The organism is Aeromicrobium sp., from assembly GCF_023146395.1.
In the GTDB taxonomy this organism is placed as follows: Bacteria; Actinomycetota; Actinomycetes; order Propionibacteriales; family Nocardioidaceae; genus Aeromicrobium.
The window spans coordinates 111,707-165,229 of the sequence record NZ_JAGLCD010000010.1 but is presented as its reverse complement, the minus strand read 5'-3'; the positions used below and the strand labels follow the sequence as shown (position 1 = coordinate 165,229).

The following is a 53,523-nucleotide window of genomic DNA, read 5'->3' as shown; positions in this document are numbered from 1 at the left end:
CTCGAGCTGGCCCACGGGTCCAGCGTACGTGGCACGATGGGGGCGATGTCCGAGTCGACCTGGCTGTCCATCCGCACCACGGGCATGGACGTCCCCACCGACCGGCCGCTCGACGAGATGACCGCCGAGCTCGTGCAGATGCTCGGCGACCCGTCGCCGCGGCTGCGCGAGGAGCTCGCGTACCCCATCCTCACCGCCTGGCTGCAGCGCGGCGTGTACGACGACCTGCTCAGCGGGCTCGGTGACGGGATCGTCTCGGGCCTGGGCCACGGGCTGGGCCACGACGGCGACTCCTCGGTGATCCGCCGCTCCTACAGCGCCCTCATGCTCGCCGAGATCGTCGGCCGCGACAACGACGTCGGCCTCGTGCAGTCCGCGTCGGTGCTGGCCTGGGGCGATGCGGCGACGAGCTGGTACGTCCGCGAGTTCGACCACCGCGGCTGGATCCCGGAGATCGGCTGGGCGCACGCGATCGCCCACGGCGCCGACCTGCTCGCCGCTCTCGCGCGCTCGCGGCACTTCGGCGCGCTCGAGCTCACGGTCCTGCTCGACGTCGTGGCCGACCGCGTCCTGGCGCCCACCGCCTACGCCTGGCGGCACGGCGAGGACGACCGACTGGCGTTCGCCGTCATGACCCTGCTGCACCGCAACGCGCTGGACACGTCGTTGGTCGAGCCGTGGCTGGCGCGACTCGGTGCCGGGCTGCAGCCCCCACGCACCCGAGGTCACCTCGACGCCGAGTGGCCCACCACGGAGGCCCGCAACACCTCGGCGTTCCTGCGCGCCCTGCACCTGCAGCTCGCGCTCGGCGTGCAAGGCCGACCGGACCTGCGCGGCGACGTCGACCTCTTCGCCGAGCAGCCGGCCGACCGCGCCGACCTGCTGCTCGCGGTGCTCGACCAGATCCGGGCCGAGAGCCCGTGGCTGTACCGTCCGACGTCCCGCACGCCGGTGCCCACCACCCGCCCCACCACCTTGTAACCTCCGTCACATGACTGACGAGCCGGTACATGGTGGGGTGATCGCGACCGAGGTCGCGCGGGCACACGGCGTCGAGGCGATGTTCACGCTCTCGGGCGCGCACGTCTTCCCGATGTACGACGGTGCCGTGAACGCCGACCCGCCGATGCCCATCATCGACGTCCGCCACGAGCCCTCGGCGGTGTTCGCGGCCGAGGCCATCGGCAAGCTCACCCGCACCCCGGGCCTCGCGGTGCTGACGGCCGGCCCCGGTGTCACCAACGGCGTCAGCCCCATCGCCCAGGCGCAGTTCGCCGGCTCCCCGCTCGTCGTGATCGGCGGCCGTGCGCCCGAGAACCGCTGGGGGCAGGGCAGCCTGCAGGAGCTCGACCACCCGCCGATCCTGCAGACCATCACGGCGCTCTCCACGACCGCCCGCACGACCGCCGACATCGGCCCCACCGTCGACGAGGCCTTTCGCGTCGCCGGCTCCTCGCACCGCGGGCCGGCCTTCCTCGACGTCCCGATGGACCAGTTCTTCGACACCGCGGCGCGGCACACCGTCACCGGCCCCGCCGACCCGATCGAGCCGGACGCAGGCGCGGTGGCGAAGGTCGCCGGTCTCCTCGCGAAGGCCGAGCGTCCGCTGCTGATCCTCGGCACCGACGTGTGGGCCGACGGCGCGGAGGACGCCGCCCTGCGGCTCGTGACCGAGACCGGCATCCCCGTCATCGCCAACGGCATGGGCCGCGGCATCGTGCCCGGCGGCCACTCCCAGCTGGTCACGAAGGCCCGCTCGGCCGCGCTGGGCGGTGCCGACCTCGTGGTCGTCGTGGGCACCCCGCTCGACTTCCGCCTCGGCTACGGCGTGTTCGGCGGCAAGGACGACACGACGCCGGCGCGCGTCGTCCACCTGGCCGACTCCCCCGCGCAGGTCTCCACGCACGCCGAGCTGGCCGCGAGCGCCTCGGGTGACCTGACGCGCGTCCTCGACGGCGTGCTCGCCGGCCTGCAGTCCTCGACCGGGGCCAAGCCCGACTGGTCGGCGTGGCTCGCCGACCTGCAGGACCAGGTCAAGGCCGGTGTGGAGCGCGACAATGCCCTGCTCACCGCCACCGCCGACCCGATCCACCCCGCGCGCATCTACGGCGAGCTGCTGCCCCGCCTGGCCGACGACGCGGTCGTGATCGGCGACGGCGGCGACTTCGTCTCCTTCGCCGGCAAGTTCGTCGAGCCGAGCCGCCCGGGCGGATGGCTCGACCCGGGCCCCTACGGCTGCCTCGGCGCCGGCCTCGGCGCCGCGATGGCGGCCCGCATCGCGCGTCCGTCGAGCCAGGTCGTGCTGCTGTTCGGCGACGGCGCCGCCGGCATGTCGCTGATCGACGTCGACACGCTCGTGCGCCACAACCTGCCGGTCGTCATGATCGTGGGCAACAACAGCGCCTGGGGCCTGGAGAAGGGCCCGATGCAGATGCTCTACGGCTACGACGTCGCCGCCGACCTTGCGCCGGGCACCCGGTACGACCAGGTCGTCACGGCGCTGGGCGGCGGCGGTGAGCTCGTGAGCGACCCGAAGGAGATCGGTCCGGCGATCGACCGCGCCTTCGCCTCCGGCGTCCCGTACCTCGTCAACGTGCTGACCGACGTCGACGCCGCCTACCCGCGGGCCACCTTCGGCATCTAGCTCGGGCGCGTCCGGCAGCAACAAACTCGCCCGTGACCACCAACAAACTCTCTCCTGACCACCAACAAACTCTCTCGCGAGCGGCAATTCAGCGGCGGGTGGTGCGGACGGCGGTGGTGCGCTCCTTGCGCCAGTAGCCGGCGATGTCGCACGTGCCGCGGGCGAAACCGTGGGCCCGGGCCCAGCGACGGACCGGCTTGAGCACGCCGGCCTCTCCGGCCGCCCAGAGGAACACCCGCCCGTCGCCGGGGAGGTCCAGGGCGTCGAGGTGGCGGCCCAGTACGTCATCGCCTGCGGCAGCGACGTCGGGGTCGTCGAGGTGCAGCCACACGACCGACACCCCGGGGCGGACCGCGAGGTCCTGCTCCTCAGCGGCATCGGGCACGAGGACGGCTACCTGGGCGTCGACGCCGTCGCGGAGCTCCTCGAGCCACCGGGCCACCGCCGGCAGCGCGGTGTGGTCGGCCAGCAGCACGTGGTGGTCGAGCTCGGGCGGCACCGGGTCGGAGGGACGCGGACCGGCGACCCAGAGCGACTCGCCGCGCTCGGCCTGCTGGGCCCAGTCGGAGGCCAGTCCGCCGGGGTGGACGACGAAGTCGATCCACACCTCGCCGGCCGCCTCGTCGAACCGGCGGATCGTGTACTCGCGGTTCTCGGGGAACGGTCGCGGCCAGACGAGGGTCTCGCCGTCGTCGCCCAGCACCGGCGGCCGCGTCGTCCCGTCGGGGTCGGGGAACACGAGCTTGACGTGCTCGTCGGGCGCCGTGGTGCTCGCGAAGCCCGCGAGCCCGGGGCCGCCGAGGACGACGCGCACCATGCGCGGAGTGACGACCTCCCGCCGGAGCACCTCGAGCTCGCGGATCCCTGTGGCTGGCACGCCCCCATTCTGCCCCCACGGTTCAGGTGAGGGTAGCCTCATCAGGTGGGGACGGAGAGCAGCACGGCACCGGCGACGGTGCGCACCTCCCGGCAGATCCTCTTCGGACCGCTCACCCGCAATGCGGGCCTGATCGCGTGCGGCACCCCGCTGATCGTGCTGTGGCAGCTGTGCGAGGCCCTCGTCCCGGTCATGATCGGCGTCACGATCGACGTCGGCGTCGAGACCGGCGACCTCGGGCCGTTCCTGCTGTCGTGCCTCGCGATCGCCGTCATCTTCACCTTCCTGAGCTACGGCTACCGGTTCGGGGCGACGTTCATGAACCGCGCGGTGCAGCTCGAGTCGCACCGCATCCGGCTCGAGGTCGCCGGCCAGGCGGTCCTGCCCGCCGACGACCCGAAGCTGGCCGGTGAGTGGCTGTCGCTCGCGACGGCCGATGCCGACAAGGTCTCGCTGCTCGTGCGCCAGTTCGGCTTCACGGTGGCCTCGGTCGTCACGGTCGGCGCCACGGCGGTGTACCTCGCCCGCACCGACGTCACGCTCGCGCTCGTCATCCTGTTCGGCGTCCCGATCACGGTGGGCATCACGCAGCTGGTCTCCCCCGTCGTCGCGCGCCGGACCGAGCGCGAGCAGGCGGCGATCGCCCGGGTCGCCGGTCTCGGCGGCGACCTGGTCGCCGGGCTGCGCCCGATCAAGGGCATCGGTGCCGAGGACGCCGCGAGCGGCCGCTACCGCGCGTCGAGTCGTGCGGCCCGCGCCTCGAGCATCGTGACGGCCCGGTCGTGGGGCTACATGACCGGCCTGACCACGGTGGTCTCCGGCCTCTTCCTGGCCGTCGTCGCCTGGCTCGCCGGCTCGAAGGCGATGGAGGGCGACCTGACGCTCGGCGAGCTCGTCGCGATCGTCGGCCTGACCCAGTTCCTGGCCGAGCCGATCGCGCTGCTCGGCGCGCTCACGGCCCAGTTCGCCGCGAGCACGGCCTCGGCCCGACGCCTGCACACGGCGTTGGCGAGTCCCGTCCTGATCCTCGACGGCCCCGACCGGCTCCCGGCGGGCGTCCCGCGCGAGCTCCGGCTCCGCCGCGCCACGACGAGCTCCCTCACGGAGGTCGACCTGACCTGCGGGCCGGGTCAGCTCGTCGCCGTCGTGTGCGACCGCCCCGCCAGCGCCGACTCGCTCATCGGGCTGCTCGACGGCTCCGTCCGCCCCGACGGCGGTGCCGTCACGATCGCGGGCGTCGACCTGCGGTCGCTGGCGGCGGCCGACCGCCGCGCGACCCTGCTGGTCGTCCCGCACGAGGCGAGCCCGCCCGAGGGGACGATCCGCACGGCGATCGACCCCGACGGCACCCTCGACCCCGCCACGCTCGACGAGGTCCTGACCGCCTCAGCGGGCCACGACGTCGTGGCGGCGCACCCGGACGGCCTCGACCACGCCGTCCGGTCCGGCGGCAGCAGCCTGTCGGGCGGCCAGCGCCAGCGCCTCACCCTCGCCCGCTCGCTCGCCGTCGCGCCACCCGTCCTGGTGCTGCGCGACCCCACGACGGCGATCGACGCGGTCACGGAGCAGCAGATCGCGACCGGGCTGCAGTCCCGACTGGGTCGTGACACCGCGACGCTCGTCGTCACGACCTCGCCCACGCTCCTGGCCGCGGCCGACCACGTCGTCTGGATCCGCGAGGGACGCGTCGTCCGGGTCGCGCCGCACCACGTGCTCCAGGAGGACCCGAGGTACCGCGAGGAGGTGCTCCGGTGAGGGCGCACGACCCGCAGCGCGAGCTCTTGCCGATCGCCTCGGGCCGCGACACGGCCCGCCTCCTGGTGCGCCGGTTCCGCCGGCGCCCCGCCGTGGCCGCTCTGGCGATCACGGCGTTCCTCCTCACGGGAGCGGCCGGCATCGTCGCGCCGCGGGCCCTCGGCGCGATCGTCGACCGGGTCCAGGCCGGTGGCGACTCCGGCGACCTGACCGTGCCGGTGCTGGCGATCGTGGTCGCCGCCGCCGTCGGGGCGGTCGCCGCGGCCGCCGCCGTCGCGGCGCTCGCCCAGGCCACGATCCCCGTGCTGGCCGACCTGCGTGAGGACGTGCTCGACCGCTCGCTGCACCTCGACTCCGGCCAGCTCGAGAAGGCCGGCACGGGCGACGTCATGGCCCGGGTCGGCGACGACGTGCGTACCGTGACCGACTCGCTCGACGAGGCCGTGCCCCTGCTGCTGACCTCGCTCACGGCCATCGTGTTCACGGCCGGCGGCCTGTTCGCGCTCGACTGGCGACTCGGCCTGGCCGGCGCGCTCGCGGTGCCGGGATACGTCACCGCGCTGCGCTGGTACCTGCCCCGGTCCGGTCCCGTGTACCGCGCCGAGCGGGTCGCGCAGGGCGAGCGCGCCGAGGCGCTGATGTCGACCCTGGAGCACGCCCCGACGATCCGCGCCTTCGCTCGCGAGGCGCCGGCCCTGGGGGAGATCGACCGCACCTCGGTCAACGCCCGCGAGCTCGCGCTCCGCACGTTCTGGGTGCTCATGCGGTACGGCGCCCGCATGAACCGGGCCGAGGCGATCGGCGTCGTCATCGTCCTGACGGCCGGCTTCGTGCTCGTGCGGGAAGACGTCGTCACGGTCGGCGCGGCCACCGCGGCGGCCCTCTACTTCCACCGGCTGTTCAACCCCATCGGCGGCGTGCTCTTCGTGTTCGACGACGTGCAGTCCGCCGGAGCCTCGCTGACCCGGCTGGCCGGCGTCGCGCTGCTGCCCGAGCACGACGACCGCGCCGAGGCGCTCGGCGCGCCGGCCCGCCTGGAGCTGCGGGGCGTCGGCCACGAGTGGGAGCCCGGCACCCCGGTCCTGCACGGGGTCGACCTCGTCGTGGAGCCTGGCGAACGGGTGGCTGTCGTCGGCGCGAGCGGGGCCGGCAAGTCGACCGTCGCTGCGATCGCCGCCGGCCTGGCCTCCCCCACCTCCGGCCGGACCTTCCTGTCAGGTCGCGCCGTCGACGAGCTCGGCAGCGCCACCGTGCGCCGTCACGTCGCCGTCGTGAGCCAGGAGGTGCACGTCTTCACCGGCTCCCTCCGGGAGAACCTGTCCCTGGCCGCCCCCCAGGCCGACGACGAGGCGCTGCTGGCCGCGCTCGAGGTCGTCGGGGCACGTCGGTGGGTCACGTCGCTCCCCGAGGGGCTCGACACCCGGGTGGGCAGCTTCGGCCACGCCCTCACGAGCGCCCAGGCGCAGCAGCTCGCCCTCGCGCGCGTCGTCCTGCTGGACCCGCCCTACGTGGTCCTGGACGAGGCCACCGCCGAGGCCGGGTCCTCCGGCGCCCGCGATCTCGAGGTCGCCGCGTCGCAGATCGTCCGCGGACGCACCGCGCTCGTCGTCGCCCACCGCCTCACGCAGGCGCAGAGCGCCGACCGGGTCGTCGTGATGGACCACGGCCGCATCGTCGAGCAGGGCACGCACGACGAGCTCGTCGCGACCGGCGGCCGCTACGCGACGCTCTGGCACGCGTGGTCCGGCACCTAGACTCGCCCGCATGGCCGACCTGACCCGCACCGTCACCGCCGACGACACCGCCCGCGCGGTGGGCAGCGGCGATCTGGACGTCCTCGGCACCCCCGTCGTGATCGCGTGGTGCGAGGCCGCCACCATGGCCGCGCTGGAGCTGGAGCCGCAGCTCACGAGCGTCGGGACCCACGTCGACGTCCGTCACCTCGCCCCGTCGCCGGTCGGCGCGATGATCGAGGTGCACGCAGAGGTCACGGAGCGGACCGAGCGCAGCGCGACGTTCGCCGTCGAGGCACGCGACGGCGGCACCGTCGTCGCGAGCGGCACCGTGGTGCGGGCCGTGGTCGACCGGGAGCGGTTCCTCGCCCGCCTCTGACCTGTGCGACCATGGGGGGTCAATTCTTCGAGGAGGATCCCATGGGCAAGACCGGACGCAAGCGCCGCGCACGCCGCAAGAAGGGCGCGAACCACGGCAAGCGCCCCAACGCGTGACTTCTGTGTGAGACACGAAACCCCCGCACTCTGGCGGGGGTTTCGTCGTTCAGCACCGGCTTACTCGATGATGCGGGTCTCGGTGACCGTGGTGCGCGTGACCCGGGCACCGTCGATCTCGACCTGCACGGCGCGGATCGACTGCAGGACCTTCTGACGCAGTGGCTCCGGCGCCGCCTCCTGGCAGGAGCGCGAGACGAGGCTGCGCACGACCTGCTCGAGGTCGTACTCGGTCAGGCAGTCGCTGCAGCTGTCGAGGTGCGACTGGACCTCCTCGCAGGAGGCGTCATCGATCTCGCGGTCGATGAACAGGTACAGATTCTGCAGCGCGTCGCCGCAGTCAGGTCCGTCGCACGTCATGACGTCACCTCCGGAGCCGCGACCGCCATGCCGCGGTCACGGGCGTAGTCGGCGAGCAGCTCGCGCAGCTGCCGGCGCCCCCGGTGCAGCCGCGACATCACGGTGCCGATGGGCGTGTCCATGATCTCGGCGATCTCCTTGTACGGGAACCCCTCGACGTCGGCGAGGTACACCGCGTAGCGGAAGTCCTCGGGCAGCGCCTGCAGGGCGTCCTTGACGTCGGAGTCGGGCAGGTGCTCCAGCGCGACCATCTCGGCCGACTTCAGGCCGGCCGAGGTGTGCGCCGCGGCCGCCGCGATCTGCCAGTCCTCGATGTCCTCGCTGACCTGCTGCGGCTGGCGCTGCTTCTTGCGGTAGGAGTTGATGTAGGTGTTGGTGAGGATCCGGTACAACCAGGCCTTGAGGTTGGTGCCCGGCCGGAACTGGTGGAACGACGAGAACGCCTTGGCGAACGTCTCCTGCACGAGGTCCTCGGCATCGGCCGGGTTGCGGGTCATCCGCAGGCCGGCCGAGTAGAGCTGGTCGAGGTAGGGCAGGGCGTCGGCCTCGAAGCGCGCCTGGCGCTGCTCCGGGGTCTCGTCGGCACTGGCTGAGTCAGCCGTGCGGTCGATGTCATCCATTGGGGTCGAGCCTACCGGCCGAGCGGGTGCGTCACAGACGAGCATGGTGCCTCCTTCACGACCGTCAACGACGACCGTCGGGGACCTATTCCGCGGGCAGCGGTCGCAGCAGCTCCGGACCGTTGTTGCGGACGTTGTTGACCGCGGTCGAGACCGGCCACGCCTGGAGACGGCCGGGCGTCGCGGGCTGGAGCAGGGCGAACAGGTCGTCCTTCGGGTGGGGTGTCGGGTCGAGCCAGGCGTCGAGGTGCTCCGGCGCCACGATCCAGGGGGCGCGGTCGTGCAACCGACCGTCCTCGCCCTCGGCCGCCGTCGTGAGGATCGTGAACGTCACGAGCCACTCCGCCTCGTCACCCTCGGGCACGTCGGCATCCTTCGGCTTCCAGAACTCGTAGAGCCCGGCGACCCCCAGGCCCTCGCCCCCGCCGTCCGGCGTGTGGCCCGTGATGAAGAACGGCTGCTTGGGCGGCTTGCCGGAACCGGTGTCGGGGCCCTGGTACCACTCGTAGAAGCCGTCGAGCGGCACGACGGCGCGACGCCGTGCGAACGCCCGCTTGAACGACGGCTTCTCGTCGACCGTCTCGGACCGCGCGTTGATCATCCGCTTGCCGATCGAGACGTCCTTGGCCCAGCTCGGCACCAGGCCCCACCGCGCGGTCAGCAGCTCGCGCGTGGTGGCGGCGGAGTCGTCCGCGGCCCGCGCGATGACCAGCGGCGCGCGCTTGGTGGGCGCCATGTTGAAGTCGGCAGCGATCTCGTCCTCGCTCACCGCAAGGGTCGCCCCGAAGTCGTCGCTGAGCTTCTGGGACGTCCGGGTCGTGGCGTATCGGCCGCACATGCTCCCAGCGTGGCAGACCGTGCCGCCGGCGACTACTGCGTGCGGCTACTGCGTGCAACTACTCCGTGCGACTACTCCGTGAGCCGCGACAGCACCCAGGTCACGGCGTCGCCGTCGTGCGGCAGCCGTTCGACCCACACCCGGGGCTCGGGCTCGCCGGCCAGGCCCTCGCGCAGCAGACGTGCCAGCACGGCCAGACCCACGACATCGGCGTCCTCGGCCTGCGTCAGCGCGGCGAACCGGTCCGGGGCGAGCCGGGCCACGGTCTCGTGCGCCGGGAACGCCACGGCGAGCGCGTGGCCGACCTCGATACCCCAGAGATCGTCCTCGAGGCCATGGGCTCCGCGACGCCCCAGCTCGACGACGACCAGCACGTGCGACACCGCGGGCTCCCCACCGCGATGTCCGGCCTGCCGGTACACGTCGTCGAGCCGGGTCCGCAGGTGCGACACCGACGTGAGCGCCGTGAGCGGGTCGTGGCAGTCCGCGTCGGTGACCGGAGGCGGAGCGCTCCCCGTCCACGCCTCCACCACCGAGCGAACTGCCACGTACGGGGGTTCGCGGCCCGGGCTGAGCTCGGCGATCCGCTCGACCGCCTCGACCAGCGAGACCCCCTGCGACGCTGCACTCGCTCCCACCACGAGTGCAACGTCGACCAAGGACTCCCGACCACCGCGAACCGCACGGGCGAAGGCGGCGGTGGCGACGTCGTAGTCGTTCATCCGGCCCTCCCACCTCGTGCTGTCCTGCGCAGGGAACGGTGGACGGCCGCGATGATGACGCGAGTTCGCGAACTTTTTCTCGCGCGGGCCGAGACGCGGCGGTCCGGGACCTAAGTCCCGACTTGGTCAAACTGCGTGACACGACCCCGGTCTCGGTCGTTGACTGGTGGGGAGGGAAGGAGACGCGTGGGTCATTCAGGGGGACGAGCCGCCGCGGTCGACGCCCACGTCGACCCCGAGGGCCTGTCCGACGCGGCGCTGATCGAGGCCGTGCGCTCGGGCGACACCGACGCGTACGGCACGCTCTTCGAGCGCCACCGTGCGGCGGCCGAGCGGCTCTCGCGCCAGCTCGTCGCGGGCCTCGGCGCCGACGACCTCGTGTCCGAGGCCTTCCTCAAGGTCCTCGGCGTCCTGCAGCGCGGGGGCGGGCCGGACGAGGCCTTCCGCGCGTACCTCCTCACGGCCGTGCGACGCCTCCACATCGACGCCATCCGCTCCTCCACGCGCGAGCGGTCCACCGACGACGAGACCGAGCTCGATCGTGCCGTCGAGTTCGTCGACCCCGCCGCCATGGAGTTCGACCGCGGCGCGGCGGGCGAGGCCTTCCGGTCGTTGCCCGAACGCTGGCAGCTCGTGCTCTGGCACCTCGACGTCGAGGGACAGCATCCTGCGGAGATCGCCCCCCTGCTCGGCATGGCGCCCAACAGCGTCTCAGCCCTGGTGTACCGGGCCCGCGAGGGCCTGCGCCGCGCCTACCTCCAGCAGCACCTCGCCCCGACGTTGGACGCCGAGTGCCGCGAGACCACGACCAAGCTGGGCGCCCACGTCCGCCACGGGCTCGCCGCGCGCGACACCCGCAAGGTCGAGGCCCATCTCCACACATGTGCCCGGTGCACGGGCCTGTACCTCGAGCTGCGGGACGTGAACTCGGGCCTGGCGGCGGTTCTGGGGCCCGTCGTGCTGGGCGCCGCGGCGACCGGGTACCTCGGCACGGCCGCCTCCGTCGGGAGCCTCGGCGTCATCGGCGGCGGCACCGCCGCCGGACTCGCGCTGTCGACCAAGGCGGTCCTGGTCGAGAGCGCCCGGGTCGCCTCGGCCCCCGCACGACTCGCCGTCGGCACGAGCCTGGTCTCGTCGGCGCCGACCGCCGTGGCCACGGTAGCCCTGGCGGGGGCGGCCACGGTGGGCGTCGTCGCCACCACCGCTGCGGTCACGGACGCGCCCACGGTTCCGGTCACGGCCCCGCTCCCCGACCCGTCGCCCGAGATCTCCCTCGCGGACGCCGACGACGGCATCTGGGTCACCAGGCCCACCCCGACCCCGACGTCCTCGGTGGCCATCCCGACGCCGTCACCCACGCCGTCGCCGACACCGACCGAGTCGGACGCGACCCCGGAGCCGAGCGACACGCCCGAGCCCGACCCCTCGCCCACGCCACCCGGCGAGACCGGCACGGTCGACGAACCCGCCGCGCCGGGGGACGTCGACCCCGAGACCCCGCCGGAACCTCCGCCCCCGCCCGTGGTCGGCACGGACTTCGCACTCGGCGCTCCCACCGTCGTCAACGACCGGAAGGGACTCCAACGGACCATGACGGTCCCCGTCACCGGCTCCACGACCGGCGGGGTCCCGGCCGATCGCGCGGTCTCGATCCGGGTCGACTTCGACCGGGCCGTGCAGATCCGGACGGTCCCGGCGGACTGGAGCTGCACCGCGGCGCCCCGGCAGTGGACCTCGAGCGTCACGTGCTCCACGACCGTCGCCGCGGGCCGCGATGCGCGTCTGGCTCTGTCCTTCGCCGGCATCCGACCAGCCGGCACGGTCACGATGGCCGCCGAGGCCGACCCCGAGCCCGCCAACGACACCGCCTCGTTCCTGAGCCCGGCGATCCTGCTGCTGCTCTGACCTGGGTCCGAGGACGGGTTGCCGGCTCGTCGCGATGCGGTAGACAAGGACCATGACAGTTCTGCGCACGGTGGCCCGGCCCATGCTCGCCTCGATGTTCGTCGTGGGGGGCATCAACTCCCTGCGCCACGCCACGGCTCTCGCGCCGGCCGCGCAGCCCGTCTCCGACGCGATCGCGCCGCTCGCGCCGCAGCTGCCCGTGACCCCCGCCAACGTCGTGCGCGCCCACGGGGCGATCAACCTCGTGGCCGGTGCCGCCCTGGCCACCGGCCGACTGCCCCGCCTCTCGGCCCTCGTGCTCGCCGGCAACCTGGCGCCGAGCACGGTGCAGGGCCACCGGTTCTGGGCCGAGTCGGACCCGGCCGCGCGGTCCAACCAGCAGATCCACTTCTTCAAGAACCTGTCGATGCTCGGCGGCCTGCTGATGTCCTCGCTCGACCCCGATCCGCACAAGAAGATCCTGGTGCGGCGCGCGAAGGACAAGGTCGTCGAGGCCAAGGACTCCGTCGCCGCGCAGATCTCGCGCTGAGAGCCCCGGCACCGGCGGGCGCTACGCTGACCCGCGATGAGTGAACCCCTGCCGTGGCTGGCTCCCACGCCTCGTGAACCCGTGGTCGGCCAGATCATCGTGCCCGGGTCGAAGTCGCTGACCAACCGGGCCCTCGTGCTCGCGGCGGTCGCGGAGCGGCCGTCGGTCCTGACCCGGGCGCTCGGCTCCCGCGACACCAACCTGATGATCGGGGCGCTCACCGCCCTCGGCGCCCGCGTCGAGCGCCACGGCATCGACTGGACCGTGCACCCGATCGACCCCTCGCTCGTGGACCCCGTCACGGTCGACTGCGGACTGGCCGGCACGGTCATGCGATTCGCCCCCATCCTGGCGACCCTCGGCTCGGCCCCCGTGACGTTCGACGGCGACGATCGCGCGCGCGAACGCCCGATGGCGGTCACGATCTCCTCGATGCGTGCGCTCGGCGTCGAGGTCGACGACGGTGGCCGCGGCACGCTGCCCTTCACGGTCCACGGGCGCGGCGGGGTCGTCGGCGGTCCCCTCACGATCGACGCGTCCGCCTCCAGCCAGTTCGTCTCCGCGCTCCTGCTCGCCGCTCCGCGGTTCGCCCACGGACTCGAGCTCGCCCACGACGGACCCCCGATGCCGTCGGCCCCGCACGTGGCCATGACGGTCGAGCAGCTCCGGCTGCGCGGGGTCGAGATCACCGCCACCGACAGGCAGTGGCGCGTCGAGCCCGGGCCCGTGCAGCCGCTCGACGTCGAGATCGAGCCCGATCTGTCCAACGCGGGCGTCTTCGTCGCGGCGGCGCTCGTGACGGGCGGCGAGGTGCGGGTGCGCAACTGGCCCGCCAGCACCGACCAGGCCGGCGACGCCTGGCGCGACCTCACGGTGGCCTTCGGCGGCACCGCCGAGCGCGACGGGGACGATCTCGTCGTCACGGGCCCGCGGACGCTGTCGGGCGTCGAGCTCGACCTCGGCGACCTCGGCGAGCTCACGCCCGTCGTCGCCGCGGTCGCCGCGCTCGCCGAGACCCCGTCTCGGCTCACGGGCATCGCCCACCTGCGTGGTCACGAGACCGATCGGCTCGCCGCGATCGCGACCGAGTTCACCCGGCTCGGCGGCGACGTCGACGAGCTCGACGACGGCCTCGAGATCCGTCCCCGGCCACTCCACGGCGACGTGTTCCGGACCTACCACGACCACCGCATGGCCCACGCTGCGGTGGTGCTCGCCCTGCGGGTGCCCGACGTCTTCGTCGAGAACGTCGTCACGACCGTCAAGACCTACCCGAACTTCGCCCCGGTCTGGGAGCGGTTGGTCGACGCATGAGCCGGCGCGACGACGACGAGCACGCGCGCTTCGAGCGCCCGCGTCGGCGCACCCGCCCCCGCACGAAGGAACGGCCCGACTACTCGAGCCTGCCGCTCGGTCGGGTCGTCACGGTCGACCGCGGTCGCTACACCGTGCAGGTCGAGGAGGGCCAGGCCGGTGACGACCCGGCGGAGGCGGGTGTGACCGTCACGGCCGCGAAGGCCCGGAGCATCCGCGGCGTCGTCGTGGGCGACCTCGTGCGGCTCGACGGCGACGTCTCGGCCGACGAGGGCACGCTGGCGCGCATCGCCGAGGTCCTCCCCCGCACCACGGTGCTGCGGCGCACCGCCGACGACGACGACCCGATCGAGCGCATCGTCGTGGCCAATGCCGATCAGCTCGTCGTGGTCACGGCCCTGGCCGATCCGCCGCCGCGCCCCGCCCTCGTCGACCGGTGCCTCGTCGCGGCGTACGACGCGGGCATGGACCCGCTCGTGATCCTCACCAAGTCCGACCTGGCGTCGCCCGAGGAGATGATCGCCGCCCTGACCCCGCTCGACGTGCCGGTGCTCGTGATCGGCCCGGGCGCCGACCTCACGGCGGTGCGCGCGAGGCTCGCCGGCCGCACGAGCGTGCTCCTGGGGCACAGCGGAGTCGGCAAGTCCACCCTGGTCAACCAGCTCGTGCCGGACGCGTTCCGCTCGACGAGCCACGTCAACGCCGTCACGGGCCGTGGTCGGCACACGTCGACGTCGGCGATCGTCCTGGATCTGCCCGGCGGCGGACGCATCGTCGACACCCCGGGATTCCGCTCGTTCGGGCTCGCGCACGTCGAGGTCGACGACATCGTGCGCGCGTTCACCGACCTGCACGCCCTGACCCGCGACTGCCCCCGCGGATGCCATCACGGCGGCGACGACCCCGAGTGCGCGCTCGACGCCGCGGTCGCCGACGGACGCCTCGCGCCGGCGCGACTCGCCTCGTTCCGACGCATCCTTGAGAGCCGCGAGCAGGTCTGACCACTACCGTGGCCCCATGGCCCACTCGTACGCTGACGACCTGCGTCTTGCGCACGTCCTCGCCGACTCCGCCGACAACCTGTCGATGGATCGCTTCGGGGCGATCGACCTGGAGGTCTCGACCAAGCCCGACATGACCTGGGTGACCGAGGCCGACCGGGCCGTCGAGGAGGGCATCCGCCGCACGCTGCGGACGGCCCGCACCCGTGACGCCGTCTTCGGCGAGGAGGGGGGCGCCCAGGAGGGCGCCGCCTCGTCCTCGCGCCGGTGGATCGTCGACCCGATCGACGGCACCTCGAACTTCGTCCGCGGCGTCCCCGTCTGGGCGACGCTCATCGCGCTCGAGGAGGAGGGAGAGATCGTGGCCGGCGTCGTGTCGGCTCCGGCCCTCGGTCGCCGCTGGTGGGCGCACAAGGGCAGCGGCGCGTTCACCGGCAAGTCGGTCATGAACGGCCGCGAGATCCGCGTCTCGCGGGTCGGTGACCTCGCCAGCGCGTCCCTGTCGTTCAGCTCGGCCCCGAGCTGGGAGGACATCGGCAAGGCGCAGGCGTTCGCCGCGCTGACCCGCCAGTGCTGGCGCACTCGCGCCTACGGCGACTTCTGGTCGTACGTGCTCGTGGCCGAGGGCGCGGTCGACATCGCCGCCGAGCCCGAGCTCAACCTGTGGGACATGGCGGCCCTCGACGTCATCGTGCGCGAGGCCGGCGGCCGGTTCACCTCGCTCGCGGGCCAGGACGGACCGTGGGGCGCCAACGCGATCGCCACGAACGGCCGGCTCCACGACGCGGCGATGGCCTACCTCGGGCACTTCCCCGACACCGAGCCGCACGACGGCTGGGACGACGAGTCCGAGGCCGACGTGGCCCGTTCCACCGACCTCGGCAACGTCCTCGACTTCGACCGCTGACCCGGCCCTCGCTCCCCGCGGGGGGGGCGGTGAGTCCTCCACCCGAGGCGGTGGGCGGTGGATCCTCCACCGTATGAACCGCTATTCGGTGGAGGATCCACCGCCCCCTGAGACCGGCCCTATCCGAGCCGCGCCGCGAGATCGCGACCCGCGGCGCGGCCCGAGAACAGGCAGCCGCCGAGGAACGTGCCCTCGAGCGAGTTGTACCCGTGCACGCCGCCTCCGCCGAATCCGGCGACCTCGCCCGCGGCGTACAGGCCCTCGAAGACCTCACCGTCGGGACGCAGCACCTGGGACTCCAGGTTGGTCTCGAGGCCGCCGAGCGACTTGCGCGTCAGCACGTGGAGCCGCACCGCGATGAGCGGGCCCTTGGCGGGGTCCAGGATCCGGTGCGGCTTGGCCACCCGGACGAGCTTGTCGCCGAGGTAGGACCGCGCCTGCCGCATCGCCACGACCTGGAGGTCCTTGCTGTAGTCGTTCGCGAGCTCGCGGTCGCGGGCCTCGATCTGCCGGCGCAGGTGGGCGGCGTCGACGAGGTCTGACCCGGTCACCCGGTTCATGCCAGCGACGAGCTCCTCGAGGGTGTCGGCCACGACGAAGTCCTCGCCACGGCTCTTGAACGCCTCGACCGGCCCGGTGGCGCCCTTCGAGAGACGCTGGCGCACCAGCTCCCGCACGCTTTTGCCGGTCAGGTCGGGGTTCTGCTCCTGCCCCGAGAGGGCGAACTCCTTCTCGATGATCGCCTGCGTCAGCACGAACCAGGAGTGGTCGTGGCCCGTCTGGCGCAGGATCTTGAGCGTGCCCAGCGTGTCGAATCCCGGAAGCGCCGGGATCGGCAGGCGATCTCCGCCGCCGTCGAACCACATCGACGACGGGCCGGGGAGGATGCGGATCCCGTGCCTCGGCCAGATCGGGTCGAAGTTCGTGATGCCCTCGACGTAGTGCCACATCCGGTCACTGTTGATGCTGCTCGCGCCGGCCGACTCGGCGATGCCGAGCATGCGTCCGTCGACGTGTGCCGGCACACCGGAGATCATGTGGGCCGGCGGCGAGCCGAGCCGCTCGGGCCAGCGCTCGCGCACGAGGTCGTGGTTGCCGCCGATGCCGCCCGTCGTGACGACGACGGCCTGCGCGCTCATCTCGAACTCCCCCACGATCTCGCGCGAGGTGGCCTCGGCCCGGGGCAGGCTCGTGGGGGCGAGCACCGAGCCCCGGACGCCCGTGACGGCGCCACCGGTCACGACCAGGCCGTCCACCCGGTGCCGAAAGGCCAGCTGGACGAGCCCGCGCTCGTGTCCGGCGCGGACGATCCTCTCGAACGGCTCGACGATCCCCGGGCCCGTCCCCCACGTGATGTGGAAGCGCGGCACCGAGTTGCCGTGGCCCCCGGCCAGGGCACCGCCCCGCTCGGCCCACCCGACGACCGGGAACACGCTGTGTCCCTTCTCCCGCAGCCAGGACTGCTTCTCGCCGGCCGCGAAGTTCACGTAGGCCTCGGCCCACCGCCGGGGCCAGTGGTCCTCCTCGCGGTCGAACTGGGCGCTGCCCTGCCAGTCCTGCCAGGCCAGCTCGACCGAGTCCTTGATGCCCAGGCGGCGCTGCTGGGGCGAGTCGACCAGGAACAGCCCGCCGAAGGACCAGAACGCCTGACCCCCGATGCCCTGCTCGCCTTCCTGGTCGACCAGGATGACCCGTCGTCCGGCCTCCACGAGCTCCGCCGTGGCCACGAGGCCTGCGAGTCCTGCTCCGACCACGATGACCTCGGCCTGCTGCGGCGCGTGCGTCCCTGCTGCTGACATGGCCCCGATCCTGCCGCATGACGGCCGTGACCTCCATCACCGGCGCGGAACATGGCTGACGCTTATCTCAGGTTCTTCCGTCAGCGGCTCACCGGGGCGCCCTCACGGCCTCGCTGGTACCTCGCCTGTCGCGTGCGATGGGCGCACGCCGTGCAGCAGAAGCGGCGGCGATGGTGGTCGGGCACCAGGACGATCTGGCAGTCCGGTGTCGCGCACGTCGCGACCTGCGCCCGACCGCCGTCGCGGACCAGGTCGATGCAGTCGGCGGCGACGATCCCCAACCACGACTCGACGCCAGGGCCCCAGAGCCGGCGTCGTACGTGGAGCTCGCCGCGGGCATCCAGGTCGAGCCCCCAGGACGGCGCGGATTCGGTCTCGTACCGGTTCACCACCGCGAGCGACGAGGCGCGCGGCCGGCCGAGCAGGATCTGCTCCACGGCCCCGCGCACCTCGCGAAGCGCGTCGAGGCCGTCGCCGTCGACCGCCAGGTCGTCCCCGAGGTCGCCGGGCGAGAGCGTCGCGACCACGGCCTGGAACCAGTCCCCCGCGGCGGCGACGTCCGCCAGGGCGTCGGCCTCGCCGGGGGCGGCGACCACCGAGTTGACCAGCACGAGCGAGGGGCGCACCAGCGTCCCGTGATGGTGCACGTCGAACTGCATGCCTGACGCTAACACGCCCCGCTATGCGTCGCAGGACGAGAATGAGGCGTCCGTCCCGTTCTGCTCCCCCGCGTCGCGCTCGGGCCGTAAGGTGGATCGTCGTCGCCCCCGACCTGAGGTTGTCCCCCATGCTGCTCACGAACCGGCTGGTCCGACTCGTCGCGATCACCGTCGTTGCCACGGTCGCCGTCGCTGCACTCATCACGTTCGCCTTCACGTCCGACGCGATCAGCGGGGGCAGCTCGCGCACCGAGGCCGAGACCGCCCGGCCCTCGGTCTCGGTCGCTCCGCCGTCCGCGGCGGACGTGCCCGGTGCCCTGACGGCCGAGGCGGTGCCGAGCGCGCGTCCCGAGCCGTCCGAGGACGCCGCGACCGAGGTCGAGGCGCTGACGAGCGCCGGCTCGACCCCGACCTCCACCCGCGGCGACCGGCCCCAGACGGCGACGGCCTCCCCGACGCCGGCGGCTCCGACGGCAGCCCCGACGACCCCCGCGCCGACCACGCCCGCGCCCGCGCCGACGACGCCGCCGCCGCGACAGTGCTACCTGCTGATCATCCCGGTCGCGTGCCCGTGACGGGTCGCGGCTGCGGCAGACTGGGCCCGTGCTCGAGCTCGTCCTGACCGTCCTCGCGGCGGTCCTCGTCCTCGTCCTGGCCGTCGTCGCTCTCGGGGCGTGGCGGTTCCTCCGCGCCACTCGCGGGGCACGGCGTCACCTGCGCGAGCTGGGCGGTCACCGGGAGGTGGCGGTGCTGCTCGGTCGAGCCTCGGCCGGGCGCGACCAGAAGCCCGCGGTCGGCACCCTGGTGCGCACCGACGAGGTCGTCGCCTTGGTGCCGGCGACGAACGGACCCGAGGTCCAGGTGGCGCGCGAGTCCCTCACGGGCGCGTCCGTCACCTCGACGTTCCTGGGCCGCACGTTCGCCGAGCCCGCCCTCCTCCTGACGTGGGAGGAGAACGGGCTCGGGGACGCCGCCGCGATGCGCGTCGAGGACCCTCAGTCCTGGGTCACCGCGCTCACGACCGCACCGGAGTCGTGAGGCGTCTCAGCTCGTGACCGATCTCGGCGGCCATCGCCGCCGCGAGCGCGGCGGGCGTGTCGCCGTCCGGCTCCGGCAGCACGCGGTGCACCGTGCCCTGTGCGCGCAGCTCGAGCACCGAGACCCGCTGCTGCTCGGCCATCTGGGCCGCGTGGTCCACGTCGCCGTGCACGATCGCGCTGGCCCCCTCGGGCGGCAGCGGTGAGAGCCAGGCGTGCTCGGTCGCGAGCGTGACGTCGGCGGGCAGGAGCGCGAGCGCGCCTCCGCCGCACCCCTCGCCCAGCAGCACCGACACGGTCGGCACCTGCATCGTCGACATCGTCGCGATGCAGCGCGCGATCTCCCCCGCGATCGAGCCCTGCTCGGCCTCCGGGGACAGCTCGGCGCCCGGGGTGTCGATGACCGAGACGAGGGGCAGACCCAGCTCGGCCGCCAGGCGCATCCCGCGGCGCGCCTCCCGCAGGGCCGCAGGACCCATCGGTGACTCCGGGGTCTGGGTCGTCCGGTCCTGGCCGATCACGACGCAGGGGACACCGTCGACGCGCGCGAGTGCGACGAGCATCGCCCTGTCCCGCTCCCCCTCGTCGGTGCCCTGGAGCCGCAGCGTCGTGTCGCTGCCGTGACGCAGCAGGTCCCGCACCCCGGCGCGGTCCGGCCCGCGGGTGACCTCGATCGAGGCCCAGGTGTCGCGGCGGGTCGCGACCTCACCGCCACGTCGCTCCCGCGAGGGGTCGCCCACCGGATCGAGCAGGATCCCGAGCGCCTGCTCGACGACGGCAGGCAGGTCCTGCACCTTCACGACGGCGTCGATGATGCCGCGGTCGGCGAGGTTCTCGCTGACCTGCACCCCGGCCGGGAAGGGCCGTCCGTTCAAGAGCTCGTAGACCTTGGGCCCGAGGAAACCCACGAGGGCTCCGGGCTCGGCGACCGTCACGTGTCCCAGGGAGCCCCAGGACGCGAACACCCCGCCGGTCGTGGGGTGGCGCAGGTGCACGAGGTAGGGCAGGCCCGCCGCACGGTGGTCCATGATCGCCCGGCTGATGTCGACCATCCGCACGAACGCCGGGGTCCCCTCCTGCATGCGGGTGCCCCCGGACGCGGTCGAGGCGAGCAGCGGCAGACCCTCGGCCGTCGCCCGCCGGACGGCGGCCGTGAGGCGCGCGGCGGCGTCACGGCCGATCGACCCGGCCAGGAAGCCGAACTCGTTGACGACGAACGCCACGGGCCGGCCGCTGACGGTGCCACGGCCGGTGATGACCGACTCGTCGACCCCGCTGCGCTCCGTCGCCCGCTCGAGCTCGGCCCGGTACTGCTCGGGGTATCCGCTGCGGTCGATCGGCTCGTCCCACGACTCGAACGAGCCGTCGTCGAGCACCAGACCCACCAGGTCGTGGGCCGACACCTTCTCACCCATCGCGGCCCTCACGCTCTTCCGCGACCCACGCGCGGACCGCCGCACCGTGCTCGTCGAGCACCGGCGGCGCCCGGTGCCCCCGGAAGGTCGTCTCGGTGTCGCCGTCGAAGAAGCGCAACGGCGGCCCGGGGAGCTGGATGTCGCCGAGCGTCGAGTGCTCGACGTCGATCAGCAGGCCCTGGCTGCGGGTCTGGTCCCAGGCGAACACCTCGTCGATCGACCGCACCTTGCCGGCGGGAATGCCGATCTCGGCCAGGCGGGCGAGGAGCTTCTCGGCCGGCCAGTCGGCGAAGACCTGCTCGACGATCTCGATCGTCTCCTCCCGGCGGCCGACCCGCTCGGGGTTGGTGCCGAAGCCCGGCATCGCCGGGTCCAGGTCGAATCCTTCACAGAAGTCCTGCCAGAGCCCCTCGCTGCCGACCGCGATCTGCACCGCGCCATCGGCGCACCGGAACAGGCCGTAGGGCGAGATCGACGCGTGGTGGTTGCCCGCGGCGCGACCGACCGTCTCGGCGATCGTCCACCGCGTGCCCTGGAAGCCGAGGACGCCGACCGTGGCCGAGAGCAGCGACGTGCGGACGACCTGCCCCTTGCCGGTGCGCTCCCGTTCGTGCAGGGCGGCCATCAGGCCGTACGCGCCGTACATCCCGCCGAGGATGTCCGAGATCGGGGTGCCGACCTTCTGCGGGTCGTCGGCGGCCGAACCCGTGATGGACATCAGTCCGGCCTCGCCCTGCGCGATCTGGTCGTACCCCGACCGGCCGCCCTCGGGGCCGTCGTGGCCGAAGCCGGTGATCGACAGCACCACGAGGCGCGGGTTGCGCTGCATCAACGTGTCGAAGCCGAGGCCGAGCCGGTCCAGCACCCCCGTGCGGAAGTTCTCCACGAGGACGTCGGCCCGGTCGACCAGCCCGAGCAGCACCTCGCGGTCACGCTCGTCCTTGAGGTTGAGCGCGACGGACTCCTTGTTGCGGTTGGCCGACAGGAAGTACGTCGACTCACGGGCGTCCTCGTCGCCCTCGTCGGGCTGCCCCACGTGCCCGTCGCCGGCGGGCCAGCGGAACGGCGGGCCCCATCCGCGGGTGTCGTCGCCGTGGGCCGGATTCTCGATCTTGACGATCCGCGCCCCGAGGTCGCCGAGCATCATCGTCGCGTGCGGACCCGCGAGGGCCCGGGACAGATCGACGACCAGCAGGTCCGACAGGGGGCCCTGCCCGAGCCCCTGCCCGTGCAGGTCCTGCCCCGCCATCAGGCCCCCCATCCCGGGAGCACGAGCGCGGCCCAGACCAGCAGCGGTCCGGCGACCACGACGATGACGCTGTACCGGATGATCTGGCGGTAGTACGCCGGCTCGCTGATCGTGTCGGGTCGGTTGGCGAGCATCAGCGCGCCGTTGGTCGAGAAGGGGCTCACGTCGACGATGGTCGAGCTGACCGCCAGTGCCGCGACGAACATCGCCGGGTGGATGCCACCGTCGACGATCAGCGGGATCGCGATCGGGACGATGACGGGCAGCAGGGCGGTCGACGACGCGAACGCCGAGACGACGCCACCGACGTAGCAGAGCACGAGCGCCCCGATCGCGACCGCGCCGAGCCCGGCGGCCCAGCGGCCCACGAACTCCGGCGAGCCGGCCTGGGTGAGGATCGCGGCATACGTGCTGACGCCCGCGACGAGCAGGACCGTGGGCCACGCGATCTGGTTGACCGCACCCTTGTGCTGGTTGCCCGAGAGCATCGCCAGGATGACCGCCGCGGTGATCGCGACGAAGCCGATGTTCTTGTCGAACACCAGGGCCGTGAGGGCGGTGCCGACGAAGGCCAGGAGCGTCAGGACCTGCTCCAGGCGCACGCCCGAGGCCTTCTGCGTGCCCATCAGGGTGTCGGTGCCCTGGCCCCGGGTGGAGACCGGGGTGCCACCGGACGAACCGTCGGCGTGGAGGCCGCCGTCGACCTCCTCGTCGGGCTCGATGCGCTGCGCCATGAGGCGCCGGCCGCCGAGGGCGAAGAACAGGATCGTGGCCATGATCAGGTTGACGATCAGGCTCGCGAGGAAGACCGTCATCTCGCTGACCGGCAGGCCGTTCTCCTCCATGACGGAGTTCGTGATCGTGCCGTAGATGCTGATCGGGCTGAAGCCGCCGCCCTGGGCGCCGTGCACGACGAACATGCCCATCATGAGCGGGCTGATGTTGTAGCGGCCGGCGAAGCCGAGCGCGATCGGGCCGATGATGGCGCAGGCGGCGGGGCTCGCGGCACCGATCGCGGTCAGCAGCGCCGTGACCCCGAACATGACCCACGGGATCAGCGCGACGCGGCCGCCGACCGACTTGACGGCCGTCTCCACGATCAGGTCGACCGTCCCGTTGTTGCGGGCGATCGCGAACAGGTACGTGACGCCGATCAGCGTCAGGACGAGATCACCGCTGATGCCGGCGAGGATCTCCTTCTCGTCGAGGTCGAGCGCGTACATGCCGACGAGCCACGCGGCGACGTACGCCAGCGCACCCATGTTGATCGGCAGCAGCGAGCCGATGAGGAACAACGCGACCAGCGCGATGATCGCTACCCATTCCGGTCCCATGAGGGTCCTTCTTCCATCCCGTGTGACTGGCGTCACTTCCAGTGGTTCAGTGGCCTAGCCAATAGGTCAATGCGACGGTTGTCAATACGATGGCCGCATGTCACGCCTGGAATCTCCTCGCCAGCAGCTCAAGCCCGTGCAGCGTCCCCGCCTGTACGAGCAGGTCGCTGGCCAGATCACCGAGTGGATCGCCTCCAACGACATCCGCTCCGGCGACCGCCTGCCGCCCGAGCGCGAGCTCGCGACGCAGCTCGGCGTGAGCCGGGCGACGATCAGCCAGGCGCTCGTCGCCCTCGAGGTCGTCGGGGCGGTCGTGGTCCGGCACGGCGACGGGGCGATCGTGACCGACGTCGCCGGCACCCCGCGCATCGTCGAGGCGATCCGCGCCCACGCCAACCGGCTCCCGGAGATCATCGACGCCCGCGACGCCCTGGAGTCCAAGATCGCGGCGCTCGCCGCGCAGCGGCGCACCGACGAGCACCTCGCCCGGATCGACGCCGCACTCGACGCGATGGAGGCCGACGTGCTCGCCGGCGGGCGCGGCGTCGAGGGCGACGAGCTGTTCCACGCCGCCGTGACCGCGGCTGCCGCGTCGGACCTGCTCTCGAAGATGATGCAGGAGATCAGCGAGCTCGTGCTGGAGACCCGGATCGAGTCCCTGGGTCAGCCGGGTCGGCCCCGGGAGTCGCTCGCCGACCATCGCCGGATCGCCGACGCGATCCGCGCGGCAGACCCGGCCGCGGCGGCCCGGGCGATGCACGACCACGTGATGCGCGTGAGCGACGTCGCGATCCTGCACGACGACGAGTGAGCGGCCTCGAGCAGCTGCTGGTCGTGCTGGCCGGTCTCGGCGCCGGCATCGCGACCTCCTCGATCGGCGTCGCGTCCCTCGTGAGCTTCCCGGTGCTGATCGCGATCGGGGTGCCGCCCGTCGCGGCCAGCTCGTCGAACACCGTCGGCCTCGTGCCCGCCGGGGTGAGCGGCACGTTCGCGTACCGCCGCGAGCTCGCGGGGCGTCGCCGTCTCGTGGCGGCGGTCATGGTGCTGAGCGGGGCGTCCGCCGTCGCCGGGGCGCTCCTGCTGCTGCGACTGCCGTCCGACGTGTTCGAGAGCCTGGTCCCCTGGCTCATCGTGTTCGCGTGCACCCTGGTCGCGGCGCAGCCACGGGTCTCCGCCTTCCTCCGGCGGCGCGCGGCAGCCGCAGGCGGGCAGGCCCAGGCCGATCGCACCGCGATCACACCGCCACTGGCCGCCGGAACGGCGGCCTGCGGGGTGTACGGCGGCTACTTCGGGGCGGGCCAGGGCGTCATGCTGATCGCGATCCTGGCCCTGGGCCTCGATCTCCCGCTCGCCGTCATCAGCGCGCTGCGCACGATCGCCGTGTTCGCGTCCAACATCGTCGCGACCCTGATCTTCCTGTTCATCGCCCCGCTCGACTGGCACGTCATCGCGCTGCTCGCGGCTGGGTCGGTCGTCGGCGGCTGGATCGGCGCGCAGATCGGTCGCCACCTCCCGGCGCCGGCGCTCCGCGCCCTCGTCGTGGTCGCCGGCGTCGCGGTCGCCGTCACCTACTGGGCGTGACTCCCGCCGCGTCCCCGCCAGGTGGACCGAATCCGAGGGTGGACGGAATCTGAGGGATCGTGGTCGCTGACGCGACCGAGTCTGAGGGGTTGAGGGTGCCAGGGCACCCTCAACCCCTCGAACTCCGTCACTCGCGAGCCGGGTGCCCGCCGCGTACAGCTACCCGTGTTCGGCGGCGTCGGTGCGGCGGGTCACCGACTCGATGCGCACCGTCAGGTCGTGCAGCTCGTCGAGGATCGCGGGGGCCGTCCAGATCCGCTGGCCCCGACGACCCTTGGCCGTCACGACCCCGGCCGCCTGCAGCCGGTCGATGCCGTGCCGCAGCTCGGCGCCCCCGTACCCGGTCTGCTGCGACGCGAGCTCGAGCGTGACGATCGGCTCGGCCACGAGCAGCCGCAGCAGCCGGCTCTCGGGACTGCCCACCACGACGCCCCCGAGCGCCTCCTCCCACTCCCGGCCGATCTCGTGCAGGTTGGAGGCCGTGCGCCGCGACTCGTGGCTCGCGATCAAGGTGGCATTCGTGAGCATGCCGACGAGCGGACGCGCATGTCCCTGGCGGTAGGCACCCAGCGCGTCGAAGTAGCGGTCGCGATGCGCCACGAGCCCCGACGCGATCGGCACCGTGATGTTCCGCGTGGCCCGACGGCGTCGCAGGACGGCGTGGATCAGGGTGCGCCCGATGCGGCCGTTGCCGTCGACGAACGGGTGGATCGACTCGAACTGGGCGTGCACGACGGCCGCCTGGACGAGCACCGGGACGTCGTCGCGGTTGGCGTAGGCGAACAGGTCGGTGAGATAGCCCTCGACGGTCTCGGGAGGCGGCGGCACGAACAGCGCGTTGCGCGGCGAGAAGTCGCTGCCGCCGATCCAGTTCTGGACCGTGCGGGTGGTGCCCGCCTTGGCGTGCATGTCGGGATGGCGGCGGAACAGCTCACGGTGCGCGCCGAGCATCGCCGCGAGCCGCAGCTCACCCGTGCGACCGGCGTCGCCGATGACATCGGCCAGGGCGCGCGTGGCGTCGGCCATCGAGACCGCCGAGGCGTTGGCCTTGCCGCCGTGCAGCGCCTTGCCGTAGTCGCCCAGGCTGGCCTCGATGTTCTCGATCTTCGACGACGAGACCGACTCGGTCCGCAGGAGCAGCTGGTCGAGGGCGCCCAGCTTGCGCCCGTGCGTCAGGTCGAGCTGGGCCAGGCCGGCAAGCGCGGCATCCATCGTGACCTTCAGCGACCGGTCGTGCGTCATCGTCAGGTCGGCGATCGTCGGCGGGCGCCGGACCACGATCTCGCGGATCTCCCGATCGGCCTTGGGACCCTGCGGGACGGTCTGCCGCCACGGCACGACCTGGTCCACGTGCGGGGCCCAGTCCCGGGGCAGGTCGGCGGCAGACGTCACGCGATCAGTCTCGCAGCCCGCTCCGTGGCCCGGGCGAGGTCGCCGCGCCACGGAGCTCCGTGTCCGGGCACGACGAGACCGGCCTCGACCGCGCCGAGCCGCGCGAGCGAGGTCCGCGCGGCGTCGAGGTCGTGGTGGAAGAAGCCGGGCAGCAGCTGCGGCCCGCTGCCCCGCAGGAGCGGGTGCCCCGTCACGAGCGCATCGCCCGTGAGCACGACCCCCGCCGCCGGGAGCACGAAGGCCGCGCTGCCCGAGGTGTGGCCCGGCAGGTGCACCGGCACGGGGCGCCCGGGCAGGTCGAGCGGCGTGCCCGGCTCGAACGCCTCGGCGTGGACCGCCACGGGGTGCTGCGTGCCGCCGGCCCGCGTGATCGCCAGGGACCACCGCAGCACCGACGGGCGCCACGCGCGTCGGGCCACGTCGGCCGGGGTCGCGCTCTCGTGGCGCTCCCCCGTGGCGTTGGCGACCTCGTCCGGGTGCATCAGCGCCGGCGTGCCGTACCGCTCGTGCAGGTGGTTCAGGGCGCCGACGTGGTCGACGTGCGCGTGGGTCACGAGCACGGCACGGACGTCCTCGGGCCGGTGACCGATCGCCGCGATCGACGCCAGCACGGCGCCGACGTCACCGGGGTACCCGCCGTCCACCAGCGTCAGGTCCCGGCCCTCCCGCAAGAGCGCCCAGTTCACGGCGGTGCCCTCGGCCCGGAACACGTCCTTCACGACCTGGTCCATGCCGTGGGAGGCTAGCAGCGAGCCGGCACGTCGGCGATCTTGCGAGGTGAGGGACATGGCCCAGACGATCACGCCCAGCCTGTGGTTCGCCGAGGGCGCCGGCGAGGCGATCGACCACTACGTCGCGGTGTTCGACCCCGTCGTGCCCGGCGGCGCGCGCGTGACCGCCACGTCGCACTACCCGACCGAGGGGCTCAGCGACGCCCAGAAGTCGTTCGCGGGACAGGTCCTCACGGTCGATTTCGAGATCGGCGGAGTGGCCCTGACCGCGATCAACGGCGGGCCGGCGTTCCGGCCGAATCCGGCGATCTCGTTCTCGCTCGCCCTGCCGGACCGCGCGGCGGTGACCGCGGTGTGGGCCGCGCTGTCCGACGGCGGTCGTGTGCTGATGGAGCTCGGGCCGTATCCGTTCAGCGAGCTCTACGGCTGGGTCGAGGACCGGCACGGGGTCTCCTGGCAGCTCGCGCTCGCCGGGGCCGACGCTGCGCCGGGGCCCGCCGTCACGCCGTCGCTGCTGTTCACCGGCGACGCCGTGGGACGGGCGGAGGAGGCGCTGCGGCGGTACGTGGCGGTGTTCGGCGGTGCGGTCGGCACCCTCGCGCTCTACCCCGAGCCGACCGGCCCGGCCGCCGCCGGCGACCTGATGTACGGCGACGCCCAGGTCGGCGGGTCGCGGCTCGCGGCGATGGACTCCGGGGCCGTGATGGACACCCCGTTCAGCCCGGCGATCTCGTTCGTCGTGGCGTGTGACGGCCAGGAGGAGCTCGACCGCGTGTGGAGCGAGCTGTCGCGGGTGCCCGAGGCCGAACGGTGCGGCTGGTGCCAGGACGAGTTCGGCGTCAGCTGGCAGGTCGTGCCGTCGAACCTCGGCGACCTCCTGCAGCGACCGGGCGCCTACGCGGCGCTGATGGGCATGGGCAGGATCGTCATCGCCGACCTCTGACCAGCCACGGCAGGAGGTGCTCGGCCGCGAGGGGCGCGAGCGGGAGCGCACCGGGGGCGCCGGGCTCGACCCAGCGGGACTCCTCGATCTCGGCGGCGACCCGGTGCTCGGTCGAGGCCAGGTCGAGCACGAACACGTGCGCGAGCAACGCGTGGCCGGGCTCGTTGGCCGCGTCGGTCTCGAAGCTGCCGAGCGGCTCGAGCGCCGCCGGGTCGACCAGGAGGCCGATCTCCTCCTGGAGCTCGCGCACCAGCGCGTCGCGGTGCGACTCGCCCGGCTCGGGCTTGCCACCGGGGTTCATGTACGCAGCGGTGCCGCGCTTGCGCACGAGCAGGGTCCGGCCGTCCGCCGCGACGACCACGGCCGCGACGACCTCGATGACCGGAGGGGGGCTGACGGGCGGCGGGCTCACGGCACCATGATGGCCCCATGACGATCGGTACCCCGCTCAGCCCGACGGCCACCCGTGTCCTCCTCCTCGGATCCGGCGAGCTCGGCAAGGAGGTGACGATCGCGCTGCAGCGGCTCGGCGTCGAGACCATCGCGGTCGACCGGTACCCCGATGCGCCGGCGATGCAGGTCGCCCACCGCAGCCACGTGATCGACATGACCGACGTGGCCGCGGTGCACGCGGTCGTCGAGGCCGAGCGGCCCCACCTCGTGGTGCCCGAGATCGAGGCGATCGCCACCGAGGCGCTGCTCGAGATCGAGGCCTCCGGCCGCGCGACGGTGATCCCGACGGCCCGGGCGACCTCGCTGACGATGAATCGCGAGGGCATCCGCCGGCTCGCCGCCGAGGAGATCGGGCTGCCGACCTCGCCCTACCGCTTCGCCGACTCCGCCGAGGAGCTCGCCGCCGGCGCCGAGGCCGTGGGGTTCCCGTGCGTCGTGAAGCCGGTCATGTCCTCCTCGGGCAAGGGCCAGAGCGTCGTGCGCTCGGCCGCTGACGTCGCCGGCGCGTGGGCGTACGCCGCCGAGGGCGGACGGGTCGACTCCGGACGGGTCATCGTCGAGGGCTTCGTCGACTTCGACTACGAGATCACCCAGCTCACGGTGCGCGCGGTCGGTTCGTCGGGCGAGGTCGAGACGTTCTTCTGCGACCCGATCGGGCACCGCCAGGTCGACGGCGACTACGTCGAGTCGTGGCAGCCGCAGGCGATGAGCGAGGCCGCCCTCGCGGCGGCCCGCGACCAGGCCGCGCGCATCACGGGAGCCCTCGGCGGACGGGGGCTGTTCGGCGTCGAGCTGTTCGTGCGCGGGGACGACGTGATCTTCTCCGAGGTCAGCCCGCGGCCGCACGACACCGGCCTGGTCACGCTCGCGACCCAGCGGCAGAACGAGTTCGAGCTGCACGCCCGCGCGATCTTGGGTCTGCCCGTCGATCCGACGCTGCGCCGTCCCGGCGCCTCGGCCGTGGTCTACGGCGGGGTCGAGGCCCCCGGAATCGCGTTCGAGGGCGTCGCGGAGGCCCTGACGGTGCCCGAGAGCGACCTGCGGCTGTTCGGCAAGCCCGAGAGCTTCCTTCGCCGCCGCATGGGGGTCGCCGTCGCCGGCGCGGACACGACCGACGAGGCGCGAGCGCGGGCCACCGAGGCCGCCTCGAAGGTCCGCCCCGTCAGCTGAACGAGCCGTGCCGGCCCTCGCCGCCGGCGAACCGGGCCGCCCCCTCGGTGGCTTCCCGCAGCGACACGAGCCCGTGCTCCCACTCGCGGTCGATCGCGTCCGGCAGGTCGAGACCGTCCTGCTCGTAGGTCGAGAGCCGGTCGCGACGCAGGCAGGTCTGCGGGAACGCCGCAAGCTCTCCGGCGAGCTCGACCGCGGCCTCCAGCACCCCGCCCGCAGGACTGATCCGGTTGGCCAGGCCGATCGACGCGGCCTCCTCGGCCTCGACCGCCCGCCCGGTCAGGACCAGGTCGAGCGCGCGGGACTGGCCGATCAGCCGCGGCAGCCGCACCGTGCCCCCGTCGATCAGGGGCACGCCCCAGCGCCGGCAGTAGACGCCGAACACCGCAGCGGGGTCGACGACCCGCAGGTCGCACCACAGCGCGAGCTCGAGGCCGCCGGCGACGGCGTGTCCGTCGACCGCGGCCACGACTGGCTTGCCGAGCAGCAGGCGCGTGGGGCCCATGGGGCCAGGCACCTCGTCGCCTCCCGGCGGCTCGACGTGCATCCGCCCCGCGCTCACGGCGTCGAGGTCGGCCCCCGCGCAGAACGTGCCGCCGGCGCCGGCCAGGACCGCGACGCTCGCGGTGCCGTCGGCGTCGAACGCGCGAAACGCCGCGTGCAGCGCGTGCGCGTGCTCGGTGTCGACCGCGTTGCGGACCTCGGGTCGGTTGATCGTGACGACCGTGACCGGCCCCCGGCGTTCGACGTCGATGCTCATGGCAGCACCTTTCCAGAGGGACCTAGGCTCGCACCATGGCCACCGTGATCCTCGTCCGCCACGGCCGGACGACCGCCAACGCGACCGGCGTGCTCGCCGGTCGCACCCCGGGCGTCCTGCTCGACGAGACCGGTGAGGAGCAGGCCGCCGCGACGGGCGAGCGCCTCGCGGTCGTGCCGCTCGCGGCCCTCGTGTCGAGCCCGCTCGACCGCTGCCGCCAGACGATCGAGGAGATCCGCCGCCGCCAGGTCGCGCCGCCGGAGGTCACGGTCGACGAGGCCATCTCGGAGTGCGACTACGGCGACTGGCAGGGACGGCCGCTCGCGGAGCTCGCGGGCGAGGAGCTCTGGACGACGGTGCAGCGGCACCCGTCCGCCGCGCACTTCCCTGGCGGGGAGTCGATCCACCACATGCAGTCGCGCTCGGTCGCCGCGATCCGGGCGCACGACGCCGCGATCGAGGCCGAGCACGGGGCGGGCGCCGTCTGGGTGGCCGTGAGCCACGGCGACATCATCAAGGCCGTCGTCGCCGACGCCTACGGCATGCACCTGGACCTGTTCCAGCGGGTCCAGGCCGATCCGGCATCGGTCACGATCATCCGGTACGGGCGCTCGCGACCCCAGGTCGTCAGCGTCAACACCCACGCCGGCGACCTCGCGTGGCTCGCCCCGACGCCAGGCGCCGACGCTCCGGACGAGGACGCCGCAGTGGGCGGAGGAGCCGGGCCCGCGGCGTCGCCAGGGGGACGCTCCTAGCATGGGACGCATGTCCCCCACCGTGCACGCCTTCGACTGGCCGGACCGCTTCGTGGTCGGCACCCTCGGCGAACCCGGGCAGCGCACCTTCTTCCTGCAGGTCAGGACAGGACCCGAGATCCTGAGCGTCTCGCTCGAGAAGCAGCAGGCGGCCGCCCTCGCCGACCGCATCGACGAGGTGCTCGACACCCTGATGGCCGAGGAGGGCAACCCGTTCAGCGTGCCGAGCGGCACCCCGGCCGAGCTCGACGACGTCGACCCCCTCGACGAGCCTGTCCTCGACCTCTTCCGTGCGGGCACCATGAGTCTCGGCTGGGACCCGGCGACCTCGCAGATCGTGATCGAGGCGTTCGCGATCGCCGAGATCGCGCTCGACGACATCGTCCCGGAGTTCGACGAGACCATCGTCGAGATCGAGCTCGAGCCGGACGAGATGCTGCGCGTCAAGATCCCGGTCGGCAGCGCGCGGGCCTTCGCCAAGCGGGCGCGCGACATCGTCGGCGCGGGCCGGCCGGTGTGCTCGCTGTGCGGGGAGCCCATGGAGGACGACCACGTCTGTGAGCTGCCCGACGGGTTCCAGTGAGCCCGGACCTCGCCCGCGACGAGCTGGTGCTCATGGCGCAGATCCGCACCGCGTCGAACGTGACGCTGGCAGGCCGGATCGGCGCGGGCGAGGACGCGGTCGACGTCGTGTACAAGCCCGTCGCGGGCGAGCAGCCTCTGTGGGACTTCCCGGACGGCACCTTGGCCGGGCGTGAGGTCGCCGCCTACCTGGTGTCGGAGGTCATGGGGTGGGACCTCGTGCCGCGCACGTGGTTGCGCGACGGCCCGCTCGGTCCCGGGATGGTGCAGCTCTGGCGGGAGCCGGACGCGACGCAGGAGGCCGTCACGATCGTGCCGGCCGGGAAGGTGCCCGACGGCTGGCACCACGTCTTCGACGGCCTCGACGCGCAGGAGCGCGTGGTCTCCCTCGTGCACGAGGAGTCCACGGCCCTGCGTCGCATGGCGGTGTTCGACGTCGTGGCCAACAACGCCGACCGCAAGGGCGGCCACGTGCTGGAGATGCCCGACGGACACCGGCACGGCATCGACCATGGCCTGACCTTCCACGCCGAGCCGAAGCTGCGCACCGTGCTGTGGGGCTGGCTCGGCGACCCTCTCACCGACGAGGAGCTCGCGGGGGTCGACCGGGTCCGGGAGGCCCTGGTCGGCGACCTCGGAGCGGCCCTGGCCGAGCACGTGAGTGCGGAGGAGATCGAGGCGCTCGCCGAGCGGTGCGACCGTCTGCACGCGGCGGCGAGCTTCCCGGCCCCGAGCGGCTCCATGCCCGCCGTGCCCTGGCCACCGTTCTAGGTGGTCCGGATCCGGGCCGCGGTCAACGACGCCAGCAGGGCGACACCGACCGCGAGTCCCACGAGCAGCACCGCGCCGGCGACCGGCGCGGACCCGACGAAGCCGGCGAAGACGACGCTGCCGACCGCCAGCACGGTGCTCGTGACGAGGTAGTCGTTGAGCTGCAGCGCCGATGAGCTGACGCCATAGCTGCCACCCGCGGCAGCGTCGAGGACGAGCACCGAGATCGTCGAGAACGTCATGCCGATGCCCAGCCCCGCGACGCCCCAGGCCAGGACCGGGAGCACGAGCGGAACCGCGGGCACGCCGGCGAGCGTCGACCCGGCGATGCCCGCGGCGACCAGGACCGCTCCGAGGCGGACCCGGAGGACCTGGTCGCCGAGTCGGCTCCACCGTGCGGCCAGGACCGCGCCCAGGCACCACGTCACGGCGCCGGACGTCAGCACCGCTCCGACCGCGACGAGCGGCAGGTCGCGCCCCAGCACGAGCAGCAGCGGCAGGTTGACCTCGGCGAGGGTGAAGGACGCCCCCACCGCGCCACGGGTGCCGAGCATGCTGGGCACCCCGCGGGCGCCGCTCCAGGCACCGCGCGGCAGCAGCCGCAGGCCAGCAGCGAGGACCAGCACGAGGCCAGCCGCGACCAGGAGCGGCCAGCCGCTGAATCCGCGCTGTCCGCCGGCGCTCACCGCGAGGACGCCGGCCGCGGCGAGCGCGGCCAGCAGGACCCGCCGCCGCGCGGGCGACACGGGGTCGCTCGCGTCGTGCTGCACCCCCGCCGATCGCACGAGCCACCAGGCGGCGACCGCGAGGACCGGCACGCCGAGGAACACCCACCGCCATCCCACGGCTGCCGCGACCGCGGCCGCGATGCTCGGACCGACGACGGCCGGCAGGACCCAGGCGCTCGTGAGGATCGCGAAGACCCGCGGGCGCAGCTCGCGCGGATAGGCCTCGGCGATCACGACGTAGAGCGCGACACCGAGCGCGCCCCCGCCCGCGCCGTGCAGCAGGCGCCCGAGCAGGAACACCGGCATCGACGGCGCCAGCCCGGCGACCAGGACGCCCGCGCAGAACACGACGAGTCCCCCGTTCAGCACCGGGACGGGGCCGTGCCGGTCGGCCGCGGGACCGGCCACGACCAGCGCCAGGATCGAGGTCGCGAGCGGCGCCGCGAACGCCACGGCGTACAGCGACAGCCCGTCGAGGTCGCGCACGACCTCGGGCATCACGGTCGCCACGGCCAGGGCCTCGAAGGCGAACAGGAACGCGAGCGAGAAGACGCCGAGCGTGACGCCCGCGTGCTGGCGGTCCCACGGGGAGCTCGCCCCCACGCGAGCCTCGGTGGCGGTCACTGGGGTGCACCGACGACGAGCACGAGGACGTCGGGAGGGCCGAGCCGGTGATGTCTGATCGCTCGCATGGACCGATCGAACAACCTCAACTAAAGTTGAGGTCAAATGACGTCGACACGCCACCTGCTGACCCCAGGCGAGGTCGCGACCCGTTCGGGCGTGGCGATCTCCGCCCTGCACTTCTACGAGCGCAACGGACTCATCGAGAGCGAGCGCACGGCCGGCAACCAGCGCCGGTACCGCCGCGACGTCCTGCGCCGCATCGGCTTCATCCGGGTGTCGCAGCGCGTCGGCATCCCGCTCGCCGACATCGCCGCCTCGCTCGCGACCCTGCCCGAGGGCCGCACGCCGACCAAGCAGGACTGGGCCCGGCTCTCGCGCACGTGGCGCACCGAGCTCGATGCCCGCATCAGCCGGCTCGAGTCGCTGCGCGACGACCTCGACGGCTGCATCGGGTGCGGCTGCCTGTCGCTGCGCTCGTGCACGCTCTACAACCCCGACGACGTCCTGGCCGGGCGTGGCACCGGAGCGATCCGTCTCGACCGCGGTCAGGCCTACGGCGGTCGCGGGCGGTAGACGAACGTCACGAGCACGACCGAGACGATCATGAGCAGGAACCACGACACGAACTTCGTGAGCGGCACCAGCTCCCAGCCGTCGAGCTGGCTCGGGTAGAACCACGCACCGGCCGCCGTGGCGACGTTCTCGGCGATCCAGATGAAGAACGCCACGAGCCCGAACGCCACGACGACCGGCATCCGCAGCACGTGGCGGTGCACCCGGAAGTGCATCGTGCACCGCCCCCACAGCACGACGACCGCGGCGAGCAGCACGTAGCGCGCGTCGACCACGTAGTGGTGCGTGAAGAAGTTGACGTAGATCCCGAGCGCGACCAGCGTCGTCGCCCAGAGCCGCGGGTACCGGTCGAAGCGCAGGTCGAACAGGCGCATGACGCGCACGAGGTAGGAGCCGACCGCGGCGTACATGAAGCCGCTGTAGAGCGGGACCGATCCGAGGTGCAGCACCCCGCCCGGCTCGTAGCTCCACGACCCGACGGAGGTCTTGAACAGCTCCATCCCGGTGCCCGCGACGTGGAACAGCACGACGACCCAGAGCTCGCGGCCGGTCTCGAGGCGGCCCAGCACCATGAAGACCTGGATCGCGACGGCCAGAAGCACCAGCAGGTCGTTGCGGTGGAGCGCCGCGTCCTCGGGCCAGGTCAACGCCGTGACGACGAGCACGAGCAGCAGCAGGGCCCCGAACACGCAGGCCCAGGCCTGCTTGACCCCGAAGACGAGCAGCTCGACGCCGTACCCCCGCCACCCGGTCGTCGGGGCGCCCTCGAGCCGCGAGCGCGCCCAGCGCAGCAGGCGTCGCTCCAGGGAGGTCGCGTCGCCTCCCGTCCCCTCGAGCACCGGCTCAGACTACGAGAGCGGCGTCACGAGCACGCCGCGCTCGAGGAACGACGCGACGTTCGCGAGCACCAGGTCGGCCATGTCCCGCCGGGTCTCACGGGTGGCCGAGCCGACGTGCGGAGCGAGCACGACCGAGTCGAGCGCCTGCAGCTCCGGCGGTACGTGCGGCTCGTCGGCGAACACGTCGAGACCGGCGCCGGCGATCGTGCCGGAGGTCAGCGCCGCCACCAGGGCAGGCTCGTCGACCAGGCTGCCACGGCCGATGTTGATCAGGTGTCCGTCCGCGCCGAGCGCCTCGAGCTCGGGAGCGCCCACGAGCGGCGCGCCGCCGCCGGGCGCGGCCAGCACGAGGACGTCGGCCCAGTCCGCCAGCTCGGTGACCGAGGGGAACCACGGGTACGCGACCTCGGCCTCGCGCCGGTTGTGGTACCCGATCTCGCACCGGAACGCGGTCAGACGCTCGGCGATCGCCCGGCCGATCCGGCCGAGGCCGACGACGCCGACCTTGCGGCCCGTCACGTGACCTGTCAGGGGGTACGTGCCCTGTGTGATCCACGCGCCGTCTCGCACGTAGCGGTCCGCCGCACTGATCCGGCGCACCGCGTCGATCAGCAGCCCCACGGCGAGATCGGCGACCGCGTCGGTCAGGACGTCCGGGGTCGTGCTGACCACGATGCCGCGCGCCTCGACGGCGTCGAGGTCGATCGAGTCGTAGCCCACCCCGAAGCTGACGATGGCCCGCAGGTCGGGCAGTGCGGCGATCTGCTCGGCCGAGAGCCCGTCGCGCGAGGTCGTGACCGCGACCGTGATCCCCGGCCCCGGCTGCGTGACCGCACCGTGGCGGCGCTCGAGCTCGGCGACCAGATCGGACTGCAGCGGGGCGGCGATCAGCACGGGCGAGGTCATGACGCGACGCTAGCAATCGCGGCCGCAACCCATGCGCGATGATGGGGCGAGTGACGGGTGTGGTCGAGGGGTTCGCGACGATCATCGCCGTCATCACCCTCGGATGGGGCCTGGCCCGGATCGGCCTGTTCGACCTCGCGGCGCAGCAGATGCTGTCGAAGCTCGCGTTCTACGTCGCGAGCCCGGCGCTCCTGGTCACGGTGCTGTCCGAGGCCGACGTCACGACGGTGCTCTCGGCCAACCTGATCGCCACGGTGGCCGCGGTCCTGGTCGTCGTGACGGTCTACGTGCTGCTGGCCCGCTTCGCGTTCCGGCAGGACCTCGCCGACACGGTCGTCGGCGCGCTGTCCGCGTCGTACGTCAACGCCGGGAACCTCGGCCTGCCCATCGCGGCCTACGTCCTCGGTGACGCGGCCCTCGTGGCCCCGGCGCTCCTGCTCCAGATGCTCGTGCTCCAACCCCTCGCCCTGACGATCCTCGACTCGGCCGTCGCCGAGCGGCGTCTGTCGCCCTGGCAGATCGCGTCCCGCCCGTTGCGCAACCCGCTGACCGTCGGCTCGATCGTCGGCGTCCTGCTGTCGGTCACCTCGACCCCGCTGCCCCGGGTCGTCCACGACCCGCTCGAGCTGGTCGGCGGCATGGCCGTGCCGGGCATGCTGATCGCCTACGGGATCTCCCTGCGACTCGGCCCGCGGCCCGGCACCGGGGGGCGGCCGCGGCTCCTGTGGACCATCGTGACGCTCAAGATGGTCGTCCAACCCCTCGTGGCTTTCGCCGTCGCCCGCTACGCCCTCGACCTGGACGGCGCCGAGCTGCTCGCGGTCACCGTGATCGCGGCCCTGCCGACGGCGCAGAACATCTTCGTCATCGCCAGCCGGTACGAGCGGTCCACTGTGCTGGCGCGCGACGCGATCTTCGCCTCGACGATCCTGTCGGTCCCCGCCGTCGCGATCGTGGCCGCTCTCCTCGCCTAGCCTTACGGCATGTCACTGAGCATGTCCCTCGTCCGCGCCGTCCTCGCGCGGCGGCCCAAGACCCTGACCTCGGTGGAGTCGGCCCAGAAGCGCGTCGCCGAGCGCGAGGGTCCGGCCGAGGTGTCGCGACGTCTGCGCAGCACGTGCGACGTCACGACCGAGACCGTCGGCGGGTTCCCCGTCATCACGCTGACCCCGCGGACGCAGGGTTCCGGCACCGAGCTCGTCTACCTGCACGGGGGCGCCTACGTGGGCGCGATCATCCCCGCACACTGGGCGTTCCTCGGCAAGGTCGTCGCGCGCACCGGCGCGACCGTCACGGTGCCCCTGTACGGCCTGGCGCCGGAGCACACGGTCGACGACGCGTTCGCCTTCGTGCCGCCCGTGCTCGAGGCGGTGCGGCAGCGCGCTGCAGGGCGACCGGTCTACCTCGGCGGCGACTCCGCCGGCGGCGGCCTCTCGGTGAGCCTGGCCCTGCACGGCCAGCAGGTCGACGGGCTCGTGCTGATCGCGCCGTGGCTCGACCCGTCAGCGTCCAATCCCGTCGCCCCGGGCCTGGTCGAGGTCGATCCGATGCTCGACATCCCCGGTGCCGCCTGGGCCGGTCGACAGTGGGCCGGCCCGCGGGAGGTCACCGACCCCCGGGTGAGCCCGATCTTCGCCGACCCGGCCGGGCTCCCCCGCACGCTCGTCCTGCAGGGCGGGCACGACGTGCTGCTGGCCGACACCCTGAAGTTCTGCGAACGGGCCCTCGACGCGGGTGTCGACCTGAGCTTCCGCGTCGAGCCGAGCGGGTTCCACGTCTACCCCGCGGCGACGTTCACGCCCGAGGCCCGGCGCGCGGTACGCCTCATCGCGGAGTTCATGCGGGGCTGAGCTCAGCCCCGCTCGAGCGGTCGCGACGCGTCAGACGTCCACGCCGTCATGGAGCCGTCGTAGATCGCGACGTCGCCACGACCGAGGCCCTGCAGCGCGAAGGCGACGGCGGTGGCCGCGATGCCGCCCCCGCAGTACGTCACCGGCGAGACGGTCGGATCGAGAGCACCGACGGAATCGAAGAGCGGTCGCAGCTCGTCGGCGCCGCGCAGCCGCCCCTGCTCGTCGACGAGCTCGTCGAAGGGGACGTTGACGCTGCCCGGGATGCGGGCCTCGGCGAAGGACCCCCGGGCGAGCGAGTTGATCAGCAGCACCGACGGGTCCTGGGTCGCGGCCTCGACGTCGGCAGTCGAGACCGCACGCTGGGCCCGGCGGTGCGGGGTGAAGGTCGTGGCGGGGTACACGGCTCCCCCGGTGGCGACCGGGTGCCCGGCGTCCTGCCACGCCCGGAGCCCGCCGTCGAGCACCACGACGTCGTCGTGCCCCTCCAGACCGAGCTGCCACCACAGGCGGGTCGCCCAGATGCCGTTGACGTGGTCGTAGACCACGACCGTGTGCTCGTTGCCGATGCCGAGCCCGCCCATGACCTCGGCGAAGTGCTCCGACCTCGCCGCCGCGAACGGCGCTTCACCGTCGTGCTCGGTCAGGTCGAGGAGCTGGTCGGCGAACGTCGCGCCGGGCACGTGCGCCGCCTGGTAGGTCTCACGGCCGGACTCGGTGTGAGCCCCGTCCTCGTCGAACCGCAGGTGCACGGTCGCGTCGACGATGCGGATCGAGGGGTCGCCCAGGTGCTCGCTCAGCCACGAGGGATCGACGAGGCGGGGGTGGGAGGACGTCATGTGTCCGAGCCTAAGGACCCCGTGCGAGGACGCAGCCACGGACCTCCTAGTGCAGGACCTCCAGCACCTCGCGGGCCACTCCGGCGGCCGACTGCGGGTTCTGGCCCGTGACCAGGCGCCCGTCGACCACGACGTTCTCGGTGAAGTTCGGGCCGGTCTCGACGGTGGCACCGAGCTCGGTCAGCCTGGTCTCGAGCAGGAACGGCACCGCGTCGGTCAGACCCGCGGCCTCCTCCTCGGCATTCGTGAAGGCGGCGACCTTCTTGCCCGCGACGATCGGTCGACCGCTGCCCAGGGTGATGCCCACGAGCGCGGCGGGTCCGTGGCACACGGCGGCGACGACGCCGTCGTTCTCGTAGATCGTGCGGGCGACGGCCGCCACGCTCGGATCGGTCGGGAAGTCCCACATCGTGCCGTGCCCGCCCACGAAGTAGACGGTGTCGTAGTCGGTCGCGCTGACCTCCGAGAGCCGCTTGGTGCCGGCGAGCTGCCGCGCGACCGCGTCGTCCTGGAGGAACTCGACCTGCACGGGGTCGTCCTCGTCGCGCCCGTCCTCCGGCGGGACGCCGCCGGCGATCGAGACGATGTCGACCGTCCATCCGGCGTCGCTGAACACCTTCCACGGATGCGCCGCCTCACCGACGAAGTAGCCGGTCTTGCGGACGCCTCCCAGGTCGTCGTGGCTGGTCAGGACGAGCAGGGCGTGGCGAGAGGTCATGCCTCCACGCTAACCACGCCACCTGAGCGCGCCACTCGTCCGCGCCCGCTCAGTCCTGACCCGCGGCTGGCGCCTCCTCGACCCGGCTCAACGCCAGGGCCGCCAGTCCGGTCGTGATCGGCACGGCGGCGACGAGCCCCAGCGTAGCGACGAGGCTCCGCACGATCTCCTGGGCGAGGAACTGGTCGGTCACGGCCGCGCCGAGCGAGCCGGCGTCGGCCGCGACCAGCACGAGGACCGGCAGCGACGAGCCGGCGTACGCGAGGATGATCGTGTTCACGACGGAGGCGATGTGGGCTCGTCCGACCCGGTTCGCCGACCCGTAGAGCTGGCGGGACCCGTAGCCCGGGTTGGCACGGGCGAGCTCGCCCACCGTGGCCGCCTGCGTGACCGTGATGTCGTCCAGCACGCCGAGCGAGCCGATCACGATGCCCGCGAGCAGCAGGCCCCGCGCGTCGATGCCGTAGGTCGTCTCGACCGCCATCGACAGGTCGTCGGTGACGCCCGTGAGGTGCAGGGCGGCCACCGCGAGGTACGCGAGCAGCCCGGTCAGCACGAAGCTCGCCACGGTGCCGAGCAGCGCGACCGTGGTCGTCAGGGTGAATCCGTGGGTCAGGTACAGGACCGACAGCATGATCGCGGCGGAGCCGACGAGGGCGACGAGCAGCGGCGACTCCCCGTCCAGGATCGCCGGCACGATGAACCAGAACAGGATCGCGAACGTCACGACGAGCCCGGCGAGGGCGGTCAGGCCGCGCCACCGGCCGAAGGCGACCAGGGCGAGCGCCGACGCGGCCACGAGGACCCACAGCTGGGTGCCTCGCTCGTGGTCGACGATCGAGGAGACGTCACCGTCCGGGGTGTCGCTGACCAGCACGACGACGGAGTCGCCCTCGGCGATCTCCGGAGCTCCGCTGCCGTTGGTCAGGTCGACCTCGATCGTGCCGCCGCCGTCGTCGAGCCGGACCTCGGCCGTGCCGCACCCGTTGGGCTCGGCCGGCACCCCGTCGTCGCACGCGACCGGGTCGATCGCCGTGACCTGCCCGCCGACCTGCTCGCCCGCGACCTCGCCGGACGTCCGAGTGTCACCGGACGGCCAGAGCCAGATCATCGCGACGACCGTCAGGACCGCGATCGGGGCGATCACCAGGAGCGCGATGGTCCGCAGCCGCCGCGACTCAGGAGCGGCGTGGGCGTGGGCTGCGGTCATGCGCTCACGCTAGAGGACCCGCACGGCCCGGCGGATCACCCGCCCACGGGCACGGTCTGCGCGACGTCCGCGTCGTCGCCGGCCGGCTGCTGCGCGGCCGGGTCCGGGCGCCGCAGCCGCGGCACCAGCAGGGCCACGAGCGCCCCGGCGAGCGCGGCTCCCGCGCCGACGACGAAGCAGAGCTGGAACGCGCCCTCGCTGGGCACCGTGGCGCCCGGGGCCAGCTCGATCGTCCGGCTCGTGAGGATCGCCGCCATCACGGCCCCGGCGATCGTCGTGCCGACCGAGCGCATCAGGGCGTTGACGCCCACGCCGGAACCGGCCTCGTGCGCCGGGACGTTGTCGAGGATCAGGGTCGGCATCGCCGCGTACCCGATGCCGACCCCGGCGGCGCCGATCATCGCACCGATCATGAGCTGCCACGGCGAGCCCATCAGCAGCAGCGAGGCGACGTAGCCCAGGCTCACGACGACGGCGCCGATCGACAGCGTGACGCGGGCCCCGATCGCCGTCAGCAGCCCGCTCGACACCGGTGCGAACAGCATCATCATGAAGCCGGCGGGGGCCATCCACAGGCCCGCCTGCAGGATCGTCTGGCCCAGGCCGAAGCCCGTGGCCTCCGGCAACTGCAGGAGCTGGGGCATGACGATCGACTGCGCCATCATGCCGAACCCGATCAGCACCGCGGCGAGATTCGTGAACAGCACCGGCCGGCGCGCCGAGATCCGCAGGTCGACGAGCGGGTCGCCGTGGCGCAGCTCGTACGCACCCCACGCCAGCAGCACCAGGACGCCGCCCAGGATGCTGCCGACCGTCTCGGGGTCGCCCCACCCCCAGGTCGAGCCCTTGCTGACTCCGATCAGGGCCGCGCTGAGGCCCACGGCAAGCCCGACGATGCCGACGACGTCGAGGTGCGCGGGGTGCCCGTCGGACACGTGCGGCACGACCACGACCGTGAGGGCGAGGACCACCAGAGCGAGCACGGTGGAGAGCCAGAACAGCCCGTGCCAGGAGTAGCGGTCGGCGATCCAGGCCGAGAGCGGAAGCCCCAGGGCGCCGCCGACGCCCAGCGTGGCGCTGACCATGGCCACGGCGCTGTTGGCGCGGTCCTTCGGAGCGATCTCCCGCACGAGGCTGATCGCGACGGGGATGTAGCCCATCGCGACGCCCTGCAGGGCGCGACCGACCAGGAACGGCGCGAGGGTGCTCGACATTGCCGCGACGAGCGAGCCGACCGCGAGGACAGCGGCCGAGGCGACGAGCACCCGCTTCTTGCCGTACATGTCGGCGAGCCGGCCGCTCACGGGCATCGTGACCGCCGCGGCGAGGAGCGTCGCCGTGATGGCCCACGACGAGCTGCTGGCATCGGTGTTCAGGAGCTGGGGCAGCTCGCTCTGGATCGGGATGACCAGCGACTGCATCAGGGCGCCGGAGAGGCTGCCGAGACACAGGACGGCGATGACGGCCGACGGCGAGAAGACACGCCGCGCGGAGATGGTGGCACTCATGGTGCTCCTTCGGGAAGTCTGGGCGCATCGGTGACCTGCGCCGATATGTAGACTACACATCGTTGCGTCAAAGAACTACCGAGGAGCGCTATGACCCGGGTCACCGACGACATGCGCGAGACGCCCGCCGGCCTGGCGATCATCGCGATCGCGATGCTGGAGCGGGCCCAGCGCGCGGCCGAGGACGTGGCCGAGGTCCGCGTGGCCGACCGCCGACTGCTCTGGCTGCTCTCCGACGGACAGCCCCGCACGATGCGTCAGATCGCCGAGGAGCTTGGCCTGGAGCAGTCCACGGTCAACCGGCAGGTCAATGTCGCGCTGGGCGAGGGTCTGCTGGCGCGCTCCGACCCGGACGAGCACCACGCCCGACCCCTCGTCGTCACCGAGGCCGGCCTCGCACTCTTTGCCCGCTCATTCGAACGGCACCTGGGCTACGTCCGCCAGGCACTGACCGCGGTGCCAGAGCAGCGCCGCGAGCGGTTCCTCACCGACCTCGTGGCCTTCGTCGACGCCTACGGAACCGCCATCGACGAAGCGGGCTCCCCCACCGCGTGAGGAAGCCCGCCTGTCGGGTCGACGGCCGCGCCGCGGCTCAGCTCAGGACGTCGGAGGCCGAGACGTCACCGTCGGCGCCGTCGATGGCCTGCGCCAGACGGTCGACCTGGGCGTCGTCCAGCGTGACGCCAGCCTCGTCGAGTCCCTTGCGCAGCTCATCGGCAACGGTGCCCTCGGGGGCGCCGTCCTGGTAGTTCGCGACACGGTCGACGACGTTCTGGATGGCGGTCAGCTGATCATCGGTGAGAGTGCTCATGCCAGCGGTGTACCCCCGTCACGGTCCTCCATGCGTGAAGTCGACCGGGGCGGGTACCTCCCCGGCATGAACAGCCCCACACACCCCGACGCCGGTCCCGGCACCGACGGCCATGCGCCCACCAGCCCCGCCACGTCCCCCGATACCGAGCCGGATGCCGACACGCCGCCGACCCAGCCGTCTCCCGACGCCTCCGAGGTCGAGGACGGCGACCGCCCGGCGGCGGGCGAGGACGCGGTCGAGCCGCCGGAGACCGTGCCCGACGGCGATCGCCTGATCCCGGCCGACCCCGACGGCGAACCGTCCCCCTGAGCCACGTCGTGCACCGGGCCTGAGATCGCGGTTCACTGACAGCATGCGAGCCATCTGGAAGGGCGCGATCAGCTTCGGGCTGGTCTCGGTACCCGTGAAGGTCTACAGCGCGACCTCGTCGCACGATCTCCCCCTGCACCAGGTGCACGCCGAGGACGGCGGGCGCATCAAGTACCAGCGCCGGTGCGAGGAGTGCGGCAAGGTCGTCCCCTACGAGGACATCGACCGCGCCTACGAGGAAGGCGGCCGCCGCGTCGTCCTGAGCGACGAGGACTTCGAGCTGCTTCCCGCCGAGCGTGACCACGAGATCGAGGTCGTCCAGTTCGTGCCGGCCGACCAGGTCGAGATCCTCCGGCTCGACAAGGCCTACTTCCTCGAGCCGGAGGACAAGGCCCTCAAGCCCTACACGCTGCTGCGACGCGCGCTCGAGGACACCGACCGCACCGCGATCGTCCGCTTCGCTCTCCGGCGCAAGACCCGTCTGGCGGCGCTCCGCGTGCGCGGCGACGTCCTGGTGCTGCAGACGATGCTGTGGGACGACGAGGTCCGCTCCCCCGCGTTCGAGGTGCTCGGCTCCACACCCCGGATCTCCCAGCGCGAGCGCGACATGGCCTCGCAGCTGGTGGAGTCGATGTCCGACGACTTCGACCCGGGCGCGTTCACCGACGAGTACCAGGAGCAGCTGCGCGAGCTGATCGCCGAGAAGCTCGAGAAGGGCGACGACGCCGAGGTGCTCGTGACCGACGACAGCGGCGACGACGCCGGCGACAACGTGATCGACCTGATGGACGCGCTGGAGCGAAGCCTGTCGAAGAAGTCCACGACGAAGAAGACGGCGCCGGCCAAGAAGACCGCAGCGAAGAAGAAGGCGCCCGCCAAGAAGACGTCAGCGAAGAAGGCGCCGGCCACGAAGACGACGAAGAAGAAGGCGGCGAAGAAGACGTCCGGCACGAAGAAGTCGGCGTGACGTGGCCTCGCCCGTCACGACCGAGATCGGCGGGCGCCGGCTGCGGCTGACCCACCCGGACAAGGTCCTGTACCCGGCTACGGGCACGACCAAGGCCGATGTCATCCGCTACTACGTCGAGATCGCGCCGTACCTGCTCCCGCACGTCGCCGGGCGCATCGTGACCCGCAAGCGCTGGGTCGACGGCGTGGGCACCGAGCGCTCGCCGGGCGAGGTCTTCTTCGAGAAGAACCTGCCTGACTCCGCACCCGACTGGATCCCGCGCGTCGAGGTCAGCCACCGGGACCACCGCACGCGCTACCCACGCTTCGAGGAGCAGGCCGCTCTCGCCTGGGCAGGTCAGGTCGCGGCGCTCGAGCTGCACGTCCCGCAGTGGCGGGTCGGTCCGAAGGGCAATCACGAGAACCCCGACCGCCTGGTGCTCGACCTCGATCCCGGGCCGGGCGTCGGTCTGCCGGAGTGCGTCGAGGTCGCGAAGCGAGCCCGGGCGATGCTGAAGGACATCGGGCTCGACCCGGTGCCCGTCACGAGCGGCAGCAAGGGCATCCACCTCTACGCCGCACTGGACGGCTCGCACGACGCCGAGGCGATCAACGCCGTCGCGAAGCGACTCGCGCAGGCCCTCGAGGAGCAGCTGCCGGACCTGGTCGTGTCGTCGATGCGCAAGACCGACCGCCAGGGCAAGGTGCTCGTCGACTGGAGCCAGAACAACGGCAGCAAGACCACCGTGGCGCCGTACTCGCTGCGAGGGGGTGAGCAGCCCTACGTCGCCGTGCCGCGGACGTGGCGTGAGCTGAACGACCCCGACCTTCGGCAGCTGCGCATGGACGAGGTGCTGGCGCGGATGAAACGGCGCAAGGATCCGATGGCACCGCTCGGCCACACGCCAGGCCACGGGGGCGGCGCCGATCGCGAGACCGACCTCCTGCGCGAGTACCGGTCCAAGCGCGATGCCCGTCGCACCCCTGAACCGGTGCCGGCCACCCCGGCCCCGAAGGGCTCCGGCGAGGGCCGTCTGTTCGTCGTCCACGAGCACCACGCGAGCAGCCTGCACTGGGACCTGCGGCTCGAGCGCGACGGCGTCCTGCGCTGCTGGGCGCTGCCCAAGGGCCTGCCCGACGACCCGCGGCGGAACCGGCTCGCGGTGCCCACCGAGGACCACCCGCTGGAGTACGCGACGTTCGAGGGCACGATCCCCCAGGGCGAGTACGGCGGCGGCGAGTCGCTGATCTGGGACACCGGCGAGTACGACACCGAGAAGTGGAACGACGGCGAGGTCATCGTGACCCTCCGGGGCAGCCACGACGGCGGACTCGGCGGGGAGCACCGCCGGCTGGCCCTGATTCGGACCGGCACGAACTGGCTCGCGCACGTCATGGAACCGCATGGATCGTCCGGTCGAGCCTCGCTCCGCGACGCGGCGGTCGATCCGATGCTCGCGACCCTCGGCTCCGCAGCGGACGTCGAGGACGACGGCGACTGGGCCTTCGAGCTCAAGTGGGACGGCGTCCGCACGATCGCCGTCGTCGACGGGAGCGACGTGGAGCTGTTCAGCCGGTCGGGACGTCCCGTGGCGGCCACCTATCCCGAGGTCACCGAGGCGCTCGCCGGTCTGCAACCGGAGCAGCCGCTCGTCCTCGACGGCGAGATCGTCGCCCTCGGTCGTCGCGGCGCCCCGGACTTCTCGCTGCTGCAGCACCGCATCCAGCTCTCCCGCAGCGCCGAGATCACCGCTGCTCGCGAGGAGGTTCCCGTGCGTCTCCTCGTGTTCGACGTGCTGCGCGCCGGCGGCAAGGACCTGATCGGCTCGGGGTACGCACGACGCCGCGAGCTCCTGCAGGACCTCGGCCTGGACGACCTCGACAGCGTCGACCTGCCCGCCGCGGTCGAGGGCGACCTCGACGCGGCGATCGCCCAGAGCCGCGACCGTGGCCTCGAGGGGGTCGTCGCAAAGCGCCTCGGCTCGCGCTACCTGCCCGGCCGACGGTCGCGGTCGTGGATCAAGATCAAGCACCTCGCGGCGCAGTCGGTCGTGATCGGCGGCTGGCGGCCCGGGCGTGGTCGACGCGCGGGCTCGATCGGGTCACTGCTGGTCGGCATTCCCGAGGACGGCGGCGTGACGTACGTCGGCCGCGTCGGCTCGGGCTTCGGCGAACGGGACCTGCACGAGCTGGAGCATCGACTCGGACGGCTGGGCCGGAAGACCTCGCCCTTCACGGAGGTGCCGCGCGACGTCGAGCGTGACGCGCAGTGGGTCACGCCGAAGCTCGTCGGCGAGGTCACGTACGCCGAGCTGACGGCCTCAGGCCATCTGCGCCATCCCGTCTGGAAGGGCCTGCGGACGGACCTCGAGGCGACCGACATCGTGCGGGAGACCTCTGCCACCTGACCGGGTGCGGTCACCACCTCGCTGGTCGAGTGCCTCGCGAGCTCTGCGAGCGGGCGTATCGAGACCCGGTCAGGTTCGGGCACTCGGTTGCAACGGCGGGTCCGACCGCTCACCGTCAGGCGGGTAGCGACGCGATACGCCGTCCTCGTTCCTCGGACGCCACTCGACGACCGGGCTGACCGGCTCGTTCCTCGCCGGTGGGGACCCTGACGCGCAGACTGCGTCTGCGGCGTCAGCCGCCCACGACCTCGGCGATCGTGGCGTTGAAGGCCTCGAGATCGTCCGGGTTGCGCGAGGTGATGAGGTCCCAGCCGTTGGCGGGGCAGTGGAAGACGGTCTCGTCGACCCACGAGCCGCCCGCGTTGACGATGTCGGTCTGCAGCGTCGGGAACGAGGTCAGCGTCTTGCCCGGCAGAACGCCGGCCTCGACGAGGGCCCACGGTCCGTGACAGATCGCGGCGACGGGCTTCTTGGCCTCGACGAACGCCGTGACGAGCGCGACCGACGCCGCGTCGCCGCGCACGTGGTCGGCGTTGACGGTGCCGCCGGGGATGACCAGCGCGTCAAAGTCGGCCGCGTCGACGTCGGAGACCGTCGCATCGGGGTCGAAGGTCGCGTCCTTGTCGGTGTCGCCGACCATCGACTGCACGGGCTCCAGCTTCGGGGCAACGTGCACGGCAGTGCCCCCGGCCTCACGGATCGCGGCGATCGGCGACTCGAGCTCGGCCTTCTCGACCCCCTCCTGCGACGTCAGGACGGCGATCTTCTTTCCCTGCAGCGTGCTCATGCGTGCTCCTCCCGAGTCGGGTGCGTCGATTGCTCACCTTCGACGCTAACCGCCCGCCACGAGTCCGCACGCCGACACGACGCCATGCGGGAGCGTGAGCCTGGTTCTGCGGCCGGGGTCGTGACGCCGCTCTCGCGTTGCCGGGTTTGTCCCGCCGTGGTTCCGTGGTGTGACACGTCCATGCATCACCGGTTGAGCCTCCAGCCGTTCCCTCGCTCGAGAACGGAACGTGCCATGACCACTCCCACCACCCTCGAGGAGCAGTCGCACCGGCTTCTCACCCAGGCTCGCGACGAGCTGTCACCGCGCCGTGAGGCGCTGCAGAACCAGGTGCTCGAGAACAACCTGGCCCTCGCCCGCCGCCTCGCTCGGCGCTACCGCGGTCGCGGCGTCGCCACGGACGACCTGGAGCAGGTCGCCCGGCTGGGTCTGCTGAAGGCCGTGCGCCGGTTCGACGCCGACCGACACTCCTTCACCGCCTACGCCGTCCCGACGATCCTCGGCGAGCTGCGCCGTCACTTCCGCGACAGCGCCTGGATGGTTCGTCCCGGGCGTCATGTCCAGGAGGTGCAGGCCGCGGCCAACGTCGCTCGCGAGGACCTGCGGACCGAGCTGTCGCGCGATGCGACACCTGCCGAGGTGGCCCATCGCATCGGCGAGCCCGAGTCCGCGCTCCGCGAGGCCGACGCGGTGCTGGGCGCCTTCTCCCCGCGATCGCTCGATGCACCGACCCCGGGCGACGGCCCACCGTTCGGCCACACCCTGGGCTCGGTCGATCCCCGGCTCGAGCTCGCCGAGGACCTGCAGGCCATCCGCCCCACGATCCGCCAGCTCAGCGCGCAGGACCGACAGCTCCTCAGCATGCGGTTCGTCGACGGCCGCACGCAGGCCGACATCGGCCGCGAGCTGGGCATCTCGCAGATGCAGGTGTCCCGCCGGCTGACCGCCGTGATCGAGCGGATCCGGGACGGGATGGGACTGACTCAGCTGGCGAGCTGACCTCTCCGGCGCATGAACCGCCCGCAGCGGGGTACTCCCCGGACGACCACCACGGAAGGAGCGATCATGACCGTCGCACCGCCTGACCCGGCCCAGCCGGTCAAGCCGCAGGAGCCGGGCGTGCCCGGAGCCGAGCCCGTGATCGAACCAGGCCTGCCCGACCCCGCCGACCCGGACGTCGCCCCGGAGCCGCAGACCGAACCGCGACCGGACGGCCCGGCCGCCCACTGAGACCCCCGCTTCACGCATGCGGGGAAGGCCCTGGCCCGATTCGACATCGGGCCAGGGCCTTCGTTCGTCTGTGGACGCGGCCGCGTCACAGACGGTTGAGCACCGTGACCATGTCGTCCTCGGTGTCGCTGCCGATCTTCTCGAACACGAGCTTGACGACCGGGGTCGCCAGCTTTGCGGCTCCGCTCATCTCGATGTCAGCGGTGTACGTGATCTCGGAACCGCTGCCGGACGCCACGACCTCGATCGTGTCAGTCGTGTCGGCGGTCTCGTTGGCGCCATGGAAGACGACCTTCGCATCCGTGAGCTCGGTCAGCTCGTAGACGAGCTCGGTCGAGACGCCAGCGATCTTCGACGTGTTCTTCCAGGTGCTGCCGACGGCGACAGGGCCGTCGTCCAGACGCACACACGTCTCGGTGCCAGGATCCCAGTCCTCGGCGTTCGCGAAGTCCTTGAGGTAGTCCAGCACGACGGCGGGCCGGGGGTCGACGATGAACGTTCTGCTGATGGTGGTCATGACCGAGGAGTACCCGCGGAACCTGCGGGCCAATCAGGTCAGAGCCGCCGCCAGGCGACGGCGATCGCCACCGCGGTGACACCCAGCACCGCCAGCTGCGGCCAGCGTCCGACGAGACCGTCCTTGGCGCGCCCCGCCACGTGGGCGGGCGCCAGGCGGTCACCCAGCTCGTCGATCGTGTCGGCCAGCTGCTCGCGAGTGCGCTCGATGTCAGCCTCGATCTCCCGGGCCGAGGCGCCGGGTCCGGGACGGTCCGTGCCGGTCATGCGTGCTCTCCCTTCGCGGCAGCCAGGTCCTTCTTGACGTTCTCGGCCGTGCTGGGCGGCCCGACCTCCTTGATCTGCGCAAGACCGAGCAGAGCGCCGACGCCCGCGATCGCGAACAGGATCACTGCCACGACCAGTGCGGCCAGCCACACGTCGAGGACCAGGGCCAGCGCGGCGACCGCCGCGGCGACGAGCGCGCCGAGCCCGAGCACCGCGAGCAGCCCGGTGGCACCGAACAGGCCGGCGCCGACGCCCGCATGCCTGGCGCTCTCGCGGAGCTCGGCCTTCGCCAGCTCGACCTCGTCGTGCACCAGGCGGCTGGTGTGCTCGGTGAGCTGCACCGCGAGCTCGCCGACCGTGGCGTCCTGCGGCGCACCTCGCTCAGGCATGGTCGGCCTCCACCGGGTTCTCCGGGGTGCCCGGCAGCGGGTCGCCGTGCGGCTTGGGGGTCCGGGCGCTCGGGGCACCCGGGACCGAGGTGTCGGGGGCCGCGTCGTCGTCGGAGGAGAGCACGTCCTTGACCGTGCCACTCGCCTTGGCGGCGGCCTCCTGGGCCTTCTCCTTGACGACGGGCGCCTGCTGGGCGGCGTACTCCTGGGCCTGGGCCGCGGCCTTCTGGACCTGTGGGTTCGAGCGCACGCCGTCGAACGCGGACACGATCTGCTCGTACCGCTCGCGGCCGGCGCGGGTGCCGAGCACGTAGCCGATGCCGGCGGCCGCCAGGATGGTGGTCTTCCTCAGCATGGTTCCTCCAGGGATGACGCGGTGGACCGACTGCCCACCGGCTTCCTGGGCCGTACCCGCTCCCCCCAGGACCATGCACCGTGACACCGTTCACGGCTCTGACAGACTGGCGACCAGTCGACGAAGGAGTGCACGCCCATGCAGCAGGTCAAGGCCGTCATCGCCCGTTCGAAGGGGGCTCCGGTCGAGCTCGTGACGATCACCGTTCCCGACCCCGGCCCGGGCGAGGCCGTCGTGCAGGTCCAGGCATGCGGTGTCTGCCACACCGACCTCCACTACCGCGAGGGCGGCATCAACGACGAGTTCCCGTTCCTGCTCGGCCACGAGGCCGCGGGGGTCGTGGAGGCCGTCGGACCTGACGTCACCGACATCGCCCCGGGCGACTTCGTGGTGCTCAACTGGCGGGCCGTGTGCGGCGACTGCCGAGCGTGCAACCGCGGGGAGCAGCAGTACTGCTTCAACACGTTCAACGCGACGCAGAAGATGACGCTCGAGGACGGCACGGAGCTGTCCCCCGCCCTGGGCATCGGCGCATTCGCGGAGAAGACGCTCGTGGCCGCCGGCCAGTGCACCAAGGTCGACCCGTCCGCGCGTCCGGCGGCCGTGGGCCTGCTGGGCTGTGGCGTCATGGCCGGCATCGGCGCCGCGATCAACACCGGTGGCGCCACCCGCGGGCGCTCCGTCGCGGTCATCGGCTGCGGTGGCGTCGGGGTGGCCGCGATCGCCGGTGCGGCGCTGGCCGGTGCCAGCCCGATCATCGCGGTCGACATCGATGCCGCCAAGCTCGAGACCGCCCGCACGCTCGGCGCGACCCACACCGTCGACTCCTCGCAGGTCGACCCGGTCGAGGCCATCAAGGAGATCGCCGCCCAGACGTACCCGGGCGCTGAGGGCGCCGACGTCGTGATCGAGGCCGTGGGGCGCCCGGAGACGTGGAAGCAGGCGTTCTACGCCCGCGACCTCGCCGGCACCGTGGTCCTCGTGGGAGTCCCCACGCCCGACATGACCGTGCCCGAGATCCCGCTCATCGACGTGTTCGGCCGCGGCGGCTCGCTCAAGTCCAGCTGGTACGGCGACTGCCTGCCGAGCCGCGACTTCCCGATGCTCGTCGACCTCTACCAGCAGGGACGCCTCGACCTCGACGCGTTCGTGACCGAGGAGATCGCGATCGACGCCGTGGAGGCCGCGTTCGAACGGATGCACCACGGCGACGTGCTGCGATCGGTCGTGGTGCTCTGATGGCGGCCCGCATCGACCACGCCGTCACGGCCGGCACCTTCAGCCTCGACGGCGAGACCCACCAGGTCGACAACAACGTCTGGGTCGTCGGCGACGACACCGAGTGCCTCGTGATCGACGCCCCGCACTCGGTCGACGACATCCTCGCCGTCGTCGGCGATCGCACGCTGACCGCGATCATCTGCACGCACGCGCACGACGACCACGTCCGTGTGGCCCCCGAGCTGCGCGAGCGCACCGGCGCCCCGATCTACCTGCACCCGGACGACCGTCCGGTCTGGGAGCTCACCCACGGCGACGCGATCATCTGGGACCACGACCTCTCCGACGGTCTCTCGATCGAGGTCGCCGACACGGCTCTCACGGTGCTGCACACGCCGGGCCACGCTCCCGGCGCTGTCTGCCTGTTGGCGCCGGACCTCGGTGCGGTGTTCACCGGCGACACCCTGTTCAACGGCGGACCTGGCGCGACCGGGCGCTCCTTCAGCGACCGGCCCACGATCGAGGCCTCGATCCGAGCGAAGCTCTTCGCCCTCCCCGACGAGACCGTGGTGCACACCGGGCACGGTGACGACACCACGATCGGCGCCGAGAAGGCCAACCTCTAGGCCCGCTCGTCCGGCTCCGACTCGTCGGGGACCGGGTTCTCCGGCTCCGCCTCGGGGTCGACCACGGCACCGTCGCTGCGCTGGGCGATCTCGGTCTCGGACGGGTCGGCGTGGAGCCGGACGTCGTCGGGCACCGCGTTGACCGCCATGGCGTCCTCCGGCGTCCAGTCCTTCGGGTCCTTCTGGTTCGGGTCGAGGGGAGTCATGCCGGCGGGGTACCCACCGGCCGCGTGCTCACGCACGGGCCAGCTGGTCGATCCGGCGCAGCGCGATCGTCACCACGGGGACGTAGGCGGGCGCCCAGACCGGGACGCCCATGCTCAGCCGTGTCCCGGCTCCCGACGCCTCGACGGCGTGGGTCGTGGCCGGGATCCCGGCGACCTTCCACGACCAGCGTCGCCCCGGCACCACGGCCGTCAGCACGAACGGCAGCGGCGGACCGACGACCGGCCAGACGCGGCCTGTGGCACCCACCTCGAACGGCCCGTCGATCTCCGCTCGACGCACGCTCGGGCCCCAGCGCGGCCACGCCTCCAGGTCGGTCACCAGCTGCCAGACACGGTCCGGGTGCGCGGCGATCTCACGACGGAGGATGAGCACCCCTCCAGCATCGCCGCCGCGACGAGCGCCCGCTCGTCCACACCTCGTGACGCGCCGGACCCCCGCCTCGGGACGAAGACGGGGGTCCGGTGGTCTGGCCGGTCAGACGTCCGCGGTGACCCGCTCGTCGGAACCCTCCGAGGTGCGTGTCAGGTGCGGGCGGTGCAGGTTCTCGCCCTCGATGTCGACGCGCGGCAGGATCCGGTCGAGCCACGCCGGCAGGTACCACGCCTTGTCGCCCATCAGGTACATGAGTGCCGGAATCAGCACCATCCGGATCACGAACGCGTCGAAGATGACCGCCGCCGCGAGCGCGAAGCCCATCGAGGTGATGATCGGGTCATCCATGAAGATGAAGCCCGCGAACACCGCCGTCATGATCAGGGCCGCCGCCGTCACGACGCGAGCACTGTTGCGGAAGCCGTCGACCACGGCCTCGCGGTACGTGGCTCCGTGGACGTAGGCCTCACGGATCCGCGTGACGAGGAAGACCTGGTAGTCCATCGCCAGACCGAACACCACGCCGATCAGGAAGATCGGGATGAAGCTCACGATCGGCTGGCCCGGGAAGAGCCCGAACAGCCCCTCCTGGAACAGTGCCACGGTCGCGCCCAGCGTCGCCATGATCGAGAGCAGGAAGCCCAACGTCGCGGTCAGCGGCACGAGGATCGACCGGAACACGATCATGAGCAGCAGGAACGCCAGCCCGATGACGATCGCGAGGTAGATCGGCAGGGCATCGGCGAGCTTCTGCGAGACGTCGGTCTGGATCGCGGTCAGTCCCGTCACCCCCACGGTCGTGCCGGTCCCGGACTCGATCCGCGCCTCACCGTCACGCAACGACTGCAGGAGGTCCTCGGTCGCGGTGTCCTCCGCGGCCGACGCCGGCTCGACGAGGATCATCGCGCCGTTCTCGTTGCTGAC

61 protein-coding genes (2 of these 61 only partly in view) are annotated in these 53,523 nt (G+C 72.6%); 30 read left to right on the top strand and 31 right to left on the bottom strand.

Annotation, left to right across the window (positions count from 1 at the left end):
• Positions 1 to 15 carry the beginning of a sensor histidine kinase gene (locus tag KAG51_RS09405; RefSeq protein ID WP_290582966.1) on the bottom strand. The gene continues 1,416 nt to the left of window position 1, outside the view, so 15 of the gene's 1,431 nt are visible here — the first part of the coding sequence; its start codon is at positions 13 to 15; its stop codon lies off the left edge, out of view.
• Positions 16 to 45: 30 nt separating this feature from the next.
• On the opposite strand from KAG51_RS09405, the gene KAG51_RS09400 reads away from it, so the two are divergent.
• Together KAG51_RS09400 and KAG51_RS09395 are read left to right on the top strand one after the other, a co-directional pair.
• A complete protein-coding gene (locus KAG51_RS09400; RefSeq protein ID WP_290582964.1) occupies positions 46 to 981 on the top strand; it encodes a DUF2785 domain-containing protein in 936 nt (311 codons plus the stop codon).
• Between the two features lie 10 nt (positions 982 to 991).
• A complete protein-coding gene (locus KAG51_RS09395) occupies positions 992 to 2,644 on the top strand; it encodes an acetolactate synthase (protein ID WP_290582962.1) in 1,653 nt (550 codons plus the stop codon).
• A gap of 88 nt (positions 2,645 to 2,732) precedes the next feature.
• Here KAG51_RS09395 and KAG51_RS09390 read toward each other — a convergent pair whose 3' ends face one another.
• The gene (locus tag KAG51_RS09390) at positions 2,733 to 3,521 is read right to left on the bottom strand and encodes a siderophore-interacting protein (protein WP_290582960.1); all 789 of its coding nucleotides are present in this window, start codon (positions 3,519 to 3,521) and stop codon (positions 2,733 to 2,735) included.
• Between the two features lie 45 nt (positions 3,522 to 3,566).
• On the opposite strand from KAG51_RS09390, the gene KAG51_RS09385 reads away from it, so the two are divergent.
• From KAG51_RS09385 to KAG51_RS09375, 3 genes are read left to right on the top strand one after another with little or no spacing between them, the layout of a single operon-like run.
• The gene (locus KAG51_RS09385) at positions 3,567 to 5,276 is read left to right on the top strand and encodes an ABC transporter ATP-binding protein (protein ID WP_290582958.1); all 1,710 of its coding nucleotides are present in this window, start codon (positions 3,567 to 3,569) and stop codon (positions 5,274 to 5,276) included.
• Positions 5,273 to 7,030, top strand: a complete 1,758-nt coding sequence (locus tag KAG51_RS09380; protein ID WP_290582956.1) for an ABC transporter ATP-binding protein — start codon at positions 5,273 to 5,275, stop codon at positions 7,028 to 7,030. Before KAG51_RS09385 ends, KAG51_RS09380 begins: the two co-directional genes overlap by 4 nt.
• Positions 7,031 to 7,040: 10 nt before the next feature.
• Entirely contained in the window at positions 7,041 to 7,388 is a 348-nt protein-coding gene (locus KAG51_RS09375) for a hotdog domain-containing protein (protein WP_290582954.1), read from the top strand.
• 176 nt (positions 7,389 to 7,564) lie between these two features.
• On the opposite strand, the gene rsrA is transcribed toward KAG51_RS09375, so the two are convergent.
• The 4 genes from rsrA to KAG51_RS09355 all read right to left on the bottom strand — a co-directional run bounded on the left by rsrA (position 7,565) and on the right by KAG51_RS09355 (position 10,044).
• Positions 7,565 to 7,864, bottom strand: coding sequence for a mycothiol system anti-sigma-R factor (gene rsrA / locus KAG51_RS09370; RefSeq protein WP_290582952.1), 300 nt, complete (start codon positions 7,862 to 7,864; stop codon positions 7,565 to 7,567).
• Positions 7,861 to 8,484, bottom strand: coding sequence for a sigma-70 family RNA polymerase sigma factor (locus tag KAG51_RS09365; RefSeq protein ID WP_290582950.1), 624 nt, complete (start codon positions 8,482 to 8,484; stop codon positions 7,861 to 7,863). The genes rsrA and KAG51_RS09365 overlap by 4 nt, the downstream gene beginning before the upstream one ends.
• Before the next feature lie 85 nt (positions 8,485 to 8,569).
• The gene (locus KAG51_RS09360) at positions 8,570 to 9,322 is read right to left on the bottom strand and encodes an SOS response-associated peptidase (protein ID WP_290582948.1); all 753 of its coding nucleotides are present in this window, start codon (positions 9,320 to 9,322) and stop codon (positions 8,570 to 8,572) included.
• Positions 9,323 to 9,393: 71 nt separating this feature from the next.
• Positions 9,394 to 10,044, bottom strand: a complete 651-nt coding sequence (locus KAG51_RS09355; RefSeq protein ID WP_290582946.1) for a hypothetical protein — start codon at positions 10,042 to 10,044, stop codon at positions 9,394 to 9,396.
• A 186-nt stretch (positions 10,045 to 10,230) separates the two neighbouring features.
• Here KAG51_RS09355 and KAG51_RS09350 point away from each other — a divergent pair, with 186 nt between their 5' ends.
• Genes KAG51_RS09350 through hisN form a run of 5 tightly spaced genes read left to right on the top strand, consistent with a single transcriptional unit; the run spans position 10,231 to position 15,700 of the window.
• Positions 10,231 to 11,949, top strand: a complete 1,719-nt coding sequence (locus KAG51_RS09350) for a sigma-70 family RNA polymerase sigma factor (RefSeq protein ID WP_290582944.1) — start codon at positions 10,231 to 10,233, stop codon at positions 11,947 to 11,949.
• Between the two features lie 52 nt (positions 11,950 to 12,001).
• A complete protein-coding gene (locus KAG51_RS09345) occupies positions 12,002 to 12,478 on the top strand; it encodes a DoxX family protein (protein WP_290582942.1) in 477 nt (158 codons plus the stop codon).
• A gap of 36 nt (positions 12,479 to 12,514) precedes the next feature.
• The gene (gene aroA / locus KAG51_RS09340) at positions 12,515 to 13,792 is read left to right on the top strand and encodes a 3-phosphoshikimate 1-carboxyvinyltransferase (RefSeq protein WP_290582940.1); all 1,278 of its coding nucleotides are present in this window, start codon (positions 12,515 to 12,517) and stop codon (positions 13,790 to 13,792) included.
• Complete coding sequence (rsgA, locus tag KAG51_RS09335) at positions 13,789 to 14,793, top strand: ribosome small subunit-dependent GTPase A (protein WP_290582938.1); 1,005 nt, start codon at positions 13,789 to 13,791, stop codon at positions 14,791 to 14,793. The genes aroA and rsgA overlap by 4 nt, the downstream gene beginning before the upstream one ends.
• A 16-nt stretch (positions 14,794 to 14,809) precedes the next feature.
• The gene (gene hisN / locus KAG51_RS09330) at positions 14,810 to 15,700 is read left to right on the top strand and encodes a histidinol-phosphatase (protein ID WP_290582936.1); all 891 of its coding nucleotides are present in this window, start codon (positions 14,810 to 14,812) and stop codon (positions 15,698 to 15,700) included.
• 119 nt (positions 15,701 to 15,819) lie between these two features.
• Here the strand turns inward: hisN and KAG51_RS09325 are convergent, their stop codons facing one another.
• On the bottom strand, positions 15,820 to 17,499 hold the full coding sequence (locus KAG51_RS09325; RefSeq protein WP_290582934.1) for an FAD-binding dehydrogenase: 1,680 nt from the start codon (positions 17,497 to 17,499) through the stop codon (positions 15,820 to 15,822).
• 80 nt (positions 17,500 to 17,579) lie between these two features.
• Positions 17,580 to 18,158 (bottom strand): CGNR zinc finger domain-containing protein, encoded by a 579-nt coding sequence (locus tag KAG51_RS09320; protein ID WP_290582932.1) that lies wholly within the window; start codon positions 18,156 to 18,158, stop codon positions 17,580 to 17,582.
• Between the two features lie 128 nt (positions 18,159 to 18,286).
• Here KAG51_RS09320 and KAG51_RS09315 point away from each other — a divergent pair, with 128 nt between their 5' ends.
• Both KAG51_RS09315 and KAG51_RS09310 read left to right on the top strand, forming a co-directional pair.
• The gene (locus tag KAG51_RS09315) at positions 18,287 to 18,733 is read left to right on the top strand and encodes a hypothetical protein (RefSeq protein ID WP_290582930.1); all 447 of its coding nucleotides are present in this window, start codon (positions 18,287 to 18,289) and stop codon (positions 18,731 to 18,733) included.
• Between the two features lie 28 nt (positions 18,734 to 18,761).
• On the top strand, positions 18,762 to 19,196 hold the full coding sequence (locus KAG51_RS09310) for a hypothetical protein (protein ID WP_290582928.1): 435 nt from the start codon (positions 18,762 to 18,764) through the stop codon (positions 19,194 to 19,196).
• Here the strand turns inward: KAG51_RS09310 and KAG51_RS09305 are convergent.
• Genes KAG51_RS09305 through KAG51_RS09295 form a run of 3 tightly spaced genes read right to left on the bottom strand, consistent with a single transcriptional unit; the run spans position 19,174 to position 23,193 of the window.
• Positions 19,174 to 20,610 carry a carboxyl transferase domain-containing protein gene (locus tag KAG51_RS09305; RefSeq protein WP_290582926.1) on the bottom strand — a complete coding sequence of 479 codons (1,437 nt, stop codon included), beginning with the start codon at positions 20,608 to 20,610 and terminating at the stop codon, positions 19,174 to 19,176. The two genes, KAG51_RS09310 and KAG51_RS09305, sit on opposite strands and share 23 nt — an antisense overlap.
• Complete coding sequence (locus KAG51_RS09300) at positions 20,603 to 21,859, bottom strand: CoA transferase (RefSeq protein WP_290582924.1); 1,257 nt, start codon at positions 21,857 to 21,859, stop codon at positions 20,603 to 20,605. Before KAG51_RS09300 ends, KAG51_RS09305 begins: the two co-directional genes overlap by 8 nt.
• Positions 21,859 to 23,193: an SLC13 family permease gene (locus KAG51_RS09295; RefSeq protein ID WP_290582922.1), complete on the bottom strand. Its 1,335-nt coding sequence runs from the start codon at positions 23,191 to 23,193 to the stop codon at positions 21,859 to 21,861. The genes KAG51_RS09300 and KAG51_RS09295 overlap by 1 nt, the downstream gene beginning before the upstream one ends.
• Positions 23,194 to 23,290: 97 nt before the next feature.
• On the opposite strand from KAG51_RS09295, the gene KAG51_RS09290 reads away from it, so the two are divergent.
• Both KAG51_RS09290 and KAG51_RS09285 read left to right on the top strand, forming a co-directional pair.
• Positions 23,291 to 24,004: an FCD domain-containing protein gene (locus KAG51_RS09290; RefSeq protein WP_290582920.1), complete on the top strand. Its 714-nt coding sequence runs from the start codon at positions 23,291 to 23,293 to the stop codon at positions 24,002 to 24,004.
• Positions 24,001 to 24,774, top strand: coding sequence for a sulfite exporter TauE/SafE family protein (locus KAG51_RS09285; protein ID WP_290582918.1), 774 nt, complete (start codon positions 24,001 to 24,003; stop codon positions 24,772 to 24,774). Before KAG51_RS09290 ends, KAG51_RS09285 begins: the two co-directional genes overlap by 4 nt.
• 159 nt (positions 24,775 to 24,933) lie before the next feature.
• Here KAG51_RS09285 and KAG51_RS09280 read toward each other — a convergent pair whose 3' ends face one another.
• Positions 24,934 to 26,166, bottom strand: a complete 1,233-nt coding sequence (locus KAG51_RS09280; RefSeq protein ID WP_290582916.1) for a Fic family protein — start codon at positions 26,164 to 26,166, stop codon at positions 24,934 to 24,936.
• Complete coding sequence (locus KAG51_RS09275) at positions 26,163 to 26,897, bottom strand: MBL fold metallo-hydrolase (protein WP_290582914.1); 735 nt, start codon at positions 26,895 to 26,897, stop codon at positions 26,163 to 26,165. Before KAG51_RS09275 ends, KAG51_RS09280 begins: the two co-directional genes overlap by 4 nt.
• Positions 26,898 to 26,952: 55 nt before the next feature.
• Between KAG51_RS09275 and KAG51_RS09270 the strand changes: the two genes are divergently transcribed.
• The gene (locus tag KAG51_RS09270) at positions 26,953 to 27,840 is read left to right on the top strand and encodes a VOC family protein (protein WP_290582912.1); all 888 of its coding nucleotides are present in this window, start codon (positions 26,953 to 26,955) and stop codon (positions 27,838 to 27,840) included.
• On the opposite strand, the gene KAG51_RS09265 is transcribed toward KAG51_RS09270, so the two are convergent.
• A complete protein-coding gene (locus KAG51_RS09265) occupies positions 27,824 to 28,252 on the bottom strand; it encodes an NUDIX domain-containing protein (protein WP_290582910.1) in 429 nt (142 codons plus the stop codon). The genes KAG51_RS09270 and KAG51_RS09265 overlap by 17 nt on opposite strands.
• Positions 28,253 to 28,269: 17 nt before the next feature.
• Here KAG51_RS09265 and purT point away from each other — a divergent pair, with 17 nt between their 5' ends.
• Positions 28,270 to 29,463, top strand: a complete 1,194-nt coding sequence (purT, locus tag KAG51_RS09260; RefSeq protein ID WP_290582908.1) for a formate-dependent phosphoribosylglycinamide formyltransferase — start codon at positions 28,270 to 28,272, stop codon at positions 29,461 to 29,463.
• Here purT and KAG51_RS09255 read toward each other — a convergent pair.
• Positions 29,456 to 30,223, bottom strand: a complete 768-nt coding sequence (locus KAG51_RS09255; protein ID WP_290582906.1) for a crotonase/enoyl-CoA hydratase family protein — start codon at positions 30,221 to 30,223, stop codon at positions 29,456 to 29,458. The two genes, purT and KAG51_RS09255, sit on opposite strands and share 8 nt — an antisense overlap.
• A gap of 35 nt (positions 30,224 to 30,258) precedes the next feature.
• Between KAG51_RS09255 and KAG51_RS09250 the strand changes: the two genes are divergently transcribed.
• From KAG51_RS09250 to KAG51_RS09240, 3 genes are read left to right on the top strand one after another with little or no spacing between them, the layout of a single operon-like run.
• Positions 30,259 to 30,978, top strand: coding sequence for a histidine phosphatase family protein (locus KAG51_RS09250; protein ID WP_290582904.1), 720 nt, complete (start codon positions 30,259 to 30,261; stop codon positions 30,976 to 30,978).
• A 10-nt stretch (positions 30,979 to 30,988) separates the two neighbouring features.
• Positions 30,989 to 31,561 carry a DUF3090 domain-containing protein gene (locus KAG51_RS09245; protein ID WP_290582902.1) on the top strand — a complete coding sequence of 191 codons (573 nt, stop codon included), beginning with the start codon at positions 30,989 to 30,991 and terminating at the stop codon, positions 31,559 to 31,561.
• Complete coding sequence (locus KAG51_RS09240) at positions 31,558 to 32,331, top strand: SCO1664 family protein (protein WP_290582900.1); 774 nt, start codon at positions 31,558 to 31,560, stop codon at positions 32,329 to 32,331. The genes KAG51_RS09245 and KAG51_RS09240 overlap by 4 nt, the downstream gene beginning before the upstream one ends.
• Here the strand turns inward: KAG51_RS09240 and KAG51_RS09235 are convergent.
• The gene (locus KAG51_RS09235) at positions 32,328 to 33,683 is read right to left on the bottom strand and encodes an MFS transporter (RefSeq protein ID WP_290582898.1); all 1,356 of its coding nucleotides are present in this window, start codon (positions 33,681 to 33,683) and stop codon (positions 32,328 to 32,330) included. The two genes, KAG51_RS09240 and KAG51_RS09235, sit on opposite strands and share 4 nt — an antisense overlap.
• A gap of 105 nt (positions 33,684 to 33,788) precedes the next feature.
• On the opposite strand from KAG51_RS09235, the gene soxR reads away from it, so the two are divergent.
• A complete protein-coding gene (gene soxR, locus KAG51_RS09230) occupies positions 33,789 to 34,259 on the top strand; it encodes a redox-sensitive transcriptional activator SoxR (protein ID WP_290582896.1) in 471 nt (156 codons plus the stop codon).
• Here the strand turns inward: soxR and KAG51_RS09225 are convergent.
• Positions 34,238 to 35,098: a DUF817 domain-containing protein gene (locus KAG51_RS09225; RefSeq protein WP_290582894.1), complete on the bottom strand. Its 861-nt coding sequence runs from the start codon at positions 35,096 to 35,098 to the stop codon at positions 34,238 to 34,240. The two genes, soxR and KAG51_RS09225, sit on opposite strands and share 22 nt — an antisense overlap.
• Before the next feature lie 9 nt (positions 35,099 to 35,107).
• Positions 35,108 to 36,004 carry a 2-hydroxyacid dehydrogenase gene (locus KAG51_RS09220; protein WP_290582892.1) on the bottom strand — a complete coding sequence of 299 codons (897 nt, stop codon included), beginning with the start codon at positions 36,002 to 36,004 and terminating at the stop codon, positions 35,108 to 35,110.
• A 50-nt stretch (positions 36,005 to 36,054) separates the two neighbouring features.
• Between KAG51_RS09220 and KAG51_RS09215 the strand changes: the two genes are divergently transcribed.
• Together KAG51_RS09215 and KAG51_RS09210 are read left to right on the top strand one after the other, a co-directional pair.
• Positions 36,055 to 36,978, top strand: coding sequence for an AEC family transporter (locus KAG51_RS09215; protein WP_290582890.1), 924 nt, complete (start codon positions 36,055 to 36,057; stop codon positions 36,976 to 36,978).
• 9 nt (positions 36,979 to 36,987) lie between these two features.
• On the top strand, positions 36,988 to 37,854 hold the full coding sequence (locus tag KAG51_RS09210) for an alpha/beta hydrolase fold domain-containing protein (protein ID WP_290582888.1): 867 nt from the start codon (positions 36,988 to 36,990) through the stop codon (positions 37,852 to 37,854).
• Between the two features lie 2 nt (positions 37,855 to 37,856).
• Here KAG51_RS09210 and KAG51_RS09205 read toward each other — a convergent pair whose 3' ends face one another.
• The 4 genes from KAG51_RS09205 to KAG51_RS09190 are packed head-to-tail and all read right to left on the bottom strand — an operon-like array spanning position 37,857 to position 42,129.
• Positions 37,857 to 38,693 carry a sulfurtransferase gene (locus KAG51_RS09205; protein WP_290582886.1) on the bottom strand — a complete coding sequence of 279 codons (837 nt, stop codon included), beginning with the start codon at positions 38,691 to 38,693 and terminating at the stop codon, positions 37,857 to 37,859.
• A 46-nt stretch (positions 38,694 to 38,739) separates the two neighbouring features.
• Positions 38,740 to 39,411, bottom strand: coding sequence for a type 1 glutamine amidotransferase domain-containing protein (locus KAG51_RS09200; protein ID WP_290582885.1), 672 nt, complete (start codon positions 39,409 to 39,411; stop codon positions 38,740 to 38,742).
• A 49-nt stretch (positions 39,412 to 39,460) separates the two neighbouring features.
• A complete protein-coding gene (locus KAG51_RS09195) occupies positions 39,461 to 40,621 on the bottom strand; it encodes a YibE/F family protein (RefSeq protein WP_290582883.1) in 1,161 nt (386 codons plus the stop codon).
• 35 nt (positions 40,622 to 40,656) lie between these two features.
• Positions 40,657 to 42,129: an MFS transporter gene (locus KAG51_RS09190; protein ID WP_290582881.1), complete on the bottom strand. Its 1,473-nt coding sequence runs from the start codon at positions 42,127 to 42,129 to the stop codon at positions 40,657 to 40,659.
• Positions 42,130 to 42,219: 90 nt separating this feature from the next.
• On the opposite strand from KAG51_RS09190, the gene KAG51_RS09185 reads away from it, so the two are divergent.
• Entirely contained in the window at positions 42,220 to 42,684 is a 465-nt protein-coding gene (locus KAG51_RS09185; RefSeq protein ID WP_290582879.1) for a MarR family winged helix-turn-helix transcriptional regulator, read from the top strand.
• A gap of 37 nt (positions 42,685 to 42,721) precedes the next feature.
• On the opposite strand, the gene KAG51_RS09180 is transcribed toward KAG51_RS09185, so the two are convergent.
• Positions 42,722 to 42,940: a hypothetical protein gene (locus KAG51_RS09180; RefSeq protein ID WP_290582877.1), complete on the bottom strand. Its 219-nt coding sequence runs from the start codon at positions 42,938 to 42,940 to the stop codon at positions 42,722 to 42,724.
• A gap of 30 nt (positions 42,941 to 42,970) precedes the next feature.
• Between KAG51_RS09180 and KAG51_RS09175 the strand changes: the two genes are divergently transcribed.
• From KAG51_RS09175 to KAG51_RS09165, 3 genes are read left to right on the top strand one after another with little or no spacing between them, the layout of a single operon-like run.
• Positions 42,971 to 43,252 (top strand): hypothetical protein, encoded by a 282-nt coding sequence (locus tag KAG51_RS09175; protein ID WP_290582875.1) that lies wholly within the window; start codon positions 42,971 to 42,973, stop codon positions 43,250 to 43,252.
• Between the two features lie 43 nt (positions 43,253 to 43,295).
• Complete coding sequence (locus KAG51_RS09170; protein ID WP_290582873.1) at positions 43,296 to 44,219, top strand: Ku protein; 924 nt, start codon at positions 43,296 to 43,298, stop codon at positions 44,217 to 44,219.
• 1 nt (position 44,220) lies between these two features.
• Positions 44,221 to 46,608, top strand: a complete 2,388-nt coding sequence (locus KAG51_RS09165; protein WP_290582871.1) for an ATP-dependent DNA ligase — start codon at positions 44,221 to 44,223, stop codon at positions 46,606 to 46,608.
• Between the two features lie 232 nt (positions 46,609 to 46,840).
• Here the strand turns inward: KAG51_RS09165 and KAG51_RS09160 are convergent, their stop codons facing one another.
• Entirely contained in the window at positions 46,841 to 47,395 is a 555-nt protein-coding gene (locus KAG51_RS09160) for a type 1 glutamine amidotransferase domain-containing protein (RefSeq protein WP_290582869.1), read from the bottom strand.
• A gap of 234 nt (positions 47,396 to 47,629) precedes the next feature.
• Here KAG51_RS09160 and KAG51_RS09155 point away from each other — a divergent pair, with 234 nt between their 5' ends.
• Both KAG51_RS09155 and KAG51_RS09150 read left to right on the top strand, forming a co-directional pair.
• Positions 47,630 to 48,394: a sigma-70 family RNA polymerase sigma factor gene (locus KAG51_RS09155; protein WP_290582867.1), complete on the top strand. Its 765-nt coding sequence runs from the start codon at positions 47,630 to 47,632 to the stop codon at positions 48,392 to 48,394.
• A 66-nt stretch (positions 48,395 to 48,460) separates the two neighbouring features.
• Positions 48,461 to 48,625, top strand: coding sequence for a hypothetical protein (locus KAG51_RS09150; RefSeq protein ID WP_290582865.1), 165 nt, complete (start codon positions 48,461 to 48,463; stop codon positions 48,623 to 48,625).
• 85 nt (positions 48,626 to 48,710) lie between these two features.
• Here the strand turns inward: KAG51_RS09150 and KAG51_RS09145 are convergent, their stop codons facing one another.
• The 4 genes from KAG51_RS09145 to KAG51_RS09130 are packed head-to-tail and all read right to left on the bottom strand — an operon-like array spanning position 48,711 to position 50,152.
• The gene (locus KAG51_RS09145) at positions 48,711 to 49,142 is read right to left on the bottom strand and encodes an SRPBCC family protein (protein ID WP_290582863.1); all 432 of its coding nucleotides are present in this window, start codon (positions 49,140 to 49,142) and stop codon (positions 48,711 to 48,713) included.
• Between the two features lie 38 nt (positions 49,143 to 49,180).
• Positions 49,181 to 49,408 (bottom strand): DUF3618 domain-containing protein, encoded by a 228-nt coding sequence (locus tag KAG51_RS09140; RefSeq protein ID WP_290582861.1) that lies wholly within the window; start codon positions 49,406 to 49,408, stop codon positions 49,181 to 49,183.
• Positions 49,405 to 49,797, bottom strand: coding sequence for a phage holin family protein (locus tag KAG51_RS09135; RefSeq protein WP_290582859.1), 393 nt, complete (start codon positions 49,795 to 49,797; stop codon positions 49,405 to 49,407). The genes KAG51_RS09140 and KAG51_RS09135 overlap by 4 nt, the downstream gene beginning before the upstream one ends.
• On the bottom strand, positions 49,790 to 50,152 hold the full coding sequence (locus tag KAG51_RS09130) for a hypothetical protein (RefSeq protein WP_290582857.1): 363 nt from the start codon (positions 50,150 to 50,152) through the stop codon (positions 49,790 to 49,792). The genes KAG51_RS09135 and KAG51_RS09130 overlap by 8 nt, the downstream gene beginning before the upstream one ends.
• Before the next feature lie 138 nt (positions 50,153 to 50,290).
• On the opposite strand from KAG51_RS09130, the gene KAG51_RS09125 reads away from it, so the two are divergent.
• Together KAG51_RS09125 and KAG51_RS09120 are read left to right on the top strand one after the other, a co-directional pair.
• Positions 50,291 to 51,391 carry an S-(hydroxymethyl)mycothiol dehydrogenase gene (locus KAG51_RS09125; protein WP_290582855.1) on the top strand — a complete coding sequence of 367 codons (1,101 nt, stop codon included), beginning with the start codon at positions 50,291 to 50,293 and terminating at the stop codon, positions 51,389 to 51,391.
• Positions 51,391 to 51,999: an MBL fold metallo-hydrolase gene (locus KAG51_RS09120; RefSeq protein ID WP_290582853.1), complete on the top strand. Its 609-nt coding sequence runs from the start codon at positions 51,391 to 51,393 to the stop codon at positions 51,997 to 51,999. The genes KAG51_RS09125 and KAG51_RS09120 overlap by 1 nt, the downstream gene beginning before the upstream one ends.
• Here KAG51_RS09120 and KAG51_RS09115 read toward each other — a convergent pair.
• From KAG51_RS09115 to KAG51_RS09105, 3 genes are all read right to left on the bottom strand, one after another.
• Entirely contained in the window at positions 51,996 to 52,205 is a 210-nt protein-coding gene (locus KAG51_RS09115) for a hypothetical protein (protein WP_290582851.1), read from the bottom strand. The genes KAG51_RS09120 and KAG51_RS09115 overlap by 4 nt on opposite strands.
• Before the next feature lie 28 nt (positions 52,206 to 52,233).
• Entirely contained in the window at positions 52,234 to 52,599 is a 366-nt protein-coding gene (locus KAG51_RS09110) for an SRPBCC family protein (RefSeq protein ID WP_290582849.1), read from the bottom strand.
• A 102-nt stretch (positions 52,600 to 52,701) separates the two neighbouring features.
• Positions 52,702 to 53,523: the 3' end of an MMPL family transporter gene (locus KAG51_RS09105; protein ID WP_290582847.1), read on the bottom strand. It continues 1,518 nt past the right edge of the window; only the last 822 of its 2,340 coding nucleotides appear in the window; its start codon lies off the right edge, out of view; it ends in the stop codon at positions 52,702 to 52,704.

Excerpts from the sequence above, each read along its gene's own strand:
- KAG51_RS09300 (WP_290582924.1), bottom strand. The coding sequence starts at position 21,859 with ATGGCGGGGCAGGACCTGCACGGGCAGGGGCTCGGGCAGGGCCCCCTG.
- KAG51_RS09270 (WP_290582912.1), top strand. The coding sequence starts at position 26,953 with ATGGCCCAGACGATCACGCCCAGCCTGTGGTTCGCCGAGGGCGCCGGC.
- KAG51_RS09275 (WP_290582914.1), bottom strand. The coding sequence starts at position 26,897 with ATGGACCAGGTCGTGAAGGACGTGTTCCGGGCCGAGGGCACCGCCGTG.
- KAG51_RS09185 (WP_290582879.1), top strand. The coding sequence starts at position 42,220 with ATGACCCGGGTCACCGACGACATGCGCGAGACGCCCGCCGGCCTGGCG.
- KAG51_RS09345 (WP_290582942.1), top strand. The coding sequence starts at position 12,002 with ATGACAGTTCTGCGCACGGTGGCCCGGCCCATGCTCGCCTCGATGTTC.
- KAG51_RS09135 (WP_290582859.1), bottom strand. The coding sequence starts at position 49,797 with ATGCCTGAGCGAGGTGCGCCGCAGGACGCCACGGTCGGCGAGCTCGCG.
- KAG51_RS09205 (WP_290582886.1), bottom strand. The coding sequence starts at position 38,693 with ATGACGTCCTCCCACCCCCGCCTCGTCGATCCCTCGTGGCTGAGCGAG.
- KAG51_RS09210 (WP_290582888.1), top strand. The coding sequence starts at position 36,988 with ATGTCACTGAGCATGTCCCTCGTCCGCGCCGTCCTCGCGCGGCGGCCC.
- KAG51_RS09325 (WP_290582934.1), bottom strand. The coding sequence starts at position 17,499 with ATGTCAGCAGCAGGGACGCACGCGCCGCAGCAGGCCGAGGTCATCGTG.
- KAG51_RS09140 (WP_290582861.1), bottom strand. The coding sequence starts at position 49,408 with ATGACCGGCACGGACCGTCCCGGACCCGGCGCCTCGGCCCGGGAGATC.
- KAG51_RS09400 (WP_290582964.1), top strand. The coding sequence starts at position 46 with ATGTCCGAGTCGACCTGGCTGTCCATCCGCACCACGGGCATGGACGTC.
- rsgA (WP_290582938.1), top strand. The coding sequence starts at position 13,789 with ATGAGCCGGCGCGACGACGACGAGCACGCGCGCTTCGAGCGCCCGCGT.
- KAG51_RS09170 (WP_290582873.1), top strand. The coding sequence starts at position 43,296 with ATGCGAGCCATCTGGAAGGGCGCGATCAGCTTCGGGCTGGTCTCGGTA.
- KAG51_RS09360 (WP_290582948.1), bottom strand. The coding sequence starts at position 9,322 with ATGTGCGGCCGATACGCCACGACCCGGACGTCCCAGAAGCTCAGCGAC.
- KAG51_RS09305 (WP_290582926.1), bottom strand. The coding sequence starts at position 20,610 with ATGGGTGAGAAGGTGTCGGCCCACGACCTGGTGGGTCTGGTGCTCGAC.
- KAG51_RS09175 (WP_290582875.1), top strand. The coding sequence starts at position 42,971 with ATGCGTGAAGTCGACCGGGGCGGGTACCTCCCCGGCATGAACAGCCCC.
- KAG51_RS09320 (WP_290582932.1), bottom strand. The coding sequence starts at position 18,158 with ATGCAGTTCGACGTGCACCATCACGGGACGCTGGTGCGCCCCTCGCTC.
- KAG51_RS09180 (WP_290582877.1), bottom strand. The coding sequence starts at position 42,940 with ATGAGCACTCTCACCGATGATCAGCTGACCGCCATCCAGAACGTCGTC.
- KAG51_RS09315 (WP_290582930.1), top strand. The coding sequence starts at position 18,287 with ATGCTGCTCACGAACCGGCTGGTCCGACTCGTCGCGATCACCGTCGTT.
- KAG51_RS09145 (WP_290582863.1), bottom strand. The coding sequence starts at position 49,142 with ATGACCACCATCAGCAGAACGTTCATCGTCGACCCCCGGCCCGCCGTC.
- KAG51_RS09290 (WP_290582920.1), top strand. The coding sequence starts at position 23,291 with ATGTCACGCCTGGAATCTCCTCGCCAGCAGCTCAAGCCCGTGCAGCGT.
- soxR (WP_290582896.1), top strand. The coding sequence starts at position 33,789 with ATGACGTCGACACGCCACCTGCTGACCCCAGGCGAGGTCGCGACCCGT.
- KAG51_RS09130 (WP_290582857.1), bottom strand. The coding sequence starts at position 50,152 with ATGCTGAGGAAGACCACCATCCTGGCGGCCGCCGGCATCGGCTACGTG.
- aroA (WP_290582940.1), top strand. The coding sequence starts at position 12,515 with ATGAGTGAACCCCTGCCGTGGCTGGCTCCCACGCCTCGTGAACCCGTG.
- KAG51_RS09245 (WP_290582902.1), top strand. The coding sequence starts at position 30,989 with ATGTCCCCCACCGTGCACGCCTTCGACTGGCCGGACCGCTTCGTGGTC.
- KAG51_RS09125 (WP_290582855.1), top strand. The coding sequence starts at position 50,291 with ATGCAGCAGGTCAAGGCCGTCATCGCCCGTTCGAAGGGGGCTCCGGTC.
- KAG51_RS09200 (WP_290582885.1), bottom strand. The coding sequence starts at position 39,411 with ATGACCTCTCGCCACGCCCTGCTCGTCCTGACCAGCCACGACGACCTG.
- rsrA (WP_290582952.1), bottom strand. The coding sequence starts at position 7,864 with ATGACGTGCGACGGACCTGACTGCGGCGACGCGCTGCAGAATCTGTAC.
- KAG51_RS09160 (WP_290582869.1), bottom strand. The coding sequence starts at position 47,395 with ATGAGCACGCTGCAGGGAAAGAAGATCGCCGTCCTGACGTCGCAGGAG.
- KAG51_RS09295 (WP_290582922.1), bottom strand. The coding sequence starts at position 23,193 with ATGGGACCGGAATGGGTAGCGATCATCGCGCTGGTCGCGTTGTTCCTC.
- KAG51_RS09395 (WP_290582962.1), top strand. The coding sequence starts at position 992 with ATGACTGACGAGCCGGTACATGGTGGGGTGATCGCGACCGAGGTCGCG.
- KAG51_RS09120 (WP_290582853.1), top strand. The coding sequence starts at position 51,391 with ATGGCGGCCCGCATCGACCACGCCGTCACGGCCGGCACCTTCAGCCTC.
- purT (WP_290582908.1), top strand. The coding sequence starts at position 28,270 with ATGACGATCGGTACCCCGCTCAGCCCGACGGCCACCCGTGTCCTCCTC.
- KAG51_RS09255 (WP_290582906.1), bottom strand. The coding sequence starts at position 30,223 with ATGAGCATCGACGTCGAACGCCGGGGGCCGGTCACGGTCGTCACGATC.
- hisN (WP_290582936.1), top strand. The coding sequence starts at position 14,810 with ATGGCCCACTCGTACGCTGACGACCTGCGTCTTGCGCACGTCCTCGCC.
- KAG51_RS09220 (WP_290582892.1), bottom strand. The coding sequence starts at position 36,004 with ATGACCTCGCCCGTGCTGATCGCCGCCCCGCTGCAGTCCGATCTGGTC.
- KAG51_RS09115 (WP_290582851.1), bottom strand. The coding sequence starts at position 52,205 with ATGACTCCCCTCGACCCGAACCAGAAGGACCCGAAGGACTGGACGCCG.
- KAG51_RS09250 (WP_290582904.1), top strand. The coding sequence starts at position 30,259 with ATGGCCACCGTGATCCTCGTCCGCCACGGCCGGACGACCGCCAACGCG.
- KAG51_RS09190 (WP_290582881.1), bottom strand. The coding sequence starts at position 42,129 with ATGAGTGCCACCATCTCCGCGCGGCGTGTCTTCTCGCCGTCGGCCGTC.
- KAG51_RS09195 (WP_290582883.1), bottom strand. The coding sequence starts at position 40,621 with ATGACCGCAGCCCACGCCCACGCCGCTCCTGAGTCGCGGCGGCTGCGG.
- KAG51_RS09150 (WP_290582865.1), top strand. The coding sequence starts at position 48,461 with ATGACCGTCGCACCGCCTGACCCGGCCCAGCCGGTCAAGCCGCAGGAG.
- KAG51_RS09155 (WP_290582867.1), top strand. The coding sequence starts at position 47,630 with ATGACCACTCCCACCACCCTCGAGGAGCAGTCGCACCGGCTTCTCACC.
- KAG51_RS09365 (WP_290582950.1), bottom strand. The coding sequence starts at position 8,484 with ATGGATGACATCGACCGCACGGCTGACTCAGCCAGTGCCGACGAGACC.
- KAG51_RS09355 (WP_290582946.1), bottom strand. The coding sequence starts at position 10,044 with ATGAACGACTACGACGTCGCCACCGCCGCCTTCGCCCGTGCGGTTCGC.
- KAG51_RS09375 (WP_290582954.1), top strand. The coding sequence starts at position 7,041 with ATGGCCGACCTGACCCGCACCGTCACCGCCGACGACACCGCCCGCGCG.